This is a genomic window from Streptomyces alboflavus (assembly GCF_000716675.1).
In the GTDB taxonomy this organism is placed as follows: Bacteria; Actinomycetota; Actinomycetes; order Streptomycetales; family Streptomycetaceae; genus Streptomyces; species Streptomyces alboflavus.
Map to the genome: position 1 here is coordinate 1 of NZ_JNXT01000062.1, position 50,070 is coordinate 50,070.

General features: G+C 73.0%; 47 protein-coding genes and 1 riboswitch. Of the genes, 26 read left to right on the plus strand and 21 right to left on the minus strand.

Annotated features, from left to right (window positions below; all coding sequences use genetic code 11):
* Positions 1–288: 288 nt before the first annotated feature.
* A complete protein-coding gene (locus OO63_RS34120) occupies positions 289–1,431 on the plus strand; it encodes a glycosyltransferase family 4 protein (RefSeq protein WP_030362987.1) in 1,143 nt (380 codons plus the stop codon).
* Positions 1,432–1,660: 229 nt separating this feature from the next.
* On the opposite strand, the gene OO63_RS34125 is transcribed toward OO63_RS34120, so the two are convergent.
* Positions 1,661–3,457 (minus strand): AMP-dependent synthetase/ligase, encoded by a 1,797-nt coding sequence (locus OO63_RS34125; protein WP_030362988.1) that lies wholly within the window; start codon positions 3,455–3,457, stop codon positions 1,661–1,663.
* Positions 3,458–3,794: 337 nt separating this feature from the next.
* On the opposite strand from OO63_RS34125, the gene OO63_RS34130 reads away from it, so the two are divergent.
* From OO63_RS34130 to OO63_RS34155, 6 genes are all read left to right on the plus strand, one after another.
* The gene (locus OO63_RS34130) at positions 3,795–4,571 is read left to right on the plus strand and encodes a metallophosphoesterase family protein (RefSeq protein WP_078619534.1); all 777 of its coding nucleotides are present in this window, start codon (positions 3,795–3,797) and stop codon (positions 4,569–4,571) included.
* An 82-nt stretch (positions 4,572–4,653) separates the two neighbouring features.
* Positions 4,654–5,091: an SRPBCC family protein gene (locus OO63_RS34135; protein ID WP_030362990.1), complete on the plus strand. Its 438-nt coding sequence runs from the start codon at positions 4,654–4,656 to the stop codon at positions 5,089–5,091.
* Between the two features lie 113 nt (positions 5,092–5,204).
* Positions 5,205–6,377: an ArsA family ATPase gene (locus tag OO63_RS34140; protein ID WP_030362991.1), complete on the plus strand. Its 1,173-nt coding sequence runs from the start codon at positions 5,205–5,207 to the stop codon at positions 6,375–6,377.
* Positions 6,378–6,446: 69 nt separating this feature from the next.
* Complete coding sequence (locus tag OO63_RS34145; protein WP_030362992.1) at positions 6,447–6,935, plus strand: DUF5304 domain-containing protein; 489 nt, start codon at positions 6,447–6,449, stop codon at positions 6,933–6,935.
* A gap of 52 nt (positions 6,936–6,987) precedes the next feature.
* Positions 6,988–7,941 carry an ROK family glucokinase gene (locus OO63_RS34150; protein ID WP_030362993.1) on the plus strand — a complete coding sequence of 318 codons (954 nt, stop codon included), beginning with the start codon at positions 6,988–6,990 and terminating at the stop codon, positions 7,939–7,941.
* 84 nt (positions 7,942–8,025) lie between these two features.
* On the plus strand, positions 8,026–8,802 hold the full coding sequence (locus OO63_RS34155) for an endonuclease/exonuclease/phosphatase family protein (RefSeq protein WP_030362994.1): 777 nt from the start codon (positions 8,026–8,028) through the stop codon (positions 8,800–8,802).
* Positions 8,803–8,997: 195 nt separating this feature from the next.
* Here the strand turns inward: OO63_RS34155 and OO63_RS34160 are convergent, their stop codons facing one another.
* Both OO63_RS34160 and OO63_RS34165 read right to left on the minus strand, forming a co-directional pair.
* Positions 8,998–9,627, minus strand: a complete 630-nt coding sequence (locus OO63_RS34160) for a hypothetical protein (protein WP_030362995.1) — start codon at positions 9,625–9,627, stop codon at positions 8,998–9,000.
* Positions 9,620–10,399: an alpha/beta hydrolase gene (locus OO63_RS34165; protein WP_030362996.1), complete on the minus strand. Its 780-nt coding sequence runs from the start codon at positions 10,397–10,399 to the stop codon at positions 9,620–9,622. The genes OO63_RS34160 and OO63_RS34165 overlap by 8 nt, the downstream gene beginning before the upstream one ends.
* Positions 10,400–10,605: 206 nt before the next feature.
* On the opposite strand from OO63_RS34165, the gene OO63_RS34170 reads away from it, so the two are divergent.
* The 5 genes from OO63_RS34170 to OO63_RS34190 all read left to right on the plus strand — a co-directional run bounded on the left by OO63_RS34170 (position 10,606) and on the right by OO63_RS34190 (position 15,731).
* Positions 10,606–11,367, plus strand: a complete 762-nt coding sequence (locus tag OO63_RS34170; RefSeq protein WP_030362997.1) for a lysophospholipid acyltransferase family protein — start codon at positions 10,606–10,608, stop codon at positions 11,365–11,367.
* Between the two features lie 65 nt (positions 11,368–11,432).
* Positions 11,433–12,686: a MacS family sensor histidine kinase gene (gene macS / locus OO63_RS34175; protein ID WP_051811441.1), complete on the plus strand. Its 1,254-nt coding sequence runs from the start codon at positions 11,433–11,435 to the stop codon at positions 12,684–12,686.
* Positions 12,683–13,420, plus strand: a complete 738-nt coding sequence (locus tag OO63_RS34180; protein ID WP_397622219.1) for a response regulator — start codon at positions 12,683–12,685, stop codon at positions 13,418–13,420. Before macS ends, OO63_RS34180 begins: the two co-directional genes overlap by 4 nt.
* A 170-nt stretch (positions 13,421–13,590) precedes the next feature.
* A complete protein-coding gene (locus tag OO63_RS34185) occupies positions 13,591–14,619 on the plus strand; it encodes a 6-phosphofructokinase (protein WP_030363000.1) in 1,029 nt (342 codons plus the stop codon).
* Positions 14,620–14,726: 107 nt separating this feature from the next.
* Positions 14,727–15,731, plus strand: coding sequence for a 2-hydroxyacid dehydrogenase (locus OO63_RS34190; RefSeq protein ID WP_030363001.1), 1,005 nt, complete (start codon positions 14,727–14,729; stop codon positions 15,729–15,731).
* Here OO63_RS34190 and OO63_RS34195 read toward each other — a convergent pair.
* The 3 genes from OO63_RS34195 to OO63_RS34200 form a co-directional block, all read right to left on the minus strand.
* Positions 15,677–17,572, minus strand: a complete 1,896-nt coding sequence (locus tag OO63_RS34195) for an anthranilate synthase family protein (RefSeq protein ID WP_030363002.1) — start codon at positions 17,570–17,572, stop codon at positions 15,677–15,679. The two genes, OO63_RS34190 and OO63_RS34195, sit on opposite strands and share 55 nt — an antisense overlap.
* A gap of 120 nt (positions 17,573–17,692) precedes the next feature.
* Positions 17,693–17,749, minus strand: coding sequence for a trp operon leader peptide (locus OO63_RS47840; RefSeq protein ID WP_106983522.1), 57 nt, complete (start codon positions 17,747–17,749; stop codon positions 17,693–17,695).
* A 43-nt stretch (positions 17,750–17,792) separates the two neighbouring features.
* Positions 17,793–18,404: a TetR/AcrR family transcriptional regulator gene (locus tag OO63_RS34200; RefSeq protein WP_030363003.1), complete on the minus strand. Its 612-nt coding sequence runs from the start codon at positions 18,402–18,404 to the stop codon at positions 17,793–17,795.
* A 51-nt stretch (positions 18,405–18,455) separates the two neighbouring features.
* Between OO63_RS34200 and OO63_RS34205 the strand changes: the two genes are divergently transcribed.
* The 3 genes from OO63_RS34205 (at position 18,456) to OO63_RS34215 (ending at position 21,251) form a co-directional block, all read left to right on the plus strand.
* Entirely contained in the window at positions 18,456–19,427 is a 972-nt protein-coding gene (locus OO63_RS34205; protein WP_051811442.1) for an SRPBCC family protein, read from the plus strand.
* Positions 19,411–20,763: a class II 3-deoxy-7-phosphoheptulonate synthase gene (locus OO63_RS34210; RefSeq protein ID WP_030363005.1), complete on the plus strand. Its 1,353-nt coding sequence runs from the start codon at positions 19,411–19,413 to the stop codon at positions 20,761–20,763. Before OO63_RS34205 ends, OO63_RS34210 begins: the two co-directional genes overlap by 17 nt.
* A gap of 170 nt (positions 20,764–20,933) precedes the next feature.
* Positions 20,934–21,251, plus strand: a complete 318-nt coding sequence (locus OO63_RS34215; protein WP_234311429.1) for a (2Fe-2S)-binding protein — start codon at positions 20,934–20,936, stop codon at positions 21,249–21,251.
* Here OO63_RS34215 and bfr read toward each other — a convergent pair.
* On the minus strand, positions 21,248–21,727 hold the full coding sequence (bfr, locus tag OO63_RS34220; protein WP_030363007.1) for a bacterioferritin: 480 nt from the start codon (positions 21,725–21,727) through the stop codon (positions 21,248–21,250). The genes OO63_RS34215 and bfr overlap by 4 nt on opposite strands.
* 153 nt (positions 21,728–21,880) lie before the next feature.
* Here bfr and OO63_RS34225 point away from each other — a divergent pair, with 153 nt between their 5' ends.
* The gene (locus tag OO63_RS34225; RefSeq protein WP_030363008.1) at positions 21,881–22,513 is read left to right on the plus strand and encodes a sulfite oxidase-like oxidoreductase; all 633 of its coding nucleotides are present in this window, start codon (positions 21,881–21,883) and stop codon (positions 22,511–22,513) included.
* Positions 22,514–22,564: 51 nt separating this feature from the next.
* Here OO63_RS34225 and OO63_RS34230 read toward each other — a convergent pair whose 3' ends face one another.
* From OO63_RS34230 to thiO, 5 genes are all read right to left on the minus strand, one after another.
* The gene (locus OO63_RS34230) at positions 22,565–23,464 is read right to left on the minus strand and encodes a deoxyribonuclease IV (protein ID WP_033264733.1); all 900 of its coding nucleotides are present in this window, start codon (positions 23,462–23,464) and stop codon (positions 22,565–22,567) included.
* A gap of 66 nt (positions 23,465–23,530) precedes the next feature.
* Positions 23,531–25,582: a Stk1 family PASTA domain-containing Ser/Thr kinase gene (pknB, locus tag OO63_RS34235; RefSeq protein ID WP_030363010.1), complete on the minus strand. Its 2,052-nt coding sequence runs from the start codon at positions 25,580–25,582 to the stop codon at positions 23,531–23,533.
* 115 nt (positions 25,583–25,697) lie between these two features.
* Positions 25,698–26,492, minus strand: coding sequence for a thiazole synthase (locus tag OO63_RS34240; protein WP_030363011.1), 795 nt, complete (start codon positions 26,490–26,492; stop codon positions 25,698–25,700).
* A 6-nt stretch (positions 26,493–26,498) separates the two neighbouring features.
* Entirely contained in the window at positions 26,499–26,720 is a 222-nt protein-coding gene (thiS, locus tag OO63_RS34245) for a sulfur carrier protein ThiS (protein ID WP_030363012.1), read from the minus strand.
* Positions 26,717–28,057 carry a glycine oxidase ThiO gene (gene thiO / locus OO63_RS34250; RefSeq protein WP_078619535.1) on the minus strand — a complete coding sequence of 447 codons (1,341 nt, stop codon included), beginning with the start codon at positions 28,055–28,057 and terminating at the stop codon, positions 26,717–26,719. The genes thiS and thiO overlap by 4 nt, the downstream gene beginning before the upstream one ends.
* Positions 28,055–28,168, minus strand: a riboswitch (TPP riboswitch). Its footprint overlaps the gene before it by 3 nt.
* Before the next feature lie 142 nt (positions 28,169–28,310).
* On the opposite strand from thiO, the gene OO63_RS34255 reads away from it, so the two are divergent.
* The 5 genes from OO63_RS34255 (at position 28,311) to OO63_RS34275 (ending at position 32,804) form a co-directional block, all read left to right on the plus strand.
* A complete protein-coding gene (locus tag OO63_RS34255) occupies positions 28,311–29,474 on the plus strand; it encodes an NAD(P)/FAD-dependent oxidoreductase (protein ID WP_234311430.1) in 1,164 nt (387 codons plus the stop codon).
* A gap of 179 nt (positions 29,475–29,653) precedes the next feature.
* Complete coding sequence (locus OO63_RS34260; protein WP_030363015.1) at positions 29,654–30,019, plus strand: Rv2175c family DNA-binding protein; 366 nt, start codon at positions 29,654–29,656, stop codon at positions 30,017–30,019.
* Positions 30,020–30,089: 70 nt separating this feature from the next.
* Positions 30,090–30,761 carry a thiamine phosphate synthase gene (gene thiE / locus OO63_RS34265; protein ID WP_030363016.1) on the plus strand — a complete coding sequence of 224 codons (672 nt, stop codon included), beginning with the start codon at positions 30,090–30,092 and terminating at the stop codon, positions 30,759–30,761.
* Positions 30,762–30,920: 159 nt separating this feature from the next.
* The gene (metF, locus tag OO63_RS34270; RefSeq protein WP_051811443.1) at positions 30,921–31,841 is read left to right on the plus strand and encodes a methylenetetrahydrofolate reductase [NAD(P)H]; all 921 of its coding nucleotides are present in this window, start codon (positions 30,921–30,923) and stop codon (positions 31,839–31,841) included.
* Positions 31,842–31,886: 45 nt separating this feature from the next.
* On the plus strand, positions 31,887–32,804 hold the full coding sequence (locus tag OO63_RS34275; protein ID WP_030363018.1) for a hypothetical protein: 918 nt from the start codon (positions 31,887–31,889) through the stop codon (positions 32,802–32,804).
* Positions 32,805–32,932: 128 nt separating this feature from the next.
* Here the strand turns inward: OO63_RS34275 and OO63_RS34280 are convergent, their stop codons facing one another.
* The 5 genes from OO63_RS34280 to OO63_RS34300 form a co-directional block, all read right to left on the minus strand.
* A complete protein-coding gene (locus OO63_RS34280) occupies positions 32,933–34,480 on the minus strand; it encodes a phytoene desaturase family protein (protein WP_030363019.1) in 1,548 nt (515 codons plus the stop codon).
* A gap of 193 nt (positions 34,481–34,673) precedes the next feature.
* Positions 34,674–35,303, minus strand: coding sequence for a DUF4126 domain-containing protein (locus tag OO63_RS34285; protein ID WP_030363020.1), 630 nt, complete (start codon positions 35,301–35,303; stop codon positions 34,674–34,676).
* A 424-nt stretch (positions 35,304–35,727) separates the two neighbouring features.
* Positions 35,728–36,345, minus strand: a complete 618-nt coding sequence (locus OO63_RS34290; protein WP_030363021.1) for a TetR/AcrR family transcriptional regulator — start codon at positions 36,343–36,345, stop codon at positions 35,728–35,730.
* A gap of 29 nt (positions 36,346–36,374) precedes the next feature.
* Entirely contained in the window at positions 36,375–38,459 is a 2,085-nt protein-coding gene (locus OO63_RS34295; protein WP_030363022.1) for a YhgE/Pip family protein, read from the minus strand.
* Positions 38,431–39,294, minus strand: coding sequence for an ATP-binding cassette domain-containing protein (locus tag OO63_RS34300; RefSeq protein ID WP_030363023.1), 864 nt, complete (start codon positions 39,292–39,294; stop codon positions 38,431–38,433). The genes OO63_RS34295 and OO63_RS34300 overlap by 29 nt, the downstream gene beginning before the upstream one ends.
* 186 nt (positions 39,295–39,480) lie before the next feature.
* On the opposite strand from OO63_RS34300, the gene OO63_RS34305 reads away from it, so the two are divergent.
* From OO63_RS34305 to OO63_RS34315, 3 genes are all read left to right on the plus strand, one after another.
* Complete coding sequence (locus OO63_RS34305) at positions 39,481–40,008, plus strand: SAV_6107 family HEPN domain-containing protein (RefSeq protein WP_030363024.1); 528 nt, start codon at positions 39,481–39,483, stop codon at positions 40,006–40,008.
* Positions 40,009–40,372: 364 nt separating this feature from the next.
* Positions 40,373–41,233, plus strand: a complete 861-nt coding sequence (locus tag OO63_RS34310; RefSeq protein WP_030363025.1) for a methyltransferase — start codon at positions 40,373–40,375, stop codon at positions 41,231–41,233.
* Positions 41,234–41,534: 301 nt separating this feature from the next.
* On the plus strand, positions 41,535–41,957 hold the full coding sequence (locus tag OO63_RS34315) for a DUF3040 domain-containing protein (protein ID WP_030363026.1): 423 nt from the start codon (positions 41,535–41,537) through the stop codon (positions 41,955–41,957).
* A gap of 322 nt (positions 41,958–42,279) precedes the next feature.
* On the opposite strand, the gene OO63_RS34320 is transcribed toward OO63_RS34315, so the two are convergent.
* From OO63_RS34320 to OO63_RS34335, 4 genes are all read right to left on the minus strand, one after another.
* Entirely contained in the window at positions 42,280–44,694 is a 2,415-nt protein-coding gene (locus OO63_RS34320) for a transglutaminase TgpA family protein (protein WP_030363027.1), read from the minus strand.
* 106 nt (positions 44,695–44,800) lie between these two features.
* Positions 44,801–46,165, minus strand: coding sequence for a DUF58 domain-containing protein (locus tag OO63_RS34325; protein WP_033264729.1), 1,365 nt, complete (start codon positions 46,163–46,165; stop codon positions 44,801–44,803).
* Positions 46,165–47,181: an AAA family ATPase gene (locus tag OO63_RS34330; protein WP_030363029.1), complete on the minus strand. Its 1,017-nt coding sequence runs from the start codon at positions 47,179–47,181 to the stop codon at positions 46,165–46,167. The genes OO63_RS34325 and OO63_RS34330 overlap by 1 nt, the downstream gene beginning before the upstream one ends.
* Positions 47,182–47,434: 253 nt before the next feature.
* On the minus strand, positions 47,435–47,998 hold the full coding sequence (locus OO63_RS34335; RefSeq protein ID WP_030363030.1) for a beta-class carbonic anhydrase: 564 nt from the start codon (positions 47,996–47,998) through the stop codon (positions 47,435–47,437).
* A gap of 464 nt (positions 47,999–48,462) precedes the next feature.
* Here OO63_RS34335 and rsmH point away from each other — a divergent pair, with 464 nt between their 5' ends.
* Together rsmH and ftsL are read left to right on the plus strand one after the other, a co-directional pair.
* Positions 48,463–49,419, plus strand: coding sequence for a 16S rRNA (cytosine(1402)-N(4))-methyltransferase RsmH (rsmH, locus tag OO63_RS34340; RefSeq protein WP_030363031.1), 957 nt, complete (start codon positions 48,463–48,465; stop codon positions 49,417–49,419).
* A gap of 98 nt (positions 49,420–49,517) precedes the next feature.
* The coding region (gene ftsL / locus OO63_RS34345) for a cell division protein FtsL (RefSeq protein ID WP_033264730.1) at positions 49,518–50,070 on the plus strand (553 nt) is incomplete at its 3' end.

A 50,070-nucleotide genomic window follows, 5' to 3' on the forward strand; every position in this document is an offset into this window, starting at 1 on the left:
GGGTGGGCAGGGGGGTACGGAGGGGGGTTCGGGGCCGTCTGTTTCGGGTCCGTCTGGCCCGGGGCCGTCCCGTTCGGGGCCGTCCGGCTCGGCGTTCCCGGGCTCGGCCCGTGCGGTGAGGGCCTTCGCGGTCGTCCCCGTCTGTCCCGTGCCCGTCATGTCCACCTCGCCCGCTTTTGATGCGTTTAAGTAGGTTTTGGGGAGCCATGATGCCGGGCGGGGCGGCGCGGGCGGGCGAGGCGGGGCCGTGCGGCGCGGGCGGGCGTCCGGCCGGTACTGTCGGCGGCGATGCACAAGACCCTGATCGTCACGAACGACTTCCCGCCCCGGCCCGGTGGCATCCAGGCGTTCCTGCACAACATGGCGCTGCGCCTGGACCCCGCCCGGATCGTCGTCTACGCCTCCACCTGGAAGCGCGGCCGCGAGGGCGCCGAGGCCACCGCGGCCTTCGACGCCGAGCAGCCCTATCCGGTCGTCCGGGACCCCACGACGATGCTGCTCCCCACGCCCCGCGTCACCCGGCGCGCCGTCTCGCTGCTGCGTGAACACGACTGCACGTCCGTGTGGTTCGGGGCCGCCGCGCCGCTCGGCCTGATGGCGCCGGCGCTGCGCAGGGCCGGGGCGCGGCGCCTGGTCGCGACCACGCACGGGCACGAGGCCGGGTGGGCGCAGCTGCCCGCGTCCCGGCAACTCCTGCGCCGGATCGGCGAGTCGACCGACACGATCACCTATCTCGGCGAGTACACCCGCTCCCGCATCGCCGCCGCGCTCAGCCCCGCCGCGGCCGGGCGCATGGTCCAACTGCCGCCCGGCGTCGACGAGAAGACCTTCCACCCCGGGTCCGGCGGCGCCGCCGTGCGGGCCCGGCTCGGGCTCACCGACCGGCCGGTGGTCGTGTGTGTCTCGCGGCTCGTGCCGCGCAAGGGGCAGGACACGTTGATCCTCGCCATGCCGCGGATTCTGGCTCGGGAGCCGGACGCGGTGCTGCTGATCGTGGGTGGGGGGCCCTACGAGAAGGACCTGCGGCGCCTTGCCGCCGAGACGCGGGTCGCGGACTCCGTCGTCTTCACCGGGGCCGTGCCCTGGGCCGAGCTGCCCGCCCACTACGGCGCGGGGGACGTCTTCGCGATGCCCTGCCGTACGCGGCGCGGGGGGCTCGACGTCGAGGGGCTCGGCATCGTCTACCTGGAGGCCTCCGCCACCGGTCTTCCCGTCGTCGCCGGGGACTCCGGGGGGGCTCCGGACGCCGTTCTCGACGGGGAGACCGGGTGGGTCGTGCGGGGTGGCTCCGCCGAGGACTGCGCCGATCGGGTTGTGGCTCTGCTCGGGGATGCGGAGTTGCGGGAGCGGATGGGGGAGCGGGGGCGGTTGTGGGTCGAGGAGCGGTGGAGGTGGGACCTCCTGGCGGAGCGGCTGCGGGAGCTGTTGTAGGCCTCGCGGTGCGCCCCAGTCCCGCCCCTTCTCCGAAACTGGGGCTCCGCCCCAGACCCCGCTCCTCAAACGCCGGAGGGGCTATATATCTCGCCGCAGCGGCAGAAGTTTCAGCCCGTCCGGCGTTTGAGGACGAGGCGCGGAGCGCCGATAAAGCGGGGGTCCAGGGGGCGGCAGCCCCCGGTTTCGGAGAAGGGGCGGGACTGGGGCGCCCCCGCGAGGGCCCGCCTCAGCCCCGGTACAACGCCTCGATCTCGTCCGCGTAATCCTTCGCGACAACGTTCCGCTTCAGCTTCAGCGACGGCGTGAGATGCCCGGACTCCTCCGTGAACTGCGCGGGCAGGACCCGGAACTTCCGGACGGACTCGGCCTTGGAGACCGCCGCGTTGCCGTCGTCGACGGCCTGCTGGACGGCGGCGAGCAGATCGGCGTCCTCCCGCAGGGAGGCGGCCGTGGCCCCGGCGGGCTTGCCGTGCTCGGCGGCCCACCGCCCGAGGAACTCCTCGTCGATGGTGACGAGCGCGCCGACGAACGGCCGCCCGTCCCCGACGACCATGCACTCGGCGACGAGCGCGTGCGCCCGGATGCGGTCCTCGATGACGGCGGGAGCGACGTTCTTGCCGCCCGCCGTCACGATGATCTCCTTCTTGCGGCCGGTGATCCGCAGATACCCGTCCTCGTCGAGGGTGCCGATGTCCCCGGTGTGGAACCACCCGTCGGCGAGGGCCTCCTCGGTGGCGGGCTCGTTGTTCCAGTAGTGGGAGAACAGGTGCTCGCCGTGGAGCAGGACCTCGCCGTCGTCGGCGATGCGGACGACGGAGCCGGGCAGCGGCTGCCCGACGGTGCCGATCTTCTGCCGGTCCCAGGGGTTGAACGCGGTGGCGGCGCAGGACTCGGTGAGGCCGTAGCCCTCGAGGACGGTGAAGCCGATGCCGCGGAAGAAGTGGCCGAGGCGCTCGCCGAGGGGCGCGCCGCCGGAGATGGCGTACTCGCCGCGCCCGCCGAGGACGGCCCGCAGCTTGCTGAAGACCAGCTTGTCGAAGATCTTGTGCTTGACGCGCAGGCCGATGGAGGGCCCGCCCGGGGTGTCCAGGGCGCGGCTGTAGGCGATCGCCGTGTCGGCGGCCTTGTCGAAGATCTTGCCCTTGCCGTCGGCCTGCGCCTTGGCACGCGCGCCGTTGTAGACCTTCTCGAAGACGCGCGGCACGCCGAGGATCAACGTGGGCCGGAACGCGGCCAGTTCGTCGGTGAGGTGCTTGATGTCGGGCGCGTGGCCGAGCTTGATGGGGGCCATCAGGGCGGCCACCTCCACCAGGCGGCCGAAGACGTGCGCGACGGGCAGGAAGAGGAGCACCGAGCACTCGCCGGTGCGGAAGAGCGGTTTCAGGCGCTCCACCACGTTGCCGCACTCCGCGAAGAAGCTGCGGTGGGTGAGCACACAGCCCTTGGGGCGGCCGGTCGTGCCGGAGGTGTAGACGATGGTCGCGGGGTCGTCGGCGCCCGCGACGGCACCGCGCTCGTCGACGGTCTCGTCGGAGACCTCGGCGCCCGCCCGGTTCAGCTCCTCGACGCCGCCCCGGTCGATCTGCCACACCTGCGTGAGCGCCGGAAGCCGGTCCCGCACCGACTCGACGGCCTCGGCGTGCCCGTCGGTCTCCACGACGCAGGCCACCGCGCCCGAGTCGCCGAGGATCCACTGGATCTGCTCGGCCGAGCTGGTCTCGTACACCGGCACGGAGACCGCGCCCGCGCTCCAGATCGCGAAGTCGAACAGCGTCCACTCGTAGCGCGTGCGCGACATCAGGCCGACCCGGTCGCCGGGCCGCACGCCCGCCGCGATCAGGCCCTTCGCGGCGGCCCGCACCTCGGCGCGGAAGGCCGTGGCCGTGACGTCCTGCCAACTGCCGTTCACCTTGCGGCCGATGACCGCCACATCCGGGTGCTGCGCGGCGTTTCTGCGGACGATGTCGGTCAGATTGCCGTCCGCGGGGACCTCGTACAGGGCCGGAAGGCTGAACTCGCGCAAGACTGCTGCTCCTACATAGGGCGCCGACGCCACGACGTTGTGCGATGCGACGGTGCGGTCCAAGGTCGGGCAGGTGCTCAGTCGGGGGGCTCTGGGGGTTCCTCGGGATTGCTTGAGGGGCTGAGCACTACTGGACTGCCCGGACGTTACCCACCGGTATGGCTGGTTCGGTAGGGGGGCCGGGCCAGATGTTCCGTGCGTCACACGACGTTATGGTCTGAACCGCACAGTACGCCACGCTCTTCCTGACTCGGAAGTAACCGCAGGTCCACCGCCCGTGCCCGCCCGACCACCCCGCCCTGGTCGGCTCCGGCCCCGCCGCCATAAGGTGACCGGCATGCGAGGTTTCCGGGTCCATGTGGTCAGTGACGTGCACGGCAACGCCGAGGACCTGGCCCGCGCGGGCGACGGCGCCGACGCCTTGATCTGCCTGGGTGACCTGGTCCTCTTCCTCGACTACGCCAACCACGCGCGCGGCATCTTCCCCGATCTGTTCGGCGCCGAGAACGCCACCCGCCTCGTCGAGCTGCGCACCGCCCGCCGCTTCGAGGAGGCCCGCGCCTTCGGCGCCTCGCTGTGGGCCGGCCTCGACCGCGGCCCCGCCGTGGAGCAGGCGGTCCGCAAGCAGTACGCCGAGCTGTTCGCCGCCTTCCCCACCCCTACGTACGCCACGTACGGCAATGTCGACATGCCACAGCTGTGGCGCGAATACGCCGGTCCCGGCACGACCGTCCTCGACGGCGAGCGCGTGGAGATCGGCGGCCGCGTCTTCGGCTTCGTCGGCGGCGGCCTCAAGACCCCGATGCGCACGCCGTACGAGATCAGCGACGAGGAGTACGCCGCCAAGATCGAGGCCGTCGGCGAGGTCGACGTGCTCTGCACCCACATCCCGCCGGAGGTGCCCGAGCTCGTGTACGACACGGTGGCGCGCCGCTTCGAGCGGGGCAGCCGCGCGCTCCTCGACGCCATCCGGCGCACCCGGCCGCGGTACGCGCTCTTCGGCCATGTGCACCAGCCGCTCGTCAGCCGCATGCGGATCGGGTCGACCGAGTGCGTGAACGTCGGGCACTTCGCGGGGTCCGGGCGGCCCTGGGCGCTGGAGTGGGCTGGGTGACCGTCGCAGGTCGCGTGCGCGGTAGCCTTCAGCGGGCAGGCACAAGCGCCCGCACCGGACCGCATCTGGAGGAGCCACCGCGATGGCGGAATACACCAGCTCGAGCATCACGATCGAGGCGGCACCGGCCGACGTCATGGACGTGATCGCCGACTTCGCCCGCTATCCGGAGTGGACCGGCGAGGTCAAGGAGGCCCAGGTCCTCCAGGCCGACGACGCCGGCCGCGCCGAGCAGGTCCGACTCGTCATGGACGCCGGAGCGATCAAGGACGACCAGACCCTCGCGTACACCTGGACCGGCGCGCACGAGGTGTCCTGGACCCTGGTCAAGTCCCAGATGCTGCGCTCCCTGGACGGCTCCTACCTCCTGAAGCCCGCAGGCACCGGCACCGAGGTCACCTACCAGCTGACCGTCGACGTCAAGATCCCCATGCTCGGCATGATCAAGCGCAAGGCGGAGAAGGTCATCATCGACCGCGCCCTGGCGGGCCTGAAGAAGCGCGTGGAGACGAAGGCCTGACCCTCCGGACGGCGCCCGGCCGCGCACCCCGGCGTGGACAGGGCCCAGGCCGACGGCGCCTCCGCTGAGGGGCCCCGGCCGCCCCCGTCCCGGCCGACGTAGAGTCCCACCCCATGCGCACCCTCCTCCTCACCGGCCCCGGCGGAGCCGGCCGCACCACCCTCGCGGCCGCCACCGCCCTCACCGCCGCCCGCGAGGGGACCCGCACCCTGCTCCTGTCCGCCGACCGCGCCGACACCCTGGGCGCGGCGCTCGGCACCCCCACGGGCCCCCGCCCGGTCCAGGTCGCCCCGGGCCTGACCGCCCTGCGCCCGGACCCGGACCCCGGCTTCCGCGCAGGCCTGCTCACCCTCCAGGAGCACGCCGGTCCCGCCCTGGACCTCCTGGGCGCCGGCCGCCTCGACGACGAGGAGCTGACCCCGCTGCCGGGCGCCGAGGACCTCGCGCTCCTCGGCGCCCTGCGCGCGGCCCCCGAGTCGTACGACACCGTCGTCGTCGACCTGCCCGCCGCCCCCCGCGCCCTCGCGCTCCTCGCCCTGCCCGCCCAACTGCGCCGCTACCTGCGCCGGTTGCTGCCCCCGGAGCGGCGGGCTGCCCGCGCCCTGCGCCCGGTGCTCGGCCGTCTCGCGGGCGTCCCCGTGCCCGCCGGATCGCTGTACGAGGCGGCCGACCGCTGGGACACGGCGCTCGCCGCCGCGCAGGCCGTGATCGAGGACCGGGGGACCAGCGTCCGCCTGGTCGCCGAGCCCGGCCCGGCCGGCGCCGACGCCGTGGCCCGCACCGCCACCGGCCTCGCCCTGCACGGCCTGACCCTCGACGCCCTCCTCGCCAACCGCGTCGCACCCGAGCCCCAGGGCCCCGACCCCGCGCCCTGGCTCACCGCCCTGCGCGCCCAGCAGCACAAGACGCTCGGCGAGTGGACGCACACGTACCGCACCCACGAGATCCCCCACCTCGGCCCGGACCCCCGCGGCGCCGACGACCTCGCCGCCCTCGGCGCCCCCGGCCCGGGACCGGCCCCCGACCCGGTCCGCTGGCCCGTCACCGACGCGCTCGCCACGGAATCGCTGCTGCACTGGACGATCCCGCTGCCCGGCGCCGTCCGCGAGGACCTGGACCTGGTCCGGCGCGGCGACGAACTGGTCATCACCGCGGGACCGTTCCGGCGGATCGCCGCGCTGCCCTCCGCGCTGCGCCGCTGCACCGTCACCGGCGCCGCCCTGCGCGACGGCACCCTGCGGATCCGCTTCGCCCCCGACCCGGACCTGTGGCCCCGGACCCGGTGAACGGCCTGCCGCCATTCGGGTAACGTCGAGAGTACGAATTCGTCGGCCCTGCGCAGGAGTCAGCCCGTCATGAGCGATGCCATCGAGCGCGACGCTTCCGAGCCGGAGCGCCCCGAGCCCGCCCCCGCCGACGCCGACGCGTGGGCCACGGCCTGCGCCGAGGACCTCGCGGCGGAGAAGGCCCGCCGCCGCGCCCAGTACGGGCCGCCGCCAGGATCGGCCGCCGAGGAGCTGCGCAAGCTCGTCGACGCCGTCTCCGACAAGCTCTCCGGACTGCAGTCACCGCTGCTCGGCGCGGTCGCCCAGGGCGCCGTGCAGGAGACGGTGCAGCAGGTCGTCCGGCAGGCGAAGGCCGCCGTGGAGCCCGTCATCGAGCGCAACCCCGACGTCTTCGACCACCTCGCGGCGGCCGGCGCGGAGCTGCTCGCCGCCTACCGCAGCGCGGTCACCGGGCAGGAGGCCCGCTGGACGCGCGATGACACCGCCACCGGCGCCCCGGACGGTTCGGATCGCCGCGACGAGGGCCCCGGACCTGGGGAACACATCGATCTGGACTGACCCCCCTCGGGTACGGTGGGCCGTAGCGGGGCTCGATCGAACTGAGGGATTCATGGGACTCACCATCGGCGTCGACATCGGCGGCACGAAGATCGCGGCCGGAGTGGTCGACGAGGACGGTCACATCCTGTCGACGTTCAAGGTGCCCACCCCCGGCACCTCCGAGGCCATCGTCGACGCGATCGCCTCCGCCGTCGAGGGCGCCCGGGCCGGGCACAGAATCGTCGGCGTCGGCATCGGCGCCGCCGGATACGTCAACCGGCAGCGCTCCACGGTCTACTTCGCACCGAACATCGACTGGCGCCAGGAACCGCTGAAGGACGAGGTCGAGCGGCGCGTCGGCCTGCCGGTCGTCGTCGAGAACGACGCGAACGCGGCGGCCTGGGGGGAGTACAAGTTCGGCGGCGGCAAGGGCCACCGCAACGCGATCTGCATCACCCTCGGCACCGGCCTCGGCGGCGGCATCATCATCGGCAACAAGCTGCGCCGCGGCCACTTCGGCGTGGCCGCCGAGTTCGGCCACATCCGGATGGTCCCGGACGGCCTGCTGTGCGGCTGCGGCAGCCAGGGCTGCTGGGAGCAGTACGCGTCTGGCCGCGCCCTCGTGCGGTACGCCAAGCAGCGCGCCAACGCCACCCCGGAGAACGCTGAGTACCTGCTCTCGCTCGGCGACGGCACCCCCGACGGCATCGAGGGCAAGCACATCTCCATGGCCGCCCGCCAGGGCGACCTGGTCGCCGTGGACTCCTACCGTGAGCTGGCCCGCTGGGTCGGCGCCGGGCTCGCCGACCTGGCCTCGCTGTTCGACCCGTCGGCGTTCATCGTCGGCGGCGGCCTCTCGGACGAGGGCGAGCTGGTGCTCGACCCGATCCGCAAGTCCTTCAAGCGCTGGCTCGTCGGGGCGCAGTGGCGTCCGCAGGCGGAAGTGATCGCCGCGCAGCTGGGCAACAAGGCGGGCATGGTCGGCGCGGCCGACCTGGCCCGGGAGCCCGACCCCATCATGTGAACCCGGCGTACGGATGAGCCCGGGGAAACCCCGGACGGGCCGGAATTCTCCGGCCCGTCCGGGGTTTCCCGTATCTTGATCGCCATGCCGACGAGCCCGACACCCGCGCTGCCCAACTCCCGCACCGAAACGGACGGTTCGGCCGTCGTCCGGGTGCTCAGCTACAACATCCGCTCGATGCGCGACGACACCGACGCGCTCGCCCGCGTCATCGCCGCGTGCGCGCCCGACCTCGTCCTGATCCAGGAGGCGCCCCGGTTCTTCCGGTGGCGCAAGAAGCTGGCCCGGCTCGCCCGCGCCACCGACCTCGTGATGCTCTCCGGCGGCGGCACCGCCGCCGGTCCCGCGCTGCTGTGCTCCCTGCGCGCCACGGTCGAGCGCACCGAGGACGTGCTGCTCCCGCTCACGCCCGGACTGCACCGACGCGGCTTCGCGACGGCGGTGGTGCGCTTCGGCGGCGCCCGCCTCGGCGTCCTGAGCTGCCACTTGAGCCTGCAGAACAAGGAGCGGTACGAGCAGGGCGGGATGCTCCTCGACCAGCTCGCCGGGATGGGCGTGGAGCACGCCGTCGCGGGCGGCGACCTCAACGACCGCCCCGACGGCCGTACGTTCCGCCGACTCGCCACCGGACTTCAGGACTGCTGGGCCACCGAGCCGTGGGGCGGCGAATACACCTCGACCCCGACCGACCCGCACCAGCGCATCGACGGCATCTTCGCCACGAAGGGTGTCGAAATCCTGGGCTGCGGCGTCCCGTTGGACCTCCCGGGCGTGACGGACGACGACCTCCGAGCGGCGACGGATCACCTGCCGGTGCTGGCGGCACTACGGGTGCCGCCCACCAGCGCGGTCGGCGCATGAAGGGCGAGCGCGCAGGACATTTCAGCCCGTCCGGCGCTTGAGGACGAGGCCGGAGGCCGATACGGGGGCACGCTGTCCCACCCGCGGGGGAGTCCGGCCCGATATCAGCCCGTCCGGCGTTTGAGGACGAGCGCGCAGCGCGATCGGCGGCGCCCCCGGCCAAGGGGCACAACCCAGGACCAGGGCAACCGACCGCTAGACCACGGCCCCCCGGCCAGGATCCTCGTCGTCCTCGTCGTCCCCCTTCATCCGGAAGACCAGCGTGGCGAACCCGCCGAGGAACCCGCCGATGCCGAGCGTCGTCAGCCACCACGTCATCTGCCACCCGAGCAGCACCGCGAGCAACAGCAGCAGCGGGCCGCCGATGACGGCGAGCCAGGCGAACTTGGCGGTGACCTCCGCGTCCGGCAGCGGCGGCGGCTCGGGCGGCACGAAGTGGCCCTCGTCGTCCGGGTCGAAGTCGTCCTCGGACGCCTCGGCGGCGCTGTAGTCGCGCGGGCCCGCGCCGCCCACTCCGGGCGCGAAGGACACGGAGCTGCCGAGCGGCTTGCCCACGCCGTCGTCGCCCTTGTCGGCGCCGTCACCCTTGCCGCCGCTCCCGGCGCCGCCGGTGCCGCCGCCCGCGGGGCCGTTGGTCTCCGGCTCCAGGAGCGCCAGGTCCTCCACGGACTTGAACGGCTTGGCGCCGGGCGGGTCAGCGGGCTCCTCGCCGTACCCGGCGACGATGGCCTGCCAGGCGGCGTCCTCGTCGATCGGCACCGCCTGCTCCTGCGGCTCGCGGCTGTCGTCCTCGCGGCTCTCCTCCGCGTCATGCTGCTCAGCCACCGGTGGCCGTCCCTTCCTTGCCTGCGCTGGGGGCGAGCCGGCCGATGAACGTGAAGCTCTCCTCGAAGATCCGGTCCGCGTCGTGGTCCAACGTCGCGACGTGGTAGCTCTGTTCCAGCAGGATCTCCGTGACGTCCGTGGACGAGATCCGGCTGAGCACGCGGGCGGAGTCGGCGGGCGGCACGACATGGTCCTGCGGGCTGTGCAGGAGCAGCACCGGCTGGGTGACCTGCGGCAGCTCGGCGTCGACGACTTGGAAGAACCGGCGCAGCGAGTGCGCGGCGTGCAGCGGCACCCGGTCGTACCCGATCTCCTCCGAGCCCGGCTTGGCGATGTCGCTCGCGATGCCCTTGGTCGTCGGCACCAGGAAGCGGACCACCGGCAGGGCGTGCGCGGCCAGGCCGTGCACCTTGTTCCCCGGGTTGACCACGACCACGCCGCGCACCGCGTCGCCGTACTTCGCGGCGAGCCGCAGCGCGAGCGCCCCGCCCATGGACAGGCCGAGGACGAACACCTCCGCGCACCGCTCGGTCAGGGCGCGCAGCTCGCGGTCCACCTCCGCGTACCAGTCCTGCCAGCCCGTGACCTGGAGGTCCTGCCAGCGGGTGCCGTGGCCGGGCAGCAGCGGCAGCGAGACCGTCAGGCCGCGCTCCGCCAGATGCTCCGCCCAGGGGCGCAGCGACTGCGGGGATCCGGTGAAGCCGTGACACAGCAGGACGCCGACCTCGCCGCCCTCGTGGCGGTACGGCTCGGCTCCGGGGAGGACCGGCACCTTCGGTCTCCTTCTCGAGAGAGCGGGGGGTACTTCACCGTACGCGACCGGACTGACACCGACCAGGTCCTTCGCGCATACCGGACGCGTACGGGGACCGCCGCCGACCGGGGGCGGTCGGCCCCGCTCCGGAAGGAGCGCGGGCCCCACTCGGGTTATGGTCTGATCCACAGACACAGGAGGCACTCGGTTTGATCTACGGCGCAATGAAGCTTTCCATCGGAGGGCCCCTGAAGCTCGCCTTCAGGCCCTGGGTGGAAGGCCTCGAGAACATTCCCGCCGAGGGCCCCGCCATTCTGGCAAGCAACCACCTGTCCTTCTCGGACTCCTTCTTCCTGCCCGCGGTCCTCGACCGCAAGGTCACCTTCATCGCCAAGGCCGAGTACTTCACGACGCCCGGCATCAAGGGCCGGATGACGGCCGCGTTCTTCAAGGGCGTCGGCCAGCTCCCGGTGGACCGCTCGGGCGCCCGCGGCGCGGGCGAGGCGGCCATCAAGAGCGGCATCGAGGTCCTTCAGAGCGGCGAGCTGTTCGGCATCTATCCCGAGGGCACCCGCTCGCCCGACGGCCGCCTCTACCGCGGCAAGCCCGGCGGCCTCGCCCGGGTGGCCCTGGCCACCGGCGCGCCCGTGATCCCCGTCGCGATGATCGACACCGAGAAGATCCAGCCGCCCGGCAAGGTGATGCCGAAGCTCATGCGGCCCGGCATCCGCATCGGCAAGCCCCTGGACTTCAGCCGCTACCAGGGCATGGAGCACGACCGCTTCGTCCTGCGGGCCGTGACCGACGAGGTCATGTACGAGATCATGAAGCTCTCCGGCCAGGAGTACGTCGACATCTACGCGACCGCCGCGAAGCGTCAGCTCAGCGAGGCGGCCAAGGCGGCGAAGGAGGCGGCCAAGAAGGAAGCGGCCGCCAAGGAGGCAGCCGTCAAGGAAGCGGCGGCCAAGGAACGGTCCGGCGCGTAGCCGCGTCCGTGTAGAGGGGCGTCCGTGGGAGAGGGGCGCACGACGGCGTCCTGTGGGGTGGGGTAGTGGCCAGGCGCGAGAAGGTCATGCGAATGTCGGTCGAGCAGCCGCTCTGGCGTGCCCTGACCGCGTACCGCGTGCTGACCATGCTGTACGCCATCGGCCTCTTCGTGGCCGGGTACTCCGCCTTCGCCCGCCCCTGGCTCGCCATCGGCTACTACGTGGTGCTCGCCGCCTGGACGCTCGCCACCATCCCCAAGGTCTCCGGCGCCGCGAGCTGCACCAAGCGCTTCCTCGCCGTCGACCTCGGGGTCGCGCTCACCGGCATCCTGCTCACACCGGTCGCGGTCGAGCACTGGCGGGTCGTCGACGGCGGGCCGACGCTGCCGTCCATATGGACGGCCGGTTCCGTGCTCGCCTTCGCGATCAAGGGCGGCTGGCGCTGGGCGGCCTTCGCCTCGCTCCTCGTGGGCGTCGCCAACGTCGTGCAGCGCGGCGCGTTCAGCCGCGACACCGTCCACAACGTCCTCCTCGTCTGCATCGCCTCCATCGCCATCGGCTACGTCGTGGAGGTCGCCCGCGCCTCCGAGCGCACCCTCGCCCGCGCCCTGGAGATCGAGGCCGCGACCCGCGAGCGCGAACGCCTCGCCCGCGACATCCACGACAGCGTGCTCCAGGTCCTCGCCATGGTGCAGCGCCGCGGCACCGCCATCGGCGGCGAGGCGGCCGAGCTCGGCCGGATGGCGGGCGAGCAGGAGGTCGCCCTGCGCACCCTGGTCGCCGGCGGCCTGATCCCCACCTCGTACGCCTCGGAGGACGTCTCCCAGGGCGCCGTCGTCCGGCTCGTCGAGGACCCCGACGACCCCGAAGGCGCCGACGGCGACGCCACCACCGGCGCGAGCAGCTGCGACCTGCGCCTGCTCCTCGCGCCCTTCGCCGGGTCGAAGGTGACCCTGTCGGAGCCGGGCGCCGCGGTGACGCTCGCGCCGCACGCGGCCAGGGAGCTGACCGCCGCGGTCGGCGCCGCCCTGGACAATGTCCGCAAGCACGCCGGGTCGGACGCCCGCGCCTGGATCCTGGTCGAGGACGAGCCCGACGCCGTCGTCGTGACGGTTCGCGACGACGGCCCCGGCATCCCGGAGGGGCGGCTCGCCCAGGCCGAGGGGGAGGGGCGGCTCGGGGTGGCGCTGTCCATCCGGGGGCGGCTGCGGGACATCGGGGGCACGGCCGAGCTGATCTCGGTGCCGGGCCAGGGCACGGAAGTGGAACTGAGCGTCCCGCGCACGCGGGACGGGGGGAAGGCGGAAGCGGAACGATGAGCAGTCAGCACGAGCAGCACCAGGCGTCCGCGGCCGGGCAGGCCGGGGCGGACGCCGCCGCGCCGGTCAAGGTCATGGTCGTCGACGACCACCCGATGTGGCGCGACGCCGTCGCCCGGGACCTCGCCGAGTCCGGCTTCGACGTGGTGGCGACCGCGGGCGACGGCGAACAGGCCGTGCGCCGCGCCCAGGCCGCCGCGCCCGACGTCCTCGTCCTCGACCTGAACCTGCCGCTGAAGCCCGGCGTGCAGGTCTGCAAGGAACTCGTCGGCGCCAACCCCGCCCTGCGCGTCCTGGTCCTCTCGGCCAGCGGCGAGCACGCCGACGTCCTGGAGGCGGTCAAGTCCGGCGCCACCGGCTACCTCCTGAAGTCCGCGTCCACCGCCGAGCTGATCGACGCCGTGGGCCGCACCGCCGTCGGCGACGCCGTGTTCACGCCCGGCCTCGCGGGCCTGGTCCTCGGCGAGTTCCGACGCCTCGCCTCCGAGCCCGCGCCCGCGACCCCCGACGAGCCCGGCGCCCCGCGCCTGACCGACCGCGAGACCGAGGTCCTGCGCCTGGTCGCCAAGGGCCTCAGTTACAAGCAGATCGCCGAACGCCTGGTCATCTCGCACCGCACGGTGCAGAACCACGTCCAGAACACCCTCGGCAAGCTCCAACTGCACAACCGGGTGGAGCTGGTCCGCTACGCCATCGAACGCGGCCTCGACACCGACGACTCCGCGGGGGCGTGACCCCGGGGCCCGACGCCGGGCCATGACCTCCTTCGGGTGAACCGGAGCCCCCCTCTGCACCGCAACTCCCGCACCACGCCCCGGAATTCACCGTTCGTCCCATGCCGAAGTGACGCGGATCACCATTAGCGTGGCCCGCGTCAGCGCAATCGCGGCGAAGGGACATTTCCATGCGGGTCGGAGTTCTGACCGGAGGCGGCGACTGCCCCGGACTCAATGCCGTCATCCGGGGCGTCGTCCGCAAGGGCGTGCAGGAGTACGCGTACGACTTCGTGGGCTTCCGCGACGGCTGGCGCGGACCCCTCGAAGGCGACACCGTCCAGCTCGACATCCCCGCCGTCCGCGGCATCCTGCCGCGCGGCGGCACCATCCTCGGCTCCTCGCGGACCAACCCCCTCAAGGTCGAGAACGGCATCCGGCGGATCAAGGAGAACCTCGCCAAGCACGAGGTCGAGGCCCTGATCGCCATCGGCGGCGAGGACACCCTCGGCGTCGCGGCCCGCCTCGCCGACGAGTACGGCATCAACGTCGTCGGCGTACCGAAGACCATCGACAACGACCTGTCCGCCACGGACTACACCTTCGGCTTCGACACGGCCGTCGGCATCGCCACCGAGGCCATCGACCGCCTGCACACCACCGCCGAGTCGCACATGCGCGTCCTCGTCGTCGAGGTCATGGGCCGCCATGCCGGCTGGATCGCGCTGCACTCCGGGCTCGCCGGCGGCGCCAACGTCATCCTCATCCCCGAGCAGCGCTTCGACCTCGACCAGGTGTGCGCCTGGGTGACCTCGCGCTTCAAGGCCTCCTACGCGCCGATCGTCGTCGTCGCCGAGGGCGCCATGCCCAAGGACGGCGAGATGGTCCTCAAGGACGGCACCCTCGACTCCTTCGGGCACGTACGGCTCTCCGGCGTCGGCGAGTGGCTGTCCAAGGAGATCGAGAAGCGCACCGGCAAGGAGGCCCGCACCACCGTCCTCGGGCACGTCCAGCGGGGCGGCACGCCGAGCTCCTTCGACCGGTGGCTCGCCACCCGCTTCGGCCTGCACGCGATCGACGCCGTGCGCGAGCGCGACTTCGGCAAGATGGTCGCCCTGCGCGGCACGGACATCGTCCGCGTCCCTATCGCCGACGCCACCGCCAGGCTCAAGACGGTCGACCCCGCCCTCTACCAGGAGGTGGGCGTCTTCTTCGGCTGACCCGGGCGGGCGGCCCGCGGCAGAACCGCGCCGTCGGGCGGCGGGCGCGGCGGCGGGACCGTATATTCGGCGGCGCGGGGGCAACGCACGCGAGACCGGGAGCAACCGTGGAGATCCTTGCCTTCGGCGTCCAGGCGGACGAGCGCCCCCTCATCGAGAAGGCCTTCGCGCCGCACCACGACACCCGGTGCGTGGACGTCTTCCTGAACGAGGACACCGCCCCCATCGCCGCCGGCTACGAGATCATCTCGACCAGCGTCAACGCCAGCCTGAACAACCGCGTCCTGCAGACCCTCGCCGCCGGCGGCACGCAGATGATCGCCCAGCGCTCCACCGGCTTCAACAACATCGACCTCCAGGTCGCCGAACGCCTCGGCCTGACGGTCGCCCGCGTCTCGTACTACTCGCCCTACTCCGTCGCCGAGTTCGCCTGGACCCTCGCGACCGCCGTCAACCGCCGCATCGTCCGCGCCAGCAACCGCACCCGCGACTTCGACTTCCGCCTCGACGGCCTGATGGGCCGGGACCTGCGCGGCCGCACCGCCGGAGTGCTCGGCACCGGCAAGATCGGCGAGGCCTTCACCCGGATCGCGCACGGCTTCGGGATGAACCTCCTCGGCTGGGACGTCGCCGAGAACCCCGCGTGCGCCGCGCTCGGCATGAAGTACGTCGACAAGGAACAGCTGTTCGCCGAGTCCGACCTGATCAGCCTGCACGTCCCGCTGCTCCCCGCCACCCACCACCTCATCGACGCGAGCGCCCTGCGCGCGATGAAGGACGACGCGATCCTGGTGAACTCCAGCCGCGGCGGCCTGATCGACACCGACGCCCTGGTGAGCGAGTTGCGCGCGGGCCGCTTCACCGGCGTCGGCCTCGACGTGTACGAGGCCGAGGCCGGGCTCTTCTTTCTCGACAAGTCCCTGGAGGCCGTCGAGGACGACACCCTGGCCCGCCTCGTCACCTTCCCGAACGTCGTGGTGACCTCCCACCAGGCGTACTACACCGTCGACGCGGTGAGCCAGATCATCGACACCACCGTCCAGAACGTCCTCGACTATCAGGCGGGCCGCCGCTCCGAGAACGTCCTCGTGCCCGCCGCGCCCCGCAGCTGACCGAGCAGTTCCCGCACGACCTCCGCCCCGCGCAGCGAAAGCACCGACTCGGGGTGGAACTGCACTCCCGCGAACCCGGGGCCCCGCAGCGCGTGCACCTCACCGCTCGCCCGGTCCCGGCTCACCTCGATCCCGTGCGCCGCCAGTTCGAGCGCCGCCTCGTCGTCGCAGCGCGCCACGAAGCTGTTGTAGAAGCCGACCGTCTCCGCCCGCCCGAACAGGTCGACCGTCGTCTGCGCCCCCTGGTACGGCACCTCCTTGCGCACGATCTCCAGGCCCAGCTCGGCCGCGATCAGCTCATGGCCGAGGCACACCCCGAGCACCGGGTGCCGGTGGCCACGGACCAGCTCCGCCGCGAGCGCCCGCAGGAACCGCATCTTCGGGTCGAGGGAGTCGGAGGGGTCCCCGGGCCCGGGGCCGAGGACGACAGGGCCCTCGTGGGTGAGGGCCGCGTCCGCGAGGCCCGGCTCGTCGTAGCGGCGCACCGACACCGTCAGGCCCGACGAGCGCAGCACATGCGCGAGCATCGCCGTGAACGTGTCCTCGCCGTCGACCACGAGCGCGTGCCCGGACAGCTCGTCCCCCTGCTCCTGCATCCGCAGCCAGAACGGGGCGAGTCCGGCCCGCCGCCCGTCCAGGGCCGCCCGCACCCGGGGGTCGTCGGCGAGCGCGGGCCGCGCGCTCTCGCGTCGCGGCCGCCCGGGACGGACGCCCAGCGCGGCGAGCACCCCGGCCGCCTTCGCGTGCGTCTCCGCCACCTCACCGGCCGGATCCGAGCCGCGCACCAGCGTCGCGCCGACCGGCACCCGCAGGGCCCCGCGCGCGTCGATGTCGGCGGTGCGGATGAGGATCGGCGAGTCCAGGGTCTGGGCGCCACTCGCGGCTCGGCCGATCAGCGCCAGCGCCCCCGCGTAGTAGCCGCGTCCGCCCGCCTCGTGCCGCCGGATCACCCGGCACGCGTTCTGCACCGGCGAGCCGGTGACGGTCGCCGCGAACATCGTCTCCCGCAGCACCTCCCGCGCGTCCAGCGAGGAGCGGCCCCGCAGCTCGTACTCGGTGTGCGCGAGGTGAGCCATCTCCTTCAGCCGGGGGCCGACGACCACCCCGCCGCGGTCGCCGACGGTGCACATCATCTTCAGCTCCTCGTCGACGACCATCGACAGCTCCTCGGTCTCCTTGCCGTCGGCGAGGAAGCGCAGGAGGTCGTCGGCCGTGGGGCCCTCCGGCGGATAGCGGTACGTCCCGCTGATCGGGTTCATCACGACCGTCCCGCCGGACATCCGCACATGCACCTCCGGGCTCGCCCCGACCAGCGTCCGCCCGTCCTCGCCCCCGGTGTGCACGACAAACGTCCAGTACGCCCCGCGCTCACCCACGAGCAGCCTGCGGAACAGCGCCAGCGCGTCGGCCCGCCCGAACCCGGGGATCTCGCCCCGGTACGTCCGCCGGATCACGAAGTTCGCGCCCTCACCGCCGCCGATCTCCTCCCGAAGGACCCGGTCGACGGTCCGCGCGTACTCCTCGTCGCTCACGTCGAAGGCGCCCTCCGCCACCCGTACCTCGTGGTCGGGCAGCGCCGCGAGGGCCTCGGCGAGCGGCACCTCGTAGGTCTCCTCGGGCGTCAGGACGGCGAGCGGGGTGCCGTCGTCGGTCACCTCGAAGCCGCGTTCCCTGATCTGCCGGAAGGGGATGAGGGCGAGGCCTTCGGGCAGGTCGGCGAGGTGCTCGCAGGTGATGACGGGGCCGCGCAGGACCTCCACCGTGTCGTGGTCGCGGCCGGGGGTGCGGCGGCGCAGCAGCGCGAAGGGGCGGTCGTCGGTGAGCAGGTTCCGCAGATCCATGGGGCTGTTCCTTCTCTGTGAGCTCTTCGAGCGGTGAGAGGAACGGCCGGTCCGGAACGCTGCCGGAAAACACCGAAGGCCGCCCCTCGGGCGGCCTTCGCGATGTCTGGATACGCGCAGTCAGTGGGCCGCCGAAGAAGCGGGCCACCACCAGTTCTGGGTCGAGTGCGCGAACATGCCCGCACCCTAGCGCATCCCGGACCCGGGACGGCGGCGCGTCTCAGGGCCCGGCCATCAGCACGTCCAGCGCCTCGTCCAGATAGGCGCCGAACTCGTCCTCGCCGGGCAGCACCGAAGGCGCCGCGTGGCCGAGCTGAGCGTGGCCCAGGTAGACCGAGTACGCGAGCAGCCCGCGGCGGCGCGCCTCCGCCTCCGGGAAGCCGAGGGCGGCGAAGAGCTCGGCGACGTACGCGACCCGGCGCTCGGTGACCCGCCGCAGCGCCGCGGCGACCTCGGGGTGCGAGGCGGTCGCGAGCAGCGAGACCTCCAGGGGGTCCGCGGACGCCGAGCTGATGGCCTCGGCGAAGAGGAGGCGGATGCGGGTGCGGATGTCCGGCTCGGCTTCGACCTCGCTGATGATCCCCTCGGTGTTGATCTCCGCCCAGCGCTCCAGGGCGGCCTTGATCAGGGCGTCACGGTTCGCGAAGTGCCAGTAGAAGCTGCCCTTGGTGGTGCCGAGCCGGACCGCGAGGGGCTCCACCGCGACGGCGGCGAGCCCACCGTCGCCGATGGCGGTGAGCGCGGCGTCGGCCCAGTCCTGGGCGGAGAGGCGGGGCTTGGCCGGGGCCTTCCGCGCGTCCGGGGCCGTGGTCTTCCGCTGCCGTTGCGCCATGACCGTACGGTACCGTACGGTTGACCATACGCCAGCGTATGGAGGTGCGGCATGGGTGTCGTACGCAATGAGCACGAGCGAGTGATCGAGGCTCCGGCGGCGGTGGTGGGGGCCCTGATCGACCGGCTCTCCGCCGCGGACGACCCGCTCTTCCCGGCCCCGGCCTGGGACCCGATGATCTTCGACGGGCCGCTCGCTGTAGGTGCGAGCGGCGGCCACGGGCCGGTGCGGTACCGGGTCACGGCGTACGAACCGGGGCACCGCGTCCGCTTCGACTTCAACGAGCCCGACAACGGCTTCCACGAGATCTCCGTGGAACCGCTGGGCGAGCGTCGCTGCCGCCTCCGGCACGTCCTTGAGACCGCGCCCCGGGGCCGGGAGCGGCTCCTGTGGCCGACGGTCATCCGGCCCCTGCACGACACGATCATCGAAGAGGTCTTCGACAACGCCGAGCGGGCGGCCGTGGGCCGGTGCGCGCACCCGACCCGGTGGTCACGGTGGGTGCGGCTCCTGAACGCCCTCGACTGGGGCAGGCCCGAGACGACTCCCGTCCCCGAGGGCGCCCGACTGCTGCGCGGCGCCCTCGACCGGCCCGCCTACCAGGACGCGTACCGCATGCCAATGCTCCCCGGACTGCCCCGCGACCCCCGCGCCTGGTACCCCATGCTGCGCAGCGCCTTCCCCGAGCTCGGCTGCGCCGACGGCGAACTGCTGCTCCAGGTCGACATCGCGGGCCTCACCGCACGCGCCTCGATCCTCGTCGACGACGACCACATCACCCTCAGCACCTACGCCCGCCCCGACACCCGCCGCGGCCGCCTCTACTGGGGCGTCGTCCGGCTCGGACACCCCTTCATGGCCCGCCTCATGCTGCGCCGCACCCATCGCGCGTTCGCCCTGGCGGCGCCGAGCGCGGGGGAGCGCGAGACGGCGCGCGCGGTGTCGTGCCCGTCTCACTTTGTGAGCGTGGGGATGGACGAGGGTGCGGACCCCGTAGGGTTGACGCGTGACCGTGAACGCTAAGACCAGCGCGAGCGCTGGCAACACCTGGCGAGACCTGCCCGCGGCGCAGCAGCCCGAGTACCCCGATGCCGAGGCTCTGCGCGATGTGATCGCGGACCTCGAGTCGTATCCGCCGCTCGTCTTCGCGGGCGAGTGCGACCAGCTGCGCGCCCGCCTTGCGTCCGTCGCCAAGGGAGAGGCGTTCCTGCTCCAGGGCGGCGACTGCGCCGAGGCCTTCGACGCGGTGTCGGCCGATCACATCCGCAACAAGCTCAAGACCCTCCTCCAGATGGGCGCCGTCCTCACGTACGCCGCCTCCGTGCCGGTCGTGAAGGTCGGCCGGATCGCCGGGCAGTACTCGAAGCCGCGCTCCAAGCCGACCGAGACCCGCGACGGCGTCACCCTGCCGACCTACCGCGGCGACTCCGTCAACGGCTTCGACTTCACCGAGGCGGCCCGCGTCCCGGACCCCGAGCGCCTGAAGCGGATGTACAACGCCTCCGCGTCCACGCTCAACCTGGTGCGCGCCTTCACCACCGGCGGCTACGCCGACCTGCGCCAGGTGCACGCCTGGAACCAGGACTTCGTGAAGTCGTCCCCGTCCGGCCAGCGCTACGAGCAGCTGGCGCGCGAGATCGACAACGCGCTCAACTTCATGCGCGCCTGCGGCACGGACCCCGAGGAGTTCAAGACCGTCGAGTTCTACGCCTCGCACGAGGCGCTGCTCCTCGACTACGAGTCGGCGCTGACCCGCGTGGACTCGCGCACGGGCAATCTGTACGACGTCTCGGGACACATGGTCTGGATCGGTGAGCGCACCCGCCAACTGGACGGCGCGCACATCGAGTTCGCCTCGCAGATCCGCAACCCGATCGGCATCAAGCTCGGCCCGACGACGACGGCCGAGGAGGCGCTGCGGTACATCGACCGCCTCGACCCGGACCGCGAGCCCGGCCGGCTGACCTTCATCGCCCGCATGGGCGCGGACAAGGTCCGCGACAAGCTCCCCGAGCTGGTCGAGAAGGTCACCGCGTCCGGTGCCACCGTCGCCTGGATCACCGACCCGATGCACGGCAACACCTACGAGGCGGCCTCCGGCCACAAGACCCGCCGCTTCGACGACGTGCTCGACGAGGTCAAGGGCTTCTTCGAGGTCCACAAGGAGCTCGGCACGCACCCGGGCGGCATCCACGTGGAGCTGACCGGTGACGACGTCACGGAGTGCGTGGGCGGCGGCGACGAGATCTTCGTCGACGACCTGCACCAGCGCTACGAGACGGCGTGCGACCCCCGGCTCAACCGCAGCCAGTCGCTGGACCTGGCGTTCCTGGTGGCGGAGATGTACCGGGACCAGTAGTCGTCGATGAACGACCAGTGACCCTGGTGACCTGGGTGTTCCCGGTGTCACGGGCGTGGGGCGCGGATCCATGTGATCCGCGCCCCACGTGTGTATCCCGGGCTTTTGCGCAGCCGAAGGCGCGGGTAAGGTTAGGTTAGCCTCACCGATCAATCGGGATGGCACGGCCTATGGATCCCGCACGGGAGGTGAACCGCGTGTACGTCTGCAACTGCTTCGGGGTGACCGAAGAACAGGTGAAGAAGCACGCGGAGGGCGGCGCCTGCACCCCCCGGCAGATCGCGTCCGCCTGCAAGGCGGGCACGGACTGTGGTTCGTGCGTACGCCGCATCCAGGCTCTGCTCGGCCGGGGCGCGTGCCCGCGGCGGGAGCTCGTGGACCAGGGCGAGCCCGCGGTGGCGCTGGTCCCCGAGGCGGAGCTGCCGAAGATTCCCGGGATCCCGGGGGTGCCGGTGCCCGGCCGGGAGGAGCTCCCGGAGGCGGCCTAGCTCTCCGGCTGCTCGATGAGCTGTGCGATGTACAGCGGCTCGCCGAGCTTCTCGACCAGCTCGAGCTGGGTGTCGAGATAGTCGATGTGGTGTTCCTCGTCCTCGAGGATCGACTCGAAGATGTTCGCGGACGTGATGTCGCCCTTGGCGCGCATCACCTCGATGCCGCGCTTGAGGCGGTCGATCGCCTCCACCTCGATCTGGCGGTCCGCCTTGAACATCTCGGTGACGGTCTGGCCCACGCGCACATGGAACAGCCGCTGATAGTTGGGCAGGCCGTCGAGGAAGAGGATCCGGTCGGTCAGCACCTCCGCGTGCTTCATCTCGTCGAACGACTCGGCCCGGGTGTACTTGGCGAGCTTCGTCCAACCGAAGTTGTCCTGCATCTTGGCGTGCAGGAAGTACTGATTGATCGCGGTCAGCTCGGCGGTCAGCTGCTCGTTGAGAAATTCGATGACCTCGGGGTCGCCCTGCATCGCAGAGGCTCCTTCCAAGCGGGTGACTGGGCAGGTCCGCGCATCTTTGCACCGGTATCCGGGGCCGTCCAGTAAGTGCATGCTTAGTAGGAGTTGCCCGAATCCACGTATACCTGGTCACGTCCACCGCTCGCCGTCTGTCAGGATGGAGCCATGGGTCAGCCGGTGGGTCGCACATCTCGAGACGTGGCGGAACCGGAGCTTCCGCCGGGGCAGCGACTGCAGCGCGGCTGGCCGGTCACGCACTACGGCCCGGTGCCCAAGTTCCGCCCCGAGCGCTGGGAGTTCAGGGTCTTCGGGGCCACCGCTGACGGCGAGAAGCACTGCTGGACCCATGAGGAGTTCTCGGCCCTGCCGTACAGCACGGTGGTCGGGGATCTGCACTGCGTCACGAAGTTCAGCATGCTCGGCGCCGAATGGGGCGGGGTGCTCGCCCGTGACCTGCTCGCGCTCGCGCCGCCCGCGCCCGACGCCACCCATGTCATGGTCTGGGCCGAGTACGGCTTCAGCTCCAATCTGCGCATGGCCGACTTCGCCTCCGACCGCACGATTTTCGCCACCCACAAGGGCGGCGAACTCCTCACCGCGGAGCACGGTTTCCCGCTGCGGCTCGTGGTGCCCCAGCTGTACGCCTGGAAGGGCCCGAAGTGGGTCCGCGGCGTCGAGTACATGACGGCCGACCGGCGCGGCTTCTGGGAGGAGCGGGGCTACCACAACATCGGCGACCCCTGGCGGGAGCAGCGGTACTCCTACCAGGAGGAGCCGGGGGACGGCCCGGAGCTGTAGCCGCTCCGGGCCGGTGTCCGGCGGGGGCAGTGGTGGTGCCGGAGGGAAGGGTCAGGCGTCCCGCAGCTCCTTCAGGCGGGCCACGTCGGCCGCGTGTCCCTCCTTGCCGCCCGGCGTCTCGATGATCAGGGGTACGCCCTCGGTCGCCGGGTGCGTCATCAGCTCGCGGAACGGGTCGGCGCCGATGTGGCCGGATCCGATGTTCTCGTGGCGGTCCTTGTGCGCGGCGACGACGTCCTTGGAGTCGTTGGCGTGCACCAGCTTCAGCCGGCCGGGGCCGACCGTGTCCACGAGCAGGTCGAGGGTCTGCTTCATGCCGCCGGGCCCGGCCAGATCGTGCCCGGCCGCGAAGATGTGGCAGGTGTCCAGGCAGACGCCGAGCTTCGGGTGGGCGTCCAGGGCCTCGAAGTACGGCCCGAAGTCCCAGGTGCGCGAGCACAGCGAGGCGCCCTGCCCGGCGGTCGACTCCAGAAGCAGGTACGGGTCGTCGTCGTGGGTCAGCTCGTCGAGCAGCGGAAGCACCCGCTCCCGTACCTGGCGCAGCGCCACCTTCCGCTCCCGGCCGCCCGTCGCCGAGCCGGTGTGCACGACGACCCCGAGCGCACCGATCTCGCGGCCGCGGCGCAGGGAGTGCCGCATCGATTCCACGGACTTCTCCACCGTCGCCTCGGTGTGCGAGCCGAAGTTGATCAGATAGGGGGCGTGTACGTAGGCGGGGATGCCCTCGGCCGCGCAGACGGCCCGGAACTCCTCGTCCTGCTTGGGGTTCCCGGGCGGGGTCGCCCAGCCGCGCGGGTTGGCCACGAAGACCTGCACGGTCTCGGCGGCGAGGTCGCGCGCGTAGGCGAGGCCCACGGAGGCGAGGCCGCCCGCGACGGGGACGTGGCTGCCGACGGGGTTGCGGCGGGCCTGGGCGGCCGCGGGGGCGCTGGGGGAGTCGGGGGACTTCACGGTGCTCACCCGGTCCAGGGTGGCACGGGGTGGGGGCGGAACCCGCCCCGGCCCTCTGTCCCCGCCTCAGCCGATCTTGATGGTGATCGTCGACCCCTTGGGGGCCTTGTCGCCACCGTCCACCGACTGGTCCTTCACCTTGTCCGCGAAGATGTCGAGCAGCCCGCGGTCCTCGTCGACCTCGAAGCCGGCCTCCTTCAGCTCGTCCTTGGCGTCGTCGACGCTCATGCCCTCGACGTCCGGGACCTCGACCAGCGGCGGGCCCTTGGAGATGGTCAGCTCGACCGTGTCGCCCTCGGCGATCGTCTTCTCCCCGCTCGGGGACTGCTTGACGACCGTGCCCTTGTCCTCGTCGGAGGTGACCCGCTCCGGGGCGATCCGCACCTTCAGGCCCGCGTCCTCCAGCTCCGCGCGGGCGTCGCCCTCCGCGTCGCCGGTGACGTCCGGCACCTCGACCGGGCGGCCCTTGCTGACGACGAGCGCGACGGCCGAGCCCGCCTTGCGGACCTTCCCCGCACCCGGGTCCGTGCTGATCACGGCGCCCTTGTCGACGTCCTCGCTGAAGGCCTTGGTGACCATGCCGGCCCCGAGGCCCGCGCCGTCGAGCTTGTCCTTCGCCTCGCCCAGGGGCGTGCCCTCGAGGTCGGGCACCTTGACGGTCTCCGGGCCGAGGGAGACGGTCAGCGTCACCTTGCCGTTGTGCCGGATGCGGTCCCCGACGCCGGGGTCGGTCGCCATGACCGTGCCGCGCTTGTCGGTGTCGCTGTAGGCGCGCTTGACCTTGCGTACGTCGAGACCGGCGCCGTCCAGACGCTTGCGGGCCTCGGCCTCCGTCTTCGCCAGGAGTGCCGGGACCTCGGTGAACTGCCCCGAGTTGATGTACCAGACGCCCGCGCCGAGCCCGAGGGCCAGCAGGACGGCGGCGATCACGGCGGTGATCCCGCGGCGCGTGTGGAGGCGCTGCCGCAGCCGTGCCACGGGCGAGGAGGGGGCCGCCGAAGGGGGTGGCCCGGGCGGCGGGGTGCGCAGCACGCTGGTGTGGCTGAGGCCGTCCTGCCGGGGGCTGGGTTCCTGCCGCAGGGAGCCGCGGAGGTTCCGGGTGGCGGAGGGGTGCTCGGGCTCTTCCGTGGTGGGCAGGGGCAGTTGTACGGAGCGGGCCGCGCGCGGAAGGACGCTCGTACGGTCCTCGGAGCCACCGTGCCCGTTCTGCCCGTTCTGTCCGCTCTGGCTCTCGGTGTCGCGGGCCTGCGGGGGTATCGCGTCCAACTGCGCCTCGGTGAGCGCGGACCGCGCCTCGCGCAGCTGCCCGAGGAGGGTCACCGCGTCGTGGGGGCGCAGGTCGGGGTTGCGGGCGGTCGCCGACGCGACCAGTTCGTCGAGCTCGTAGGCGAGGCCCGGTACGGCGGCGGAGGGCGGGGGTACGTCCTCGTTGAGGTGCCGGTAGAGGATCTGGGCGGGGGAGTCGCCCTGGTGCGGCTTGGCGCCGGTGAGCATCTCGTAGAGGACGACGCCGGAGGCGTACACGTCGACCCGGGTGTCGGCCGTGCCCTGCTCGATCTGCTCCGGGGCGAGGTAGGAGACCGTGCCGAGGACCGTGCCCGTGGTGTTCGTGACGGAGTCCACGGCCCGTACGAGCCCGAAGTCGGCGACCTTCACCCGGCCGTCGTCCCCTATCAGGACGTTCTCCGGCTTCATGTCGCGGTGCACGAACCCGGCGCGGTGCGCGGCGCCGAGGGCGGCGAGCACGGGCTCCAGGATGTCCAGGGCGGCGCGGGGGCGCAGGGCGCCACGCTCGCGCAGTACGTCGCGGAGCGTGCACCCGGCGATGTACTCCATCGCCAGATACACGTACGCCCCGTCGGTGCCCTGGTCGAAGACCCCGACCACGTTCGGGTGCGCCAGGCGGGCCACCGACTTGGCCTCGCGGATGAAGCGGTCGACGAACGAGGCGTCGGCCGCCAGCGTCGGGTGCATCACCTTCAGGGCGAGCAGGCGGTCGAGGCGGGTGTCCACGGCCCGGTAGACCGTGGCCATCCCGCCGACCGCGATCCGTCCGTCGACGCGATAACGGCCGTCGAGCACCTGCCCGACGAGGGGGTCCTTGAGGGTCGTGTCCACGGGGGGAGTCTACGAGGCGCCACCCCGGGCCCCGCCCCCGCGGGCGCCGGACCAGCGAGACTGCAGCGCACCTGTGACCGAGGCCGAACCGGCCCGTGCCCGGGGGCCGGGGGGGTCAGAACGCGGGGCGTTCGGGGTCGAGGGCGGCGCGGCCGTCCGTGGGGGACGAGGCCTCGGCGAAGTGGCGGCGGGGGATGCGACCGCCGAGGTGGGCCAGGCGCCCCGCCAGGACTCCGTGGCGCATCGCCTCGGCCATGAGGACGGGCTCGCGGGCCCGCGTCACGGCCGACGCGAGCATCACCCCGGCGCAGCCCAGCTCCATCGCGAGGCTCGCGTCCGACGCCGTACCGGCCCCCGCGTCCAGGATCACCGGCACGCTCACCTGCTCCACGATGAGCTGGAAGTTGTGCGGATTGCGGATGCCGAGCCCGGAGCCGATGGGCGAGCCGAGCGGCATGACGGCGGCGCAGCCCACGTCCTCCAGCTTCCGGGCGAGCACGGGGTCGTCGTTGGTGTACGGGAGCACGGTGAAGCCGTCGTCGACGAGGACCTCGGCCGCGTCGAGGAGTTCCACCGGGTCGGGCAGCAGCGTGCGCTCGTCCGCGATGACCTCCAGCTTCACCAGGTCCGTGCCGAGTGCCTCCCGCGCGAGCCGCGCGGTCAGGACGGCCTCGCCCGCGGTGAAGCAGCCCGCCGTGTTCGGAAGGACACGGATGCCGAGCCGGTCCAGGACGGAGAGCACGGAGCCCTGCACACCGGGGTCGAGCCGCCGCATCGCGACGGTCGTCAGCTCCGTACCGGAGGCGACGAGGGACCGCTCCAGGACGTCGAGGCTGGGCGCACCGCCCGTACCCATGATCAGTCGCGACGACAGGGTGAGGCCGCCGATGACGAAGGGGTCGTCCGCCATGTCGCGTCAGCCTCCCTGGACGGCGGTGAGGACTTCCACGCGGTCGCCGTCGCTGAGCGCGGTGGTGGCCCACTCCGCGCGCGGGACGACGGTCTCGTTGAGCGCGGCGGCGACACCGGAGTGCGCGGTGGACAGTTGGGCGACGACGGTGTCGAGCGTGGTCCCGGCGGCCACGTCTCGTACTTCTCCGTTGACGGAGACGGCGAATGCGGCGAACGGCGTGGTCATGCGGACAGCTCCGTGAGGTCCTTGGGGGATGCGGGGGAGGGGGGTGCGGTTGCGCAGGGTGGGTGGGGGAGGTTCGTGAAGCGGGCCGGCGTGAACGCCCGTGCCACCTCCGGCAGTTCACCCGTGGCCAGCGTGTGCGCCATGACGTCCCCGGTGACGGGCGTCAGGAGGACGCCGTTGCGGTAGTGGCCGGTGGCCAGGTGCAGACCGGGCAGCGCGGTGGGGCCGAGGAGGGGCGCGTTGTCGGGGGACGCGGGCCGCAGCCCGGCGCGGGTCTCCGTGAGCGGCAGCTCCGTGATGCCGGGTACGAGTTCGTGGGCGTCGCGCAGCAGTTCGTACACGCCGCCCGCCGTGACCGTGGTGTCCCAGCCCAGCTCCTCGCTGGTCGCGCCGACGACCAGCTCACCGCTGACGCGCGGCACCAGGTAGACGTGGCTGCCGCGGACGACGGCCCGCACGGTGCGGTGCAGGAACGGCGCGTACCGCTCGGGCACGGTGAGCCGCAGCACCTGCCCCTTCACGGGCCGCACCGGCGGCAGTACGTCGGCGGGCACCCCCGCGAGCCGCCCGCTGAGGCTGCCCCCGGCGAGCACCGTCTGCCCCGCGGCCAGCGCGGTGCCGTCGGCGAGGACGACGCCGGTGGCCCGCTCCCGCACCACCGACAGCTCCCGCGCCCACGCGCGCGTGAACGTCACCCCGGCCTGCTCGCAGGCCACGACGAGGGCGGCCGTGAGCCTGCGCGGGTCGACCTGGTGGTCGTCGTCGACGCGAAGGCCGCCCCGTACCCCCGGGGCGAGCATCGGTTCGAGACGGCGGCACTCGCGGCCGTTCAGCCACTGCGGGGTGAGCCCCGACCGCTGCTGGAGGGCGTGCAGTTCGCGCAGGTGGGCGCGGTCGTCGGAGTCGAGGGCGACGGCGAGCGTGCCGCACGCGCGATAGCCGACGTCGTGCCCGGTCGCCTCCGTCAGCTCGGCCACGAAGTCCGGATAGCGGCGCGCGGAGGCGAGGTTGAGGCCGAGCAGGGTCTGCTCGCCGTGGTGGAGTTCGGTGACGGCGGCCAGCATGCCCGCCGCGACCTGCGCCGCGCCGCCGCCGGGATCGGGGTCGACGACGGTGACGGCGAGACCGCGCTGCGCGGCACGCCAGGCGGTGACGAGTCCGATGACTCCACCACCGATGACGAGGACGTCACTGCTCGGATGCGGACTCGTGCCCGCGCTCGGACTCGTGCCCGCGCCTGGCCTCGTGCCCGCGCCTGGCCTCGTGCCCGCGCCCGGATCTGTGTCCGGCTGCGGACCTGTATGCGTAGGCGGATCTGTGTTCGTACGGGAACGCATGGGCGTCCAGCCCCTCCCTTCGCCGGCATGACCCGGATCAGGTTCGTACGGTCGGAGGCCGTCCCAGCCTCCCTCTCAGCCCGGTGCGTCCGGGCTCCCGCGAGTGCTCTGCACGGCCAGCGTAGCCCGTCGTCCCGCCGGCGGTTAAGCCCGTCGTGTCCGTGGGCGGTGGCGCTGTCCTACAGTTGATCGGGTGAGCGACGAGGAGAAGCGGGTGGAGTCGGGGCGGCGCGTGGTGATCGTCGGCGCCGGGATGGCCGGGGTGCAGTCCGCCGTGGCGCTGCGCGAGCGGGGGTTCACGGGCACGGTGACGCTGATCGGCGCGGAGCCCCATCAGCCGTACGACCGGCCGCCGTTGTCGAAGGCGGTGCTGCTCGGCAAGGCGGAGGGCTCGGCCTTCGACATCGACTTCGACGCCCTCGGCGTGGAACTGCGGCTCGGCGTCGACGTCACCGGCGTCCGCCCGGCCGACCACGAACTCGACACCGAGGCGGGCCCGGTCGCGTACGACAGTCTGGTCCTCGCGACCGGAGCCGAACCGATCCGCCTGCCCGGCTCCGAGGGCGTCCCCGGCGTGCACCTGCTGCGCACCCTCGACGACGCCGAACGGCTGCGGCCCGTCCTCGCCGAGCAGCACGACGTCGTGGTCGTGGGCGCGGGCTGGATCGGCGCCGAGTTCGCCACGGCGGCGCGGGAGGCGGGCTGCTCGGTGACGGTGGTCGAGGCCGCCGACCGGCCGCTCGCGGGCGTGCTGCCCGCCGAGGTCGCGGCGCCGATGGCGGCCTGGTACGCCGACGCCGGGGCCGAACTGCGCACCCACGCGCGCGTGGAGCGCGTCGAGCCGGGTGCGGTGTTCCTCGACGACGGCACACGGCTGCCCGCGGGCGCCGTCGTCGTCGGTATCGGCGCGCGGCCCACGACGGCCTGGCTCGCGGGCTCCGGGATCGCGCTCGGCGCCCATCACGAGGTGCTGGCCGACGAACGTCTGCGCACGTCCGCGCCCGACGTGTACGCGGTCGGCGACTGCGCGTCCTTCCCCTCGCGGCGGTACGGCGAGCGGCTGCTCGTGCACCACTGGGACAATGCCGTCCAGGGGCCGCGCATGGTCGCCGCCGACATCGTCGGCGAGAGTTCGGCGGCGTACGACCCCGTCCCGTACTTCTGGTCCGAGCAGTTCGGCCGCTTCGTCCAGTACGCGGGGCATCACGCGCCCGGCGACGAGCTGATCTGGCGAGGCGCCCCCGCGGATCCCGCCTGGTCGGTGTGCTGGCTGCGGGACGGCGTCCTGACCGCTCTCCTGGCGGTGGGCCGCCCCCGCGACCTGGCCCAGGGCCGCAAGCTGATCGAGGCGGCGACCCCCATGAACCCGGCGCTGATGCCGGATCCGTCGGTCCCCCTCAAGAAGGCCACGGCCTGATCGCCGTACCTGCTGTGGGCACCCGTTCCGCCCAGAGGGCGGAACGGGCGGGCACGGCCCCCGGTGCCGGGCAACCTCAAGGACCACATCGACCGCACATACCCCCAAGGGGCACGGCGGGGCGCAAGGGCACCCCACCCCCGCTACCGGCCCCCGGCCAGAAATGGCACGCTTGATCCGTGACCGAGATTGACGCAAAGACCGATGCTCTCGTCCCCGCCTGGCTGCACCTCCCCGACATCGCCGAGATGCTCGACGTGGAGGTGACGCGCGTGCGCCAGCTGGTCAAGGAGGGCCAGCTGATCGCCGTGCGTCGCGGCGAGAACCGCGCGCTGCAGGTGCCCGCCGCCTTCATCGACGGCGACAAGGTGGTCAAGGGCCTCGTAGGCACCCTGACCCTCCTGCGGGACGACGGCTTCACCGACGAAGAGGCACTGGAGTGGCTCTTCACCCCCGACCCGACCCTGCCCGGCACCCCCGCGCAGGCCCTGAGCGAGAATCGCGGGACGGAGGTGAAGCGCCGCGCGCAGGCGCTCGCCGTCTGACCTGAAACAACCGTCCGGCGTACGGGCCGCGGCCGCGGCCCGTACGCCACCGACACGGGGGGACCTCTTCATGGCCACCGACACGGCGGGCGCCTCCGCGCGCGCCCGGCTCGCCGACGCCCTGCTCTATCTGTGCGTCGACGCGCGCAAGCGCCAGGGGGACCTCCCCGAGTTCCTGGACGCCGTCCTCGCGGGCGGCGTCGACATCGTGCAGCTGCGCGACAAGGGGATGGAGGCCGCGGAGGAGCTGGAGCACCTCCAGGTCTTCGCGGACGCCTGCCGCCGCCACGGCAAGCTCCTCGCGGTGAACGACCGCGCGGACGTCGCCCACGCCATCGGCGCCGACGTGCTGCACCTGGGCCAGGGCGACCTGCCCGTGCCCGCGGCCCGCGCCATCCTCGGCGCGCGCAGCGACGACGTCCTGATCGGCCGCTCCACGCACGCCGAGCACGAGGCCGCGGCGGCCGCCGTCCAGCCGGGCGTGGACTACTTCTGCACCGGCCCGTGCTGGCCGACGCCCACGAAGCCGGGCCGCCACGCCCCGGGCCTGGACCTGGTCCGGTACACGGCCGCGCTCGGCACCGACCGCCCGTGGTTCGCCATCGGCGGCATCGACGCGCGCAATCTGGACGAGGTCGTCGAGGCGGGCGCGCGCCGGGTGGTGGTGGTCCGCGCCATCACGGAGGCGGACGACCCCGGCGCCGCCGCCGCGGACTTCGCGAAGCGCCTGCGTACGGTCTGACGGCGGTCGCGCCCGCACTCCTGTGCGCCCGACCCCGTATCCGTACGCTTGTTTGAGCAACACCCCCATGGTGTCCGATGCGTGGACAACAAACCGACTAACGGGACAAATGACCAACGTGCGGTTGGGCGACCGCCCCAGCCTGGCTAACCTGCCGGTATGGCCCTAGGCACTGCTTCCACCAGGACTGACCGCGCACGCACCGTGCGCGACATGCTCGCGACCGGCAAGACCACGTACTCCTTCGAGTTCTCGGCGCCGAAGACCCCCAAGGGCGAGCGGATCCTCTGGAACTCGCTGCGCCGGGTCGAGGCCGTCGCACCCAGCTTCGTCTCCGTGACGTACGGTGCCGGCGGCTCCACGCGCGCGGGCACGGTGCGCGAGACCCAGCAGATCGTCGCCGACTCGACCCTGACGCCCGTCGCCCACCTCACCGCCGTCGACCACTCCGTCGCCGAACTGCGCAACATCATCGGACAGTACGCGGACGCCGGGATCCGCAACATGCTCGCGCTGCGCGGCGACCCGCCCGGCGACCCGATGGGCGAGTGGGTCAAGCACCCCGAGGGGCTGACCTACGCCGCCGAGCTGGTACGCCTCATCAAGGAGTCCGGCGACTTCTGCGTGGGCGTCGCCGCCTTCCCCGCGATGCACCCCCGCTCGGACGGCTGGGAGACGGACGTCGAGCACTTCGTCGACAAATGCCGCGCGGGCGCCGACTACGCGATCACCCAGATGTTCTTCCACCCGGAGGAGTACCTGCGCCTGCGCGACCGCGTCGAGGCGGCGGGCTGCGAGACGCCGATCATCCCGGAGATCATGCCGGTGACGAACGTGCGCCAACTGGAGCGATTGCCGCAGCTCAGCAATGCGGACTTCCCGCCGGAACTGAAAGAGCGGATCCTCAGGTCCAAAGACGATCCCGCGGCTGTACGCTCCATTGGCATCGAGTTCGCGACGGAGTTCTGCGCGCGGCTGCTGGCCGAGGGAGTGCCGGGGCTGCACTTCATCACCTTGAACAACTCCACGGCGACGCTGGAGATCTACGAAAACCTGGGCCTGCACCACCAGCAGGCCTGACCGGTCGTACCCCTGGGGCCGCGGCCGCAGGGGAGAGGGGCGTACATGGGCTGGACGGTCCTCTACATCGCGTTCGGCGGAGTCGCGCTGTGGCTGCTCGGCGAGGTGCTGCTGCAGTACAAGGCGCGGCTGCGCTGGCGGCTGCTCGCGTTCGTCGGCTTTCTCGGTGTCGTCCTCGGCGTCCTGATGCCGTCGGTGGTCGTCATCGCCGTCGGCGCGATCGCGTTCGCCACCGGACAGACGTATGTGACGCTGTCGTTCCGCCGTGGCTTCTCGACCGGCTGGGCGCTCGGCGGCCAGCCGGGCGCGAGCAGGCGCCGCAAGACGGTCACCCGGGGCGCCCCCGCGGAGCCGACGCTCCAGGTCTCCGACCTCGAGTACGACGCTGCTGCCGCCGCCGAGTCCGGCGCGCCCGCCGCCGACGTCCTGGAGCAGCAGGCCTCCGGTCCCGGTGTGTATGAGACCGAGCCCATGCCCGACGACACCGGGCAGTACGGCGTCTACAGCGACGCGGCGTACGCCCAGGCCCCCGCCGGTGACGGCTACGGCTTCGACGCCTACCCGCCGTACGGCCCGCAGGGCGCCCAGGCACAGGGCGACCAGCAGGACCCGCTGAACTTCGGCTACGGAGAGACCGGCGAGCAGCGGTACGCCGCCTACTCCGACCCGTACATCGGCCCGCAGACCTACGGCGCGCAGCCGGGCTACGACACCTACGCCGACCCGCAGCCGTACGCGCCCTACGGGGGCGACACCTACGGCGGCGGCTACCAGGACACCCCGCCCGGCGGCGTCTGGGTCCCGCACCAGCGCACGAGCGAGCCCGCGCCGCCCTACGGCGCGGAACTCCCGCCCGAGCAGCCCGGCTACCCGCCGTTCCAGGGCGAGGGTCTGCCGCCGGAGACCGGGGGCCAGTTCGGCTATGAGCCCGGGGTCAACGGGGAGCAGCAGTACCGGTACTGAGGTCGGGTCCGGCCATCGGTGCCGGCCAGGGCCGGTGCTGGTCCGGCGATCCTTGCGGGTCAGGTGGCGATGCCACCCAGGGGTGACGGCACCCGGCCGGGTCCCGCCGCCCCCCGCCTTTCGTGCGCTCACTGTGAGCCGCGGAACTCCGGTCCCTCCACGATGAGTCCGGCCGTCAGCGTGCCCGACATGCCCGCGTGCGGCAGCCCGCCGCCGGGGTGCGCCCAGCCGCCGACCGCGTAGAGCCCCGCCACGGCCGTGCTGTTGGCCGGGTGCAGGTGCCGTCCGGCCGCGGCGGCGAGGGCGGGGGCCGGGACCGCGCCGCCTTCGGCGCCCGTCGCCTCGGCCACGTGCGCGGGCGTACGGACCTCCTGCCACAGGAGGCGGTCGTCCAGACCGGGGACCACCGCGGCCGCGCGGGCGATCAGCCGCCGCACGTCCGCGTCGGTGACCTCGGCGCCCGCCGGGACCACGGCGGTCAGCGTCACGGCTTCGTGCTCCGCGTCCGGCGTGGACGTCGGGTCGTCCGGGCGCAGGACGGTGAGGGTCGGGGCGGCGGGGAGGCCGGGGGAGCCGTCGGGGGCGGGGCGGGCGCCGCCGGTGCTCCCGGGAGCACCGGGGGTCCCGAAGACGCGGTCCAGCTCGTCCGCGCGGTCCGTGGTGTGCAGCACCGTCCGGTGCGCCGTGCCCTCGGGGCGGGCGCCGCGCAGGGCGAGCAGGACGGTGAGGCGGCTGGGGAGCCCGGACCGCGGGGGCACGTCCTCGGGGGTGCGGGCGGCCGTGCCGGACAGCATCGCGTCCAGCGTGCCGGGCGCCACCCCGGCCACCACGAAGTCCGCGTCCACGAGGGTCCCGTCGGCCAGCTCGACGCCCGTCGCGCGCCCGTCCTTCGCCACGATCCGCACGACGTCGGACCCGAAGGCGAACTCGACCCTGCGCGCACGGCACCGCTCGTACACGGCGGTCGCGAGGGCCCGCATGCCGCCGCGCGCGGACCAGGTGCCGAAGGTCTGCTCCAGATACGGCAGGACGGCCGCGGACGCCGGGGCCGTGCGCGGATCCAGGCCGCGTACCAGCGCGAAGTGCTCAAGGAGCGCGGTCAGCCGGGGCTCGCCGCCCAGCTCGAACTCGGCGACCTCGGCGAGCGTGGCCGCGCGCCGCTCACGGCGCAGCAGGCGCTTCTGGGCGACCGCGGGGTAGGGCTCGCGGTCCGCGAGCACCTGCCAGTTCGGCCACAGGGGCTCTTCGAGGAGCGGGCGGCGGGCGCGGTCCCAGGCCTCCCGCGCGCGGTTCATGAACGCCGCCCAGCGCGCGCCCGAGCCCGCGCCGAGCGCACTGTCCAGGGCCTCGCCGACGCCCGCGCGGGAGACGTTCGGCAGGTCCGCGGCCGTGCCGTCGGCGAAGACGTGGCGGACGGCGGGCTCGATCTGGGACAGCTCCACGCAGTCCTCCAGGGGCTGCTTGCCCGTCTTCACGAACAGGTCGCGGTAGACCGCGGGCAGGTGCAGCAGGGACGGGCCCGTGTCGAACCCGAAGCCGTCGCGCTCCACGCGGCCGAGCGCGCCGCCGTACGTCCCCGCGCGCTCGTGCACCACCACCCGGTGGCCCGCCACGGCCAGCCGGGCGGCGGCCGTCATGGCGCCCATCCCGGCGCCGATCACCACAATCCGTGCCATGCCAGGGACTTTATCGGCACCCACTGACAGTGCTTTCGGGTGCCCGGGTCGGCCCGGTGGGCGCCCGTGTAGGCCCGGTGGGTGCCCGCGTAGGCCCGGTGGCGTCGGCATCAGTCCGGGGGTGCCGGGACCAGTCCTGTGGGTGCCGGGACCAGTCCTGTGGGAGCCGGAACCAGTCCTGCGGGTGCCAGGATCAGCCCGGCGGGTGCCGGGACCCGTCCGGTGGCCGCCCCGCCGCCATCCTCCGCTCCTCCCGCCGCTGCGCCCTGCGCCGCAGGAACCGCCGGATCCGGTGCGCGAGGAAGAGCAGCAGCACGAGCCCCGCGACGAGCAGCACGGCCGCGATGATCGCCGCGGCCTCGGGGTGGAACATCGCGAAGCTGACGATCCCGCCGACCCCGAGGTCCTCGGCGGTGCTCAGGACGAGGTTGCTGAACGGCTCGGGTGAGGTGTTGACCGCCATCCGCGTCCCGGCCTTCACCGCGTGGCTCGCGAGCGCCGTCGACCCGCCGACCGCGCCCGCCGCCACGTCCGAGAGGGAACCGCTCTGCCCGGCGAGCAACGCGCCCACGACCGCCCCGGACACCGGCCGGACGACGGTGTGCACGGCGTCCCACACCGAGTCCACGTAAGGGATCTTGTCGGCGACGGCCTCGCAGGCGAAGAGCACGCCCGCGGTGATGAGGACGCCGGGGCTCTGCAGCGACTCCGGGACCTCGTCGGACAGGCCCGTGGCCCCGAAGACACCGAGGAGCAGGATCACCGCGTAGGCGTTGATCCCGCTGGCCCAGCCACTGGTGAACACCAGGGGGAGTACGGACACGGCGTGATCGTAACCAGCGGGGCGCGATCCGGCCTGGGCACCGAGCCCCACGTCTGAGTATCTGTACCTAGGCGCGTAGATGAGTACGCGCGCGGATGGGACCCGACCTGCGGGGACGGGAGAGTGAGGGCACGGAGAAGGGCGCGGCACCGGAACCGCCGACACGGGGCGGCGGAATCGGGCGGCGCCCTTGGCCGCTCCTCCCGCCTCGCCCGTGGCGGGAGCGAGGCACGCGGGCGACCGGGGGACGACCACGGGGGTCGCGCGGGGGAATGCGACAAGCGCCGGTCCGGCGGGGCCTGGGACATCCAGGCTCCACCGGACCGGCGCCGCGCGACGACTGCGAACGGGTGAACGAGGCCGGTATCGGGGCCGGGACCGGGGCAGCGAACGAGGCCGGACGAGTCCCGTGACCCGCGGCCGCTCACCCGCCGCCGCTCACCCGCCCCTGCAACAGCCGCGACAGCGCCGCGTGCACGTCGTCGAGGGAGCGCTCCGGCTGGAACGCCTGCCAGTCGAGCGCCGCCACCAGGACCATCCCGACCAGGGCGGCCGCCGTCAGCGGGATGTCGATCTCCTCGCTCAGCTCACCGCTCTCCACGCCCCCGCGCAGCACGTCCTCGACCACCGCCACGGCCTGCTGGCGCACCACCATGAGCGTGGACTGCCAGGCGCGGTTGGTGCGCCACAGCTCGGCGACGTACAGCTGCGTGAAGGCCGGATAGCGGTCGATGAAGACGAGGCCCGCGCGGATCATCGCGTCCAGGGCGTCGACCTTGCGGCCGCCCTCCCGGGTGGCCTCGTCGGCGGCCTGCTTCAGGGACGCGGTGAGCAGGCCCACGCCGTGCCGGAGCAGCTCTTCGAAGAGGACCGATTTGCTGGCGAAGTTGTAGTAGACCGTGCCTTTCGCGACGCCCGCCCGCTCGGCGATCTCGTCAACTGTCGTGGCGGAGAAACCCTGTTCCGCGATGAGGGTGACGGCTGCTTCGTAGAGCTTCTGCCGCGTGGCCTCGCGCCGCGAGCTGCTCGCACTGCTTTCCATGAGCTTGATTTTCACAGGTTCCGCGGCGTTCACAGGCTCAGCTCCGGATGCAGTCGGTCCAACGTCCACACCTGCTTGCGGCGCGCGGAGACGGCGGTGAGCGCCAGCGCGCCCACGGTGAACGCCACGAGCACCGCGCACGCCGTCCACACCGGCCCGAGGCCGCCGCCCGTGATGAGCCGCCGCAGCGCGTCGACGACGTGCGTCATCGGCAGGTACGGATGGATCGCGCCGAAGAACGTCGGGCTCGTCTGCACCGGGTACGTGCCGCCCGCTGACGTCAACTGGAGCATCAGGAAGGCGAGGACGAGGATGCGTCCGGCCGCTCCGAAGCGCGCGTTCAGCCACTGCACGATCGCCGCGAAGCAGCCCGTCACCAGGATCAGGAAGCCGATCGTCCCGGCCGCCCGCTCCATCTGCAGGCCGAGGCGCCAGTGCAGGACCGACATCAGCGCCGCCACTTGCAGCGTGCCGAGCGCGGCCACGGGGAGCCAGCCCGCGAGCGCGATGCGCCAGGCGGGGGCGCCCGCGGCGAGGGCGCGCCGGTTGAGCGGCTGGATCAGCATGTAGGCCACCATCGCGCCGACCCACAGGGACAGCGGGATGAAGTACGGGGCGAAGCCCGTGCCGTAGTTGGGCGCCTTGTGCAGCGACTGCGAGGCGAGCTGCACGGGGTCGGCCATGACGTCCGTGCGGCGGTCGCGGTCCTGCTTGTCGTAGTCGGGGATCTTCTTGACGCCGTCGTGCAGTCCGCCCGCCAGCTCCTGGGAGCCGTCGGCCAGCTTGAACATGCCGCCGTCGAGGTCGGTCGCACCCGTCTTCAGCTTGCCGACGCCCGTGTCCAGGTCCGCGGCACCGGTCTTGGCCGTGCCGAGGCCCGTGTGCAGCTTCTTGGCGCCCTTGGCGACGTCTGAGGCGCCCGTGTTGAGCGCGTTGACGTCCCGGACGGTCTTCTCCAGGTTCTCGTCCAGGTGCGGGGCGCGGTCGGCGAGGCCCTGGGCCTTCTTCTGGAGGGTGGCGAGGTTCGTGTCGAGGGTCTTCAGGTCGCCGTTCTGGTCCTTGACGAGCGTGTCGACGTCTCCGGCGACGGTCGAGACGTCGGCCGCGACCTCCTTGGCCTTCTTCAGCTTCGGGCACAGGTCGGGGGCGTCGGCGGCCTGCTGACACTGCTCTTCGTAGAGGCCGTTCAGCGCGGCCGACGCCTTCTTGGCCTCGGTCGCCGTCCCCGGGGCCTTCTCGACGAGGGACTTCAGGTTGTGCCGCACCGCGCGGGAGGAGTCGGCGACGAGCTGGGCACTGTCGCCGAGCACCTTGCCGTTGTCCTTCAGGTACGGCCGCACCTTGGCGGCGTCGCCGTTGACGCGGTCGGCCAGCTTCTGCGTGCCGTCCGCGACCTTGCGCGAGCCGTCCTCCAGGTCGCCCGCGCCGGTGTGCAGCTTCCGCACGCCCGAGGCGAGGTCCCCGCTGCCGGTCTTGGCGTTCTTCAGGCCGTCGACGAGGTCCTTGGAGCCCTTCTTCGCCTTGCCGATGCCGCCTTCGAGCTTGTCGGCGCCCTTGGCGGCCTCCCGCGTCTTGCCGTGGATGTCGGAGAACGAGATGAAGATCTTGTCCAGCATGTTCCGCGACGCCTTCGTGGAGGCGGCCGTGCGCACCTCGGAGAAGACCGTCCGCGAGATCTGCCCGACGATGTAGTTGTTGGCGTCGTTCGTACGGACCTTCAGGGCACCCGTCTCCGGAGCGTCACCGGAACTGGACCCCACCCGCTCGCTGAAGTCCGACGGCATCGTCAGGGACAGGTAGTACGTGCCGTCCTCGACGCCGTCGCGGGCCTCGGCGGCGCTCACCTCGTGCCAGTCGAAGGTCTTGCTGTCGAGCAGCCGCTCGGCGATGCCGTCGCCCGCCGTGAGCTTCTTGCCGTCGACGGTGGCGCCCTTGTCGTCGTTCACGAGGGCCACGGGGATCTTGTCCAGACGGCCGTACGGGTCCCAGAAGGACCACAGGTACAGCGCGCCGTACAGCAGGGGCAGCAGCAGGAGCGCCACGAGGGCCGCGCGGGGCAGCCTGCCCCTGCCGAAGCGCTTGAGCTCAAGCGCGGCGAGCTTCGGCGACCGCATCGGCCGTCTCCTTGTCGTCGTCGGTGTCGTCGTCGGTGTCGTGGTCGTCGCTGTGGTCGGCCGCATCGGCCGCATCGGTCGCATCGGTCGCAGCGCGCGCGTCGCCCGTGTCGGCCGTTTCGCGTACGTCGGCCTCCGCGCGCGGGGCGGTCGATACGACGACCGTGTCCTCGGGGGCCTCGCTGCACACGGCCACCACGGTCGTCCCGTTCGCGGCGATGGACCGCAGCAGGTCCCAGGCGGCCTCACGTTCGGCGTCCGAGAGCTTCAGGTCGGTGTCGTCGACGCCGAGCAGCCGGGGCCGCGCGATCAGGGCGAGCGCCACGGAGAGCCGCAGCGCCTCGAGCCGCTCCAGGTCGCGCACGGCGGTGCGGGAGCCCTTGGGCAGCGCCTCGACGTCGAGTCCCGCCGCCCGCAGCGCGGTGTCGATCCGCAGCCGGGATTCGGTCGCCCGCTCCTTGCGGGGCCGCAGCAGGCCGCGCAGGGAGCCCTCGAACCGCCGCTCCAGGAAGGCCCGCTCGCGCAGGTGCTCGGCCACGGTCAGGGCCGGGTCGAGGTCGGTCACGCCGGGGACGGGGCCGAGCCCGCTGATCCGGCGCACGGCGGCTAGCTGCTTGGGCAGCCGGTGGCGGGCGACGGTCGCCGTGCCCTCGGTGGACCGCATCCGTCCGGTGAGGGCGAGCAGCAGACAGGTTCGGCCGGAGCCGGAAGGGCCCTCGACCGCGATGAGCGACCCGGGCCCGGCCGTGATCCCGATGCCGCGGAACGCCCAGCCCCGCGGCCCCTTGAGCCCGAAGTCCACCGCGCTGACGGCGGCGCCGTGCGGACCGTCCACGGTCCCCCCTCGTCCGATTGCCTGGGGCCCGGCGGGCCCGAGTTTTTGAACTGACCAGTCAGTGCAAAAACTATCCCGAACCTTCGATCGAGGCAAAAGTGCAGGTCAGGGCGGATTGTCAGTGGCGTACCCCACGATGGGCACATACGGCCACTGCGCCGTCACACAGACGACAGGAGGTTCGTCATGGCCAGTTCTCACGCCGCAGCCGCACGCCGGCGCCGCGCCCTCGGCCCTGCCCCCTCACTGACCGGTCCCGCGAGCGACGTCCACCCGGTGCTCCGCCGTGCCTCGGCCCCACCGGCCGCCCTCGAACTGCTCGCCCAGGCCCGCGCCGGACTCGACGAGGCGGCCCACCTGGACACGTCGAACGAGCGCTACGCCACCGCCCACCTCGCCGCCCTGCGCACCGCGGCCGCGGTCCTCGCCGCCCGCGGCCGCCCCGAGCTCAACCCACGCCGCAGGCAGCGCATCCGGAGCGCCTGGGAAGTGCTCCCCGAGATAGCACCCGAACTGACCGAGTGGAGCGCCCTGTTCGCCTCCGGCGCCGCCCGCAGGGCCCGCGCCGAGGCCGGCATCGAGGGCGCCGCGACCATCCGCGACGCCGACGACCTGCTGCGGGACGTGGCCATGTTCCTGCGCTTGGTCGAGCGCATGCTCGTCCTCCAGCCCGTGCTGCCCCAGCCGAGAAGGGAGGCGCCGGACGGCGACTGAGCGGAGCGTGCCGGAGGCCGCAGCGGAGGAGGGCCCGGTGCCGCAAGCGAGGGGCGGGGCGAGGGCGAAGCGGAGGGGAGCCAGGGGGACGGGGCCGAAGCGGAGGGGAGGAGTGAGGTCGCCGCCGACGGGCGGGCGAAGCCGAGGCGAAAGCTGTAGCTGAAGCCAGAAGCGAGAACACCGCCGAAGCCGGGGGACGAAGCCGGCGCCGGACACGCCCCGACCCGCGCTGACCCGCTCTGACCCGCGCCGACCGACCGGTGGGACGGATGACGGGGCACGGCCGCGAAGGCAATAGGGTGGAGGCGCCCGCACCCGAACAGCCCGCCGTCCCAGGCGGAGCCGCGCCGAGGAGTCAACTGCCGTGTCGGACCCGATGCGCCCGCCCGTCTCCCCCCGCCCCACGCACGCGGCGTCGACGCGCTCCGACCCCCCTCGTCCGGGCGCCTCGCTGCGCACCGCCGTGGTCTGGGACGTCCTCAAGGACGCCCTCGACCGCCGGATCAAGGCCACCGGCCAGGAGCCGGACGCCGCACCCGCCCTCGACGTGCTCGACACCGGCGGCGGCAGCGGCAACTTCGCCGTGCCCGTCGCCCGCCTCGGCCACCGCGTCACCGTCGTCGACCCCAGCCCGAACGCCCTGTTCGCCCTCGAGCGCCGCGCCGCCGAGGCCGGTGTCGCCGACCGCGTGCGCGGTGTGCAGGGCGATGTGCACGGCCTCTTCGACGTCGTCGAGCGCGGCGGGTACGACGCCGTGCTCTGCCACGGCGTTCTGGAGTACGTGGACGACCCGGCCGAAGGCGTGCGCAACGCGGTCAGCGCCCTGCGCCCCGGTGGCGTGCTCAGCCTGCTCGCGGCGGGCGTCGGCGGCGCCGTGCTCGCCCGCGCGCTCGCAGGACACTTCAGCGAGGCCCGCCGGGCCCTCGACGACCCGGCCGGGCGCTGGGGCGAGGGCGACCCGGTGCCGCGCCGCTTCACCGCCGACCAGCTCACCGAGCTGGTCGAGGGCGCGGGCCTGAGCGTCGGCGCCGTGCACGGCGTGCGCGTCTTCGCCGACCTGGTCCCCGGCGTCCTCGTGGACACCGAGCCCGGCGCTCTGGAGGCGCTGCTGAAGCTGGAGGCCGCCGCCGCCGAACTGTCCGCCTTCCACTCCGTGGCCACCCAGCTGCACGTGCTGGGTGAGATCCAGGGGGCGGCAGCGGACACCGGGGCCGACGAGGCCTGAGCGCCGACCGGCGCGTGGGGCCCCTGTGGCAGCTGGGATCGGCTCGCTGATCAGCGACGCAGCCGCACATGGAGTACGCCACAGGCCCCCCGAACGGGCTACGGGCGCCGTATGATCGAGGGACACCGTCCGGCATGACGGACCGGCCGCTGGGGAATGCAGGCTTCAGCGGGCCGGAGCGACCTGGCGGTCCGGTTTGGCGAAGTTGGCGCAGAGGGGCGGGTTTCACGGGGGCGATTCCCTGCCTATCCTGAAGGGGACCCCCCGGTCGCCCCGGCGACTGCACGATGAGGAGGACTCCGTGCCGCTCTCGGAGCACGAGCAGCGCATGCTCGAGCAGATGGAGCGAGCGCTGTACGCCGAAGATCCCAAGTTCGCGACAGCGCTTGAGGGAAGCGGGCTGCGTACGTACACCCGGAAGCGGGTCTACCAAGCGGTCGCGGGCTTCCTGGTGGGCATTGCCCTTCTCATGGCCGGAATGGTCGCCCAGCTGATCTGGGTGAGCGTAGTGGGCTTCCTCGTCATGCTGGGGTGTGCGGTGCTCGCCGTCACTGGTTGGCGCAAAGCGCCCAAGCCTGGCGAGCAGGCACCCGGAGCAGCGGCGGCCGCGGGCCCCGGTGCGCCACCCGGCCGTCGACAGCAGTCCCGGCAGCGCCGCTCCATGATGGACCGCATCGAACAGCGCTGGCAGCGCCGCAGGGACGAGCAGCAGGGCGGCCAGTAGCCCGTCCGGCCGCGCCCCGTCGGCGTACACCCGCGCGGACGCACAGCGCCCCGCCGAAAGGCGTCCACGCGCCGACCTCCTCGACATACGTGTGGGGGGTGACCGAAACGCATCGGTCACCCCCCACACGTATGTCCGCGCCCGTCCGGCAGGCTGCCCCCGTCGTCACCCCACCACGTCGCCGCAGCACCCCACCACGTCGCCACCGGCACCCCACATGAAGCAGCGCCCGGCCGTGGACCGGGCGCCGCTTCACCTGCTCAGTTGCTCAGCTGCTCGCACAAGCCGGGAGCCGGACATTTCCGCCCCCCGGCCGGAGGCCCTAGCCCCCCTGTCGCGCGGGCCTCCGCAGCGCCTCCCAGCGCCTGATCGCCCACTGCGACCAGCGGCCACGCAGCGTCGCCCAGCGGTCCGACGCCGCCCACACCACCCGGGCGGCCGAACGCGGGGCGACCGTCGCCCGCAGCCGCGTCGTCCGGCTCACCGAGGCGCGCAGTCCGTCCCGCAGGCGGCGCACGTCGTCCCCGAGCCCCGGCGCGGGCTGCGGCCGGGGCGCGTACAGAACCTGCTCCACCGCCGCCGCCACCCGGTGCACCGACTCCGCGGGGCCGGTGCCGAGCCCGCCGACCCGGACGATCCGGGCGGCCGCCTTCCGTGGCGTCTGGGACTCGTCCGGAGCGATGCCGTGGTCCCAGGCCGTGTCGGTGACCTCTTCCCAGGCCGCCAGGGTCCGCGCGACCGCGTCCGCCTCCGTGCGCCCGCCGCTCCCGAGCCGTACCGCGCGCACCCGCGCTCGCCACAGCATGGGCAGGGACGGCACCACCAGGACGATCAGCGCGAGCAGGGTCCCGCCGACGATCCAGCCGAGCGGCGGCCCCTCGTCGTCGGAACCGCCCGTGAGCTGCGGCATCGCGCTCGTGCAGCCGCCCTGTTGCTGCTGGTCGCGCGGGCAGTCCTGGGACTGCGAAGGCGTCGGCGAGGGCGCCGTGGACGCGGACGGCTCGGGCACGGCCGAGGAGTCGGAGTCCTCGGACGGGGTGTCCGGACGGGTGTACTCGGGCACCGAGCCGCGGTTGGGCGTCGGCTCGAACCGGGTCCAGCCCACCCCCTCGAAGTACAGCTCGGGCCACGCGTGGGCGTCCCGCAGACCGACCGACATGGTGCCGTTCGACTGCGCGGAGCCCGGCGTGAAGCCCACCGCGACGCGCGCCGGGATGCCGAGCGTGCGGGCCATCGACGCCATGGCGAAGGAGAAGTGGACGCAGAAGCCCTCCTTCTGGTCCAGGAAGCGGGCGATGGCGGACGGGCCGCTGCCCGCGCGGACCTGCGTGTTGTACGTGAAGCCGCCCTCGGAGGAGAACCAGTCCTGCAGCTTCACCGCCCGTTCGTAGTCGTTCGCCGACCCCTCGGTGACCTCCCGCGCGGTGGACGCCACCACCGACGGCAGCGAGCCCGGCACCTTTGTGAACTCCCTGGCCAGGTCCGACCGCGGCGCGGGCGCCGACGCGAGCTGCTCGGCCGTCGGCTCCACCACCAGGCTGTTGACGCTGTACTGCGCGCCGCGGGTGGTCTGGCCGCGGTCCCCGACCAGGGCGCGGCCCACCGGCTCGTACCGCCAGCGGCCCTCGATGCGGACCTGGCTGGCCGGATAGGGCATCGGCAGCCAGTTCTGCGCGTAGCGGTCGTCGGCCGAGATGTTCGTCTGGATCTCCGTCCTGCGGACCTCGGGGGACAGGCCCGGCGGGTCCGGGAGACGCGACGGCACGTCCGAGATGTCCCGGACGGTGGTCCGCCAGGTCGTGCCGTCGAACTTGTCGAGCGAGACGATCCGCAGATACAGGTCCTGGGTGTTCTTGGCGTTCGTGCGGTACGAGATGACCTCGCGGTCCTCCGGCTGGTTCAGGCTGTCCTGGAGCGCGACCAGCGGGTTCACGGCGGAGATCGTGCCGCCCCCGCCCCCGTCGCCGCCCCCGGGCCCGTCCGAGCCGTCGAGCAGGCCCCCGTCGAGCGCGGGCAGCGCGAGCGGCACGACCAGGGCGATGCCGAGGGCGACGGCGCCGATGCGGCGGCCCGTGCGGACCGGGGCGATGGCGCCGCCGTCGGAGTCGAGTCCGGCCGAGACCCGCCCGGGGGCCTGGCCCGAGCCGCCGAAGACCCGCCCCCACTGCGAGAGCCGGTCCCGGCCCTCGGCGAGGAGCAGCAGCAGATACCCGGCCGCCGCGAGCAGGAACCACAGCCACCCGGCGCCGTCCCCGGAGAGCCCGGCCGCGACCGAGTACAGGGCGAGCAGCGGCAGCCCGGCCGGCGCGGCCGTGCGGAACGTCACCGCGAGGGCGTCCACCACCAGGCCCACCACGAGCACACCGCCGACCACCATCAGGCGGATGCCGTCGGTGAGCGGCGCCGGAATGGCGTACCGCCCCACGTCGTCGCCGCCCGTCTCAAGGAGCGTGCTGAAGTGCTGGAAGACCTCGGGAGTCGGGATGACCCCGGCGACGGCCTGCTCCCGCGCGAACACCAGCGTCAGGAGCAGCAGCGTCACCAGGGCCTGCACGGCCACCGTGACCGGCCGGGCCAGCGGGACCCGCCGGGCGAGCGCGCCGACCCCGCTCTGCAGCGCCAGCAGGATCGCCGCCTGGACGAGCCAGCCCGATGTGTCGACGAGCGGCAGCAGCGCGCCCGACGCCATCAGCGTGGCGGCGGTGGCACACAGCGCAAGCCGCGTACGCCCACTCATGAAGCACCCCCCGGGCTCACCGAGAACCCCTCGTAGTCGTACCGGCGGTGCCGAGGCCGCACGCCGCGGGAGCCACGAGCACAGTCATCTGCCGCCGGGCGCCCCCTCATGACCAGCCCCCGGCCGTCGTCCCCGCCGTCGGCGCGGGCCCGGCGCTGGTGCGCAGGCGGTCCGCCTGGCGCCACAGGTCGACCAGGGCCACCCCCGGAGGCACCGCGACCGCCGTCCAGCCCGCCTCGTTGAGCAGCCGCACCGAGTGCTGCGCCGCCGCCGAGGGGGCCGGTCCCGGGCCCTGGGTCCAGGCCGCGCTGTCCAGGACGAAGGCGACCGCGGCGCCGCTGCGCTGGCGCATCTTGGCGATCACGGCGGCCTGCTCGTCGTCCAGGTCGCCGAGGAAGGCCACCAGCAGCCCTTCGTTCCCGCCGCGCAGCACGTCGTACGCGCGCGAGAGGCCCGCGCCGTCCGAGTGGTCGATCACGGCGAGCGTGTCCATCATGAGCCCGGCCGCGTCCGCCGACTCCTGGCTCGCGCCCGCGAAGCCGTCCCCGCCCTCGCCGGGAAGCGAGTTGCCGGTGTCCGTCAGGAGCCGTACCGAGAAGCCCCGCTCGAGCATGTGCACCAGCGCGGACGCGGTGCCCGCCACCGCCCACTCGAAGGCCGAGTCCGGGCCCGCGCCCTGGTAGGCGACGTCCCGGGTGTCGAGGAGCACCGTGCAGCGGGAGCGCTGCGGCTGCTCCTCGCGGCGCACCATCAGCTCGCCGTAGCGCGCGGTGGAGCGCCAGTGGACGCGGCGCAGGTCGTCGCCGTAGCGGTACCCGCGCGGGATGACGTCGTCCTCCCCGGCGAGCGCGAGCGAGCGGTGCCGCCCGTCGCCGTACCCCTTGGCCTCGCCCGTGAGCCGCACCGGCGGCAGCGGCTCCACACGCGGGACGACCGTCAGGGTGTCGTACGTCGAGAAGGAGCGGGTCAGCTCGCACATGCCGAACGGGTCGGTCAGGCGCAGCTGGAGCGGTCCGAGCGGATAGCGGCCGCGCAGGTCGGAGCGCACCCGGTAGGACACCTCGCGGCGGCCCCCGGCCTCGACCCGGTCGAGCACGAAGCGCGGGCGCGGCCCGAGGACGTAGGGCACCCGGTCCTGGAGCATCAGCAGGCCCGTGGGCAGCCGCGAGACGTTGTCCATCCGCAGGTGCACGCGCGCCTCCGAACCGGCGGGCACGCGCGCGGGGGAGAGGCGGCGGCTGCCCGCGACGCGGTAGCGCGTGCGGTAGAGCACGGCCGCGCACACCAGCGGGAGCACCGCGAGGAGCAGGCCGACCCGCAGCAGGTCGCTCTGGCCGAGGACGTAGGCGCACACGGCGGCGGCGATGCCCGCCGCGAAGAAGGAGCGGCCGCGGGTGGTGAGGCCGGCGAGCGCCGTGCGCAGGCCGCCCCGGTCGTCCTCGGCGCGCGCGGCAGGCCCCCCGGCGGCCATCACAGCCTCCGCGAGCCGGGCGGCTGGCCGAAGAAGCCCTGGCCGGGCTGCTGGGTCGCCGGGACGGGGGTGCGCTGGAGGATCTCCAGGACCACCGACTCGGCCGTGCGGCGGTTCAGCTGGGCCTGGGCCGTGGGCAGCAGGCGGTGGGCGAGGACGGCGACGGCGAGGGCCTGCACGTCGTCAGGAAGGGCGAACTCGCGGCCGCTGAGGGCGGCGGAGGCCTTGGCCGCGCGCAGCAGGTGCAGCGTCGCGCGCGGGGACGCGCCGAGGCGCAGGTCCGGGTGGCTGCGGGTGGCCGCGACCAGGTCGACGGCGTATCTGCGCACGGAGTCGGCGACGTGGACCGTGCGGACCGCGTCGATGAGCTTCACGATGTCGTGCGCGTGCGCCACGGGCTGGAGGTCGTCGAGCGGGGAGACCCCGCCGTGCACGTCCAGCATCTGCAGCTCGGCCTCGGGGGCCGGATAGCCGATCGAGACGCGGGCCATGAAGCGGTCGCGCTGCGCCTCGGGCAGCGGGTAGGTGCCCTCCATCTCGACCGGGTTCTGCGTGGCCACCACCATGAAGGGGCTGGGCAGTTCGTACGTCTGCCCGTCGATGGTGACCTGGCGCTCCTCCATGGACTCCAGGAGCGCGGACTGCGTCTTCGGAGACGCGCGGTTGATCTCGTCGCCGATCACGATCTGCGCGAAGATCGCTCCCGGTTTGAACTCGAAGTCACGGCGCTGCTGGTCCCAGATGGACACGCCCGTGATGTCCGAAGGCAGCAGGTCCGGCGTGAACTGGATACGCCGCACCGAGCAGTCGATGGACCGCGCGAGCGCCTTGGCGAGCATGGTCTTGCCCACGCCCGGTACATCCTCGATGAGCAGGTGCCCCTCCGCCAGGAGCACGGTCAGCGAAAGCCGTACGACCTCCGGCTTGCCCTCGATCACACCCTCGACCGACCTGCGGACACGCTCCGCGGTCGTGGTCAGATCTGTGAGGCTCGCTCGATCGTCATAGGTCGTCACCCGGCCCTCCTCGGCCCTTCCCCACGCTCGGCAAGGAGCACAGGTTTCTTCTTTTCCCGGGCCGACGCTCGCGTGCGGACCGGCCCACCCCGAAACACGGACGCCACGCGTGAAAGGTTCAGCGCGACGCCACACACGCATTCTTGTTGGGCTTACCGGTTCGTGTCACTCGCCTGTGGACAACTGGCGGCGATATGTCAGTGCTTGTCGCCTTTTGGGTACCGGAGATTGTCCGGTACCCAACAGGCAACGGTCACGCAGGGTCGATCTCGCGGAGGAGGCCCGTCCGTACGTCGAACACGAATCCGCGGACGTCGTCGGAGTGCAGGAGGAAGGGCGAGGTCCGCACGCGCTGCATGGACTGGCGCACGTCCTGGTCGACGTCGCGGAAGGACTCCACCGCCCACGTCGGCCGCTGCCCGACCTCGTTCTCCAGGTCCTGGCGGAACTCCTCGGTGAGGGACTCCAGGCCGCAGCCGGTGTGGTGGATGAGGACCACGCTGCGGGTGCCGAGCGCCCGCTGGCTGATGGTCAGGGAGCGGATCACGTCATCGGTGACCACACCGCCCGCGTTGCGGATCGTGTGGCAGTCGCCCAGTTCGAGGCCGAGGGCGGAGTGCAGGTCGAGGCGGGCGTCCATGCAGGCGACCACGGCCACGCCGAGAACGGGGCGGGCGTCCATGCCCGGGTCGGTGAAATCGGCGGCGTAGCGCTCGTTGGCCTCGACGAGGCGGTCGGTGACAGTGCCGCCCTCGGATGTGCCGCGTGCGCTTATGGCGTCTTCGGAATTCGTGGGGAGTGATGCGGAAGTCGTCATGACTATGACGGTAGTGGTCACGTGTGAACCGGGCCCGCTGTGAGAGGGGACAAAGAACGCCATTGGGCTTTGTTGTGAGCTAACCCACAGGGCTCCGGAGGGTGCGTCCGAACCGGTGACGCGGGGCGCGTCCGAACCGGTGACGGCGCCCGGACGGCGGCTTCCCGCGCGGCCGGGCCGCGCCGCGCAGGCCGGTTGATTGACCGCGAGACAGGGTGGACTAAAGTGACGCGAAGCGGGAGTGGAGTCCGCTTCCCGCTGGAACGGACCGGAGCTTCGCCACCGGACCGTTCCGGAGATTTCTTGAGTCCCCACGTGCGCGGCGCGTACGTACGGCTCGGCCTCCTCCCGCTCCCGGTCGGCCGACGCCACTTCCCCGGCGCCGGCGGGCCGGATTCCCCTTCATGAGCGGGCGGGGACCCGGCTGTGCGGACGACACCCGCGCCGGACCCTGAGAGGGTGCATTGAGTTCAGCCCGACATGTCCCGGTGATGCTCCAGCGGTGCCTGGACCTGTTGGCCCCGGCGCTCGCGGAGCCGGGAGCGGTGGTCGTCGACTGCACCCTCGGCCTCGGCGGCCACAGCGAGGCGCTGCTCGCCGCCTTCCCCTCGGCCCGCCTCATCGCCCTGGACCGCGACAAGGAAGCGCTGCGCCTGTCCGGCGAGCGGCTCGCCCCCTACGGCGACCGCGCCACCCTGGTGCACGCGGTCTACGACGAGCTGCCCGACGTCCTGAAGCGGCTCGGCGTCCCGCGCGTGCAAGGCGTCCTGTTCGACCTCGGGGTCTCCTCCATGCAGCTCGACGAGGCCGACCGCGGCTTCGCCTACGCTCAGGACGCCCCCCTCGACATGCGCATGGACCAGACGACCGGCGTCAGCGCCGCCGAGGTCCTCAACACCTACCCCGCCGGTGAACTCGTGCGGATCCTGCGGCAGTACGGCGAGGAGAAGCAGGCCAAGCGGATCGTCTCCGCCGTCGTGCGCGAGCGCGACAAGGAGCCGTTCACCAACAGCGCCCGGCTCGTCGAGCTGATCCGCGACTCCCTGCCGCAGGCCGCCAAGCGCACCGGCGGCAACCCCGCCAAGCGCACCTTCCAGGCCCTGCGCATCGAGGTCAACGGCGAGCTGAGCGTCCTGGAGCGGGCCGTCCCGGACGCCGTGAAGGCGCTTGCCGTCGGCGGCCGCATCGCCGTCCTCTCGTACCACTCGCTGGAGGACCGCCTGGTCAAGCAGGTGTTCGCGGCGGGCGCCGCGACCACCGCGCCGCCCGGCCTGCCGATCGTGCCCGAGCAGTACCAGCCTCGGCTCAAGCTGCTCACCCGCGGCGCCGAGCTGCCCACCGAGGAAGAGATCGCCGAGAACCGCCGGGCCGCGCCGGCACGGCTGCGGGGTGCGCAGCGCATCCGCGAGGAAGCCCTGTGAACGGCCGCGCCGGGGAAGCCCCGTGACCGGCCGCGCCGCAGGACCCCCGAGCGGTCCCACCGAAGAGGCCCCGTGAGCCGCGTCCGCGAGGAGGCCGTATGAGCAAGAAGCCCGAGCTGCGGGGGAGGGCCGCGCGGCTCGCCCGGCTGCTGCCCGCGCGCCCGAGCCAGGCCGCGCGCACCCCCTTCGTGCTCCTGGTCGTGCTGCTCCTCGGCGGCGGCCTCATCACGCTCCTGATCCTCAACTCGTCGCTGAACCAGGGCTCGTTCCAGCTGTCCAAGCTGAAGAAGGAGACGCAGGAGCTCACCGACGAGGAGCAGGAGCTCCAGAAGGACGTCGACGAGTACGCCGCCCCGGACGCCCTCCAGCGCCGCGCCCGCGAGCTCGGCATGGTCCCCGGCGGCGACCCGGCCTTCCTTTACCCCGACGGCACCGTCCGGGGCAAGCCCGGCGTCGCCCCCGGCTCCGCCCTGCGCGAGTCCGCGGCCCGCCGCCCCGTCCCGGTCCCCGGGCCCTCGCAGCTCCCGCCCGTCCCGTCCCCGGCCGCCCCCGCGCCCCGGCCCGCGGCGGCCACCTCTCCGAGCGTCCCCCCGGGCCCCGGCCCACAGCCCTCGGCCCCCGCCGCCGTGCCCCCGGCGACCCCGGCGACCC

Coding starts and splice junctions, on each gene's coding strand:
- OO63_RS34185 (WP_030363000.1), top strand. CDS start 13,591: ATGCGGGTCGGAGTTCTGACCGGAGGCGGCGACTGCCCCGGACTCAAT.
- OO63_RS34170 (WP_030362997.1), top strand. CDS start 10,606: ATGAAGCTTTCCATCGGAGGGCCCCTGAAGCTCGCCTTCAGGCCCTGG.
- OO63_RS34320 (WP_030363027.1), bottom strand. CDS start 44,694: ATGAGTGGGCGTACGCGGCTTGCGCTGTGTGCCACCGCCGCCACGCTG.
- OO63_RS34195 (WP_030363002.1), bottom strand. CDS start 17,572: ATGGATCTGCGGAACCTGCTCACCGACGACCGCCCCTTCGCGCTGCTG.
- OO63_RS34120 (WP_030362987.1), top strand. CDS start 289: ATGCACAAGACCCTGATCGTCACGAACGACTTCCCGCCCCGGCCCGGT.
- thiS (WP_030363012.1), bottom strand. CDS start 26,720: ATGACCACGCCGTTCGCCGCATTCGCCGTCTCCGTCAACGGAGAAGTA.
- OO63_RS34145 (WP_030362992.1), top strand. CDS start 6,447: ATGAGCGATGCCATCGAGCGCGACGCTTCCGAGCCGGAGCGCCCCGAG.
- OO63_RS34295 (WP_030363022.1), bottom strand. CDS start 38,459: ATGCGGTCGCCGAAGCTCGCCGCGCTTGAGCTCAAGCGCTTCGGCAGG.
- thiE (WP_030363016.1), top strand. CDS start 30,090: ATGGCCACCGACACGGCGGGCGCCTCCGCGCGCGCCCGGCTCGCCGAC.
- OO63_RS34225 (WP_030363008.1), top strand. CDS start 21,881: ATGGGTCAGCCGGTGGGTCGCACATCTCGAGACGTGGCGGAACCGGAG.
- OO63_RS34255 (WP_234311430.1), top strand. CDS start 28,311: ATGGCCGGGGTGCAGTCCGCCGTGGCGCTGCGCGAGCGGGGGTTCACG.
- OO63_RS34180 (WP_397622219.1), top strand. CDS start 12,683: ATGAGCAGTCAGCACGAGCAGCACCAGGCGTCCGCGGCCGGGCAGGCC.
- OO63_RS34240 (WP_030363011.1), bottom strand. CDS start 26,492: ATGGCGGACGACCCCTTCGTCATCGGCGGCCTCACCCTGTCGTCGCGA.
- OO63_RS34290 (WP_030363021.1), bottom strand. CDS start 36,345: ATGGAAAGCAGTGCGAGCAGCTCGCGGCGCGAGGCCACGCGGCAGAAG.
- metF (WP_051811443.1), top strand. CDS start 30,921: ATGGCCCTAGGCACTGCTTCCACCAGGACTGACCGCGCACGCACCGTG.
- OO63_RS34335 (WP_030363030.1), bottom strand. CDS start 47,998: ATGACGACTTCCGCATCACTCCCCACGAATTCCGAAGACGCCATAAGC.
- OO63_RS34140 (WP_030362991.1), top strand. CDS start 5,205: ATGCGCACCCTCCTCCTCACCGGCCCCGGCGGAGCCGGCCGCACCACC.
- OO63_RS34135 (WP_030362990.1), top strand. CDS start 4,654: ATGGCGGAATACACCAGCTCGAGCATCACGATCGAGGCGGCACCGGCC.
- OO63_RS34130 (WP_078619534.1), top strand. CDS start 3,795: ATGCGAGGTTTCCGGGTCCATGTGGTCAGTGACGTGCACGGCAACGCC.
- OO63_RS34305 (WP_030363024.1), top strand. CDS start 39,481: ATGGCCAGTTCTCACGCCGCAGCCGCACGCCGGCGCCGCGCCCTCGGC.
- OO63_RS34155 (WP_030362994.1), top strand. CDS start 8,026: ATGCCGACGAGCCCGACACCCGCGCTGCCCAACTCCCGCACCGAAACG.
- OO63_RS34200 (WP_030363003.1), bottom strand. CDS start 18,404: ATGGCGCAACGGCAGCGGAAGACCACGGCCCCGGACGCGCGGAAGGCC.
- OO63_RS34205 (WP_051811442.1), top strand. CDS start 18,456: ATGGGTGTCGTACGCAATGAGCACGAGCGAGTGATCGAGGCTCCGGCG.
- OO63_RS34280 (WP_030363019.1), bottom strand. CDS start 34,480: ATGGCACGGATTGTGGTGATCGGCGCCGGGATGGGCGCCATGACGGCC.
- OO63_RS34150 (WP_030362993.1), top strand. CDS start 6,988: ATGGGACTCACCATCGGCGTCGACATCGGCGGCACGAAGATCGCGGCC.
- OO63_RS34275 (WP_030363018.1), top strand. CDS start 31,887: ATGGGCTGGACGGTCCTCTACATCGCGTTCGGCGGAGTCGCGCTGTGG.
- bfr (WP_030363007.1), bottom strand. CDS start 21,727: ATGCAGGGCGACCCCGAGGTCATCGAATTTCTCAACGAGCAGCTGACC.
- OO63_RS34215 (WP_234311429.1), top strand. CDS start 20,934: ATGGATCCCGCACGGGAGGTGAACCGCGTGTACGTCTGCAACTGCTTC.
- thiO (WP_078619535.1), bottom strand. CDS start 28,057: ATGCGTTCCCGTACGAACACAGATCCGCCTACGCATACAGGTCCGCAG.
- OO63_RS34325 (WP_033264729.1), bottom strand. CDS start 46,165: ATGGCCGCCGGGGGGCCTGCCGCGCGCGCCGAGGACGACCGGGGCGGC.